Genomic DNA, 57,671 nt, shown 5'->3' on the forward strand with positions numbered 1-57,671 from the left:
CTAAGGAAACAGCAGAGACAACAGGATTTTTTTGAAAGATAACACTAAGCGCAGTGATAACAGTCACCGTTCCAAAAAATATAAACAATAAAAAGGAAGGAGAAGATTCTATATTCATATAAATAATTTCATCCATCCTTCTTTCCAATATACAGTGTAAACTGCCGAAAACATCACCGCAAAAAGCCCCCATGGAATCATCTTTTTCCAACCGAGTTTCATTAATTGGTCATAACGGAACCGAGGAAGAGTCCAACGTACCCAGATGAAAAGGAAGGCAAAGAAAAGAACCTTTAAAATAAAAAACCCAAGTCCATAAAAAGCTTGGTAGGCAGAACCAGCTCCCAGTTGGAAGGGCACATTATATCCACCAAAGAATAGTAAGGTGGTAAGACATGACATGGTGATCATATTCATGTATTCCGCCAAAAAAAATAAAGCAAACTTAAAGGCACCGTATTCCGTATGGAAACCCACAACGAGCTCTGATTCCGCTTCCGCCAAGTCAAAAGGAAGACGGTTTGTTTCAGCAAACATCGCCGTAACATAAATAAAAAAAGCAACAAACCCAGGCGGAGAGAGAATATTCCACATATCTTTTTGAGAATCACTAATATCTGTTAAACGCAAAGATCCAGTCATAATAACAATGACGATAATAGAAAGTCCCATCGGAAGTTCATAACTAATCATCTGTGCCGTCGATCTGACTCCACCGAGAAGCGAATACTTATTGTTACTTGACCAGCCAGCAATCATAATTCCGTAAACAGACAAAGAGGAAATGGCAAGTAAATACAAAACACCAGAATCAGGATTGGCAATTTGTAAATCGATGGTGGTAACACCAGTGAGTGCCGCAAGCCATTCCGGTGCAGGAAGAGTTCCTCCAAACGGAATCACGGCCCAGGCCATAATGGCACAGGTCATCGAGATGGTGGGAGCCAAAAGGTACATCCCCTTAGATACATTTTTAGGAAAAATTTCTTCTTTGGCGATGAATTTGATTCCATCTGCGAGTGGTTGAAAAATTCCAAAAGGGCCGGCACGGTTCGGACCGGGACGATCCTGGATAAAACCAGCAAACTTACGTTCAGCGAGTGTATAATACGCTACGCCAGTTAGGATTACAAAAAATAATGAGAGGATTTTTATCCCCCAAGCAAGTAATAGAGCCCAGTCCATAATGTTTCGGTGACCTTTAGTGAGAAATACTCACTTCCTTTTTCAATCGAGCCGAGAACTCTCCTTTAAACTTTGTCATGGTAGGACGAACTGCCATTACACATGCGTCCGCTAACGGACAAATGGTTGTTCCTCCTTCCATATTTCTGGACAAAGAAAAAATGAGTTCTACATCTTTTTCTGTTCCCTCTCCTGTTTTAATTTTATGGAGAAGGTCTTTAACCCAATGTGTTCCTTCACGACAAGGTGTACATTGGCCACAAGATTCATGAGAATAAAATTCTGCCAATCGATATGTGGTTTCCACAAGATCCGCAACCTCAGAAAGAATAATAACGGCACCAGAGCCTAACATCGATTTTAGGGATGCAATCGATTCATAATCCATAGTTGCAGTCATTGCTTCTTCTGCTGTAAGAATCGGAGAAGAACTTCCCCCTGGAATTACAGCTTTTAAAGTTTTATCGTTTTTGATTCCACCACAAATATCGTAAATGAGCTCCTTCATTGGAGTTCCCATTTCGACTTCATAAATTCCTGGTTTTTTCACATGCCCACTCACCGCAAATAGTCTGGTTCCAGGAGATTTTTCTGTTCCAATCTTTTTATACTCATCCCCTGTCATACGAATGATATGTGGGACGTTACAAAAAGTTTCTACGTTATTCACAACAGTTGGACAAGCATAAAGACCGGATACTGCAGGAAATGGTGGTTTCAGACGAGGGTGGCCCCTCCTTCCCTCGAGGGAATTAATAAGTGCAGATTCTTCGCCGCAGATATAGGCACCTGCCCCCGAATAAACCGCCAAATCAAAGTCATATCCAAGACCTAAAATATTTTTACCAAGAAAACCTGCTTTGTATGCTTCCTCAACGGCTTCTTCCACAACACGAATCCCTTTGTGAAATTCACCACGAATGTAAATATAACCTTGGTGGGAATCAATGGCCTTTGCAGCAATGACCATACCTTCGATGAGCATATGAGGAAGTTTTTCAATTAGGAGTCTGTCTTTGAATGTTCCCGGTTCTCCTTCATCCCCATTACAAATTAAGTACTTTGGTTTGTCAGTTTTAGGAATGAACCCCCACTTGTTTCCCGTAGGAAAACCAGCACCACCGCGGCCACGTAGACCAGAGTTCTTCACATCGTTTACGATTTGTTCGGCGGTCATTTCAGAGAGAGCTTTTTTTTGACTTTCATACCCACCGACAGAACGGTAATGGTTTAAAGTATGGGAATCAGCGGCACCAATATGTGTTGTGAGTAGGTTTTTTAGTCCCATTTTATACCTGCTTATCCAATTCGGAGAGAATATTTTCAATCATCTCAGGGGTTAGATTTTCATAATAACGATCATTAATTTGTGCAACAGGCCCAAACCCACAAGCACCCAAACATTGTACTTCATCCACAGTGAATTTTTTATCCTTTGTTGTTTCGCCAGCTTCAATCCCTAATTTAGAACATACATGTTCTGTAATCGAATCAGATCCAGCGAGGTAACAAGAAATATTTCCACAAATTTGGATATGGAATTTTCCTACCGGTTTTTTATTGTACATGGTGTAGAAAGTAGCCACTCCGTGTACTTGTGCGAGAGATACTGGAGCACCAATTCGGTCTGCAATGTATTGCATCCCTTCTTGATCCACAAAACCCTTGTCAGTTTGTAAAAGAAAAAGACATGGCAAAATTAAGGAACGTTTGCTCGGGAACTGCGGAATCAACCTTTGGAATCGTTTTTCCGAATCTTGTGAAAATTGATAAGCCATTAACAATCCAACTCCCCTGCAATCACGTTGAGTGAAGACATAGTGGCAATTGTATCAGCAAGGAGTCCTCCTTTAACGAGTTCCGGAAATGCCTGGTAATACCAAAAACAAGGACGTCTTACATGAACTCTCCAAGGCGTTTTTTCTCCTTCTGAGACTACATAAAATCCAAGTTCACCGTTTGCAGCTTCCGTTGCCATATAGTATTCCCCTGGAGGAACCTTCACACCATGCATAATGATTTTGAAATGATAAATGAGTTCTTCCATATTATTGTACACCCTGTCCTTCGGTGGGAGGAAGGTATGAGGAACATCAGCGTGATATGCACCTTCAGGAATCCCATCAATCAGTTGTTCGATGATTCGCATAGACTGACGCATTTCTTCCATACGAACGAGGGTTCTATCAAGAGCTGATCCATCTTGCCCGACTGGAATATCAAAATCTACTTTGTCATAAAACATATAAGGGTCGTCCTTTCGAACATCCCAAGGAACACCAGTGGCTCTTAGATTTGGTCCAGAAAATCCATATGCAATGGCTCTCTCTTGAGAAAGTCCGCCGATTCCAGCAGTTCTTTCATTAAAGATTTTATTACGAATGAGAAGATCTTGAAATTCATCCAACGCAGGTTTTAGGCCTTTGATGATGATTTTAATCTCTTTTTGAAATTCAGGATAGATATCCCTTTCCATTCCACCCACACGACAGAAGGTTGTTGTTAATCTAGCGCCTGTTAACTTCTCCAAAATCTGATAGATGTTTTCTCTATGGTGAAATAAATGCAATAGTCCAGAAAAAGCTCCGAGATCCACACCCATAATTCCATTGCAGATAATATGATCCATCATTCGTGAAAGTTCTGAAATAATCATACGAACATAGGTCACACGCTCGGGAACTTCAATCTGCATCATCTTTTCTACAGTGAGTATCCATCCAATATTATTGAGTGGAGTGGATACATAATTCATACGATCAGTACAAACTAAGAATTGATTGTAATCATAACGTTCGCCTAGTTTTTCAAAACATCGATGAACGTAACCAATGACAGATTCTGTATCAACAACACGTTCTCCATCAATTTGAATTACGTTTTGTAAAATTCCGTGCGTTGCAGGATGACTTGGCCCGAGATTGACAAGTAAATGGCCTTCCGGTAGGTCTTTGAATTTTTTGCCAAAATGTTCGGCTGTTTTTTCGTACATTACCATAATGATTTCCTACCGCCTAACCGGTTATATCCTCATTCACATGAATGGTGAGTAAGTCTTCGATGAGATAATCTTGACCTGGACCTTCTAAAGGATAATCCTTACGAAGAGGATGTCCCACAAAGTTATCAGGCATAATGAGCCGTTCCATCTGTGGGTGATTGGAAAACGATATTCCCATTAAATCATAAACTTCTCGTTCTGGCCAATTCGCTGCCGGAAATATACCTGATAGACTGGGAACTTCTTCCCCTTCTCCGACAGGCACCCTAAGTTGCAAACGGAAGTGTTTGTTTTTAGGAGAACGAAGTAAATACACCACTTCGAACCTCGGATCTCTTTTTCCGAGCCAATCCACAGACGTAAGGTCATTCAAATAAGTAAAAGCAAACTCAGGGTGATCCTTTAACGCCTGTACGACGGATGGGAGCGCATCCGCTTTAATGCTAAAATAAAGTAAATTCGTGTTTATGTCCCTTTGCGGGAGTAATACATCGGAAAACCGTGAGTGTAGGTATTCGGTAATTGTTTCTTTCATGCGACTACGAGAGGTTTGTTGCGTTCGTTGATTTCTTCGATTTTTCTCATCACTTCTTGTCGTCTAGCTTCCAATCCTTGGCTTTGGACTTTCTTTTGCAGTTTGACAAGAGCATCAAGAAGTGCTTCTGGCCTTGGAGGGCAACCAGGAACATAGACATCAACAGGGAGGATTCGGTCTACACCTTGTAACACGCCGTAGGTGTGAAACATTCCACCAGAAGAGGCACAAGCTCCGACGGAAATGACAAATTTTGGTTCCGCAAGTTGGTCGTATATCTGACGTAATACGGGAGCCATTTTATAAGTAATGGTTCCAAGTACTAAAATCATATCCGCTTGGCGTGGAGAAAAAGAAGGACGTTCCGCTCCAAAACGAGCGATATCATAATCGGAACAAGAAGTACTCATGTATTCGATGCCACAACATGCTGTCGCGAAAGGATACGGCCAAAGAGAAAAACTTTGTCCCCACTGCACTACGTTGTCGAGTGTTGCGACCTGAAACATGTCGCCAAACATCTCGCCGGGTTTGGATAATGTTTCTGTTAATCCCATTCCAGCGCTCCCTTTTTCCATATATAGTATAGACCCACAACAAGTATGAGTAAAAAGAAAAACATCTCGAGTAAGAAGAAAGTTCCAAGACCCGCTTCTTTAAAACTAATTAAGTTCACTGCCCAAGGATATAAAAAGACGGCTTCAATATCGAAGAGGATGAAAAGCACCGCGACAAGATAGAACTTAATGTTGAAGAGCCCTCTCGCATCACCGTAGTATGTCACCCCACATTCAAACGTGTCTTGGGGTTTCGATTTTTTCTTCGGATTGAGAAGGAAAGCAAGGGTCAAGATCAGAGCGGAGAAACCGACTCCGAGCAAAAGTTGTAAGAGGATTGGCGCAAAACTATCTGGTGCAGAACCCATTCCTTGAATGATCTCATCCTTATTTTGAAATGTCAAGACGAGATTCTTTTCGATGGAGTTTTCTCAATTTAGATAGGTAAAAAGCAGTTATTTGAGAATGGCTCTCAAAAGTTTTGCCGTTTCCAATTCGCATGATTTACGATTTTCATCGCCTAAAAAAGGAAAGTTACGACCGATCGAAACTGCTGGGAAAAGGGAATTCACTGAAAAAAGAAACTGGCTTTCCTAAAACCAACAAATGAGGTTTGTCACTCAAATCACTACCGGAATCGGCTGCTTTTTCCGTGCGCGAATCTTTTTTAGATCCAAAAAATACAAAGGCCCTTCCGATCTCTTGGAAGTCCATTGCCTGTCGTCTACCGAAACCTTACTTTTCCTCTAGATAGATGGACGTTATAGCGAGTGACTCCTCTGTAATGACGAAACCTACCCGAATCAAGTGCCTTTAAACCAACAGAAACGATCAGTCAAAGCCGAAAAAAGGGATATTATTTGGAATCGCCCCAGAGTTTCCGTAAGTTGTCTTTTAGATTTTTTTCCATTCCTTGGTTTGTTGGTTTATAAAACTCAGGCGGTTCTGGATAAAAAGAATCAGGAAAGTATTTTTCTCTCACAAAGTGGTCGGGAAAATCATGAGGATACTGGTAATTTTTTCCAGCCCCTTCCTTCTTATGAGTGGCAGTTGGCGCATTTCTTAAATGGTTTGGAATTTGAAATTCCCTTTTCCTATCGCGAACCAATTGTAACGCTTTGTCAATCGCCAGATAACTAGCGTTAGACTTCGGAGCAGAAGCAAGAAAAGTAGTACACTGGCCTAAAGGAATCCGTCCCTCCGGCATCCCCACACGTTCCACGGCTTGCCAAGTAGCAATCGCAAGTGGAAGAGCATGGACACTTGCATTTCCCACATCTTCACTGGCAAAAATCACAAGTCTCCTTGCAATAAAAAGTGGATCTTCTCCACCTTCGATCATCAGTGCTAAATAAAATAAGGCAGCATCCGGATCACTCCCACGAAGGGATTTGATAAAAGCAGATATGATATCATAATGGCTTTCACTATTTTTATCATAAAAAATTACATTTTCACCTAATATTTCAGCTAACTTTTCTTCGGTGATTTGATCTGTTTCTTTCGTCGCATTCAGTATTCGTTCCAAATACCCCAGCAGTTTTCTAGCATCCCCAGAACTTCTGCGAAAGAGTTCTTTTTTTAAATCCTCTGGGAAAGTTTGTTTGTGATTTAGTTTGGTAAGACATGATTCAAAAATAAAATTTTCATCTGCCTCAGAAAGAGAGGTAAGCCTATAAACTAACATTCTTGAAAGGAGAGCTTTATTGACTCGAAAACTAGGGTTTTCTGTAGTCGCAGCAATTAAAATAATTTCCCCTTCTTCAACAGCAGAAAGAAGAGCATCTTGTTGTGAAGAAGAAAACCTGTGAATTTCATCCAGAAACAAAACGATAGTTCCGCGACGTTTAGCTTCATCCAAAACTTCCCGAACTTCTTTCAAACCACTGGTCACACAACTTAAGTATCTTTTTTCTAAACTCCATGTTTGCGTAAGAAGGTGTGCAAGAGTCGTTTTTCCAGATCCAGGAGGACCATAGAATAAAATAGAGGTGGGTTTAGGAATGGACTTGAGCGATTGAACCACTTGGGTTTGCCCAACAAACTCAGACCAATTTTTGGGCCGAACTGCATGGGCCAAGGGAACTTGTTTATTTTGGGAAAAAAGGGAATCCACCTTATGTTCTTTCCAATTCTTTTTTCACTGCCATATAACAGTTGTAAATGGTTTCGTTACAAACATCACAACCAGAATTACAACAAATGAGAGACCGCTCCGATACCTTTCCATCCACTAGGTTTTTAACGAAGGCAGCTGTACGATCCGGCAAAAAGAAAAACCTGACTTTCTCTAAGATTACTTCATCTACAGATTTTGGGAACAAACGTTCTTCTAACATTTATCCCCCAGTGATCCATCCAAGATACATAGCATAAAAATAAACAGTAACCCGCACAAAACGAAAAAGTGACCCAAGTAAAAACAGCGAATACCGCATTTTAAATGTACCAACTGTATAAGCCATCCATGAATATGGGATTGGTGTCAGGGCACTAAGCACCACTGCCCCAAATCCATATTTACGGATATAGGGAAGGAGTTTGTCTTCATAATGTAAAACCATCTGCCTTCCTAAATGAAACCTCGGAATGAGATACAAACCGATCCAATAAGCAAATGATCCACCAATGATACTTCCAAAAGACATAGAGAGAATAGTAAAAAGAGGATCCATCTCCCCTGTAATGGCAAGCATTAGAAAAGCATCGGGAGGAACAAAGGCGGGAAGGCTATCCGAAAAAATCATTCCGATAAATAGTCCCCAATACCCAAAAATTCGAACAAAATGTTCGCTAAAACCTAAAAGTTCTTTGCGAAAGAAAAAAGCCAATCCAAAAACAATTATAAGAACTAACACAATAGAAAGAATAGTTTGGAAGATGAGACTTCTAAGATTGATTGACGTCTCTTTTTCTTTTGTCATATTTTACGAATTTAACCTCTGCTAACCTTTTTTAAAACAAACTTGGATTCAATTTCCACTTTCTTTACGAATTAAATTTCGATTGGTTCTAATCCATTCTTCTGTTTTAGTGACCGACTCTTTAATCAGTGCATCCAAACTATTTCGTTCCTCTGAATTAAAATTTTGTAAAACGAAGTCCGCCACTTCCATTCCACCCTTTTCTGGTTTTCCTACACCGAACCGCAACCGGTGAAAGTCTTGTGTTCCCAGTTTTGCCACTATATCCTTTAGTCCGTTGTGACCCGCAGTTCCGCCGCCAATTTTATTTTTTATCTTACCGAAAGGTAGGTCTACTTCGTCTTGGACGACTAGGATTTGTGTAGCGGGGATCTTATACAAATTGGCTAGGGTTTGTGTTGCCTTCCCAGAAAGATTCATAAATTCCAAAGGTTTTAAAAGGTGAATTTTTTCCCCTTCCCAACTATATGTAGATTCTAAATACTTTTTAGAATCTTTAAACGAAACACTGAAATTAGAAGCGAGAGCATCAAGTATCATAAAACCAATGTTATGGCGTGTATTTTTATATTTATCCCCTGGATTTCCAAGGCCTACAATTAAAAAATGGATCATACGTTTCCGAGTAAAATATGTAACAATCGTTCGGTGGCTTTGACAGCAGCCACTTGTTGGTCAGAATCAATTCCAATAGTGCGAATAGGATGTGTATCTCCATCCCCTTTCCATGTGATTACAGTTTCTACCAGAGCGTTTGTATTCCCACCAGGAGGTATCCTCACCTCATAGTCATAAAGTTTTGGGATTTGAATGTTTAATTCCTTAAGAATCTTACCGAGGGCATTCATAAAAGCATCGTATCCGCCGTCTCCGAATCCACTGGCTTCAAAATACTTTCCCTGATAATTGACCTTAACTTCTGCTTTAGGTTTTACTCCTATCCCACTGGTAACAGTGCAGGATTCGATTCGAAAACTTGCTTCTAAATTTTCGCCAGTAATGTCGGAGATAATGTAAGGCAGATCTTCTTTCGTGACAGTTTTGTTTTGATCACCGAGTTCAATCACGCGTTCTAATACTTTTTTTTCAATTTCGGGAGATAGAACCATTCCCAATTGTTTTAAGTTTTCAGTAATACTTGCCTTACCAGCTAACTTTCCTAATGCGTATACTCTGGCTCGACCGAATCTTTCCGGCAAAATCGGATTGGCATACAAATTCCCTTTTTTGTCACCATCGGCATGAACCCCAGCAGTTTGTGTAAAAACATCTTCACCCACAATCGGACGGTTGTCTGAAATTCGTTTTCCAGAAAAAACTTCCACAAGCCTTGATGCATTTGTGATTTCTCTTTCCACAACGGAGGTTCTATATTTTGTTTTATCGTGTAAAGCGGTGACTACTGCTTCTAAGGGTGAGTTTCCGGCTCTTTCTCCAAGCCCATTCACTGCAACATGAAGGCCTTTGACCCCTGCCTGTACAGCTTCCAAACAATTGGCAACAGCTAAATCGTAATCATTATGACCATGAAACTCAAACCAAAGTTTTGGGAATTCTTTCACCAAATCGGTGATCGCGGTCCTCACTTCTAGAGGTGACAAAACACCGAGTGTATCTGCTAAATAAAATCTACTCACAGGAAATTTGGATACTACATCCAAATATTCTAAAACATAATCTCTTGAATGAGTGTATCCATTAGACCAGTCTTCCAAATAAACATTCACAGTAATTCCTGCGGCCGCAGCATACTCTACTGTCTTTTGAATGTCAGAGAAATGTTCGGCCGGAGTTTTCCGTAGTTGATTGGTTAGGTGATTGAGGGAACCTTTTGTTAAAAGATTGAGAACTCGAACCCCTGTCCCCTTCATCCATTCGACTGTTTTATCGTAATCAACAAACCCTAAAATTTCAATTCGATTCTGAAGGTTTTCTGATTTTGCCCACTCTACTATTTTTTTAACTGCTTCGAACTCACCAGGGGAAACTCGGGCACTTGCAATTTCCACTCGATCGATCTTCAGATCTTTTAATAAATGTTTGGTGATATTAAGCTTTTGTTGCCAGGAAAAAGAAACACCATTGGTTTGTTCCCCGTCCCTTAAAGTAACGTCAAGGATTTCGATTCGAGAATTAGATTCGGTCATGATTTCAATCGGTTGATGTATTCTTTGGACGGAGCGAGAATTTCCACCATCGTTGCGCCCGGATTGGACCGAAACATCGGATCGGTCTCCACTAGTTTCAGAAAATCGCAAGTGGCTACGTAGTCAATCGCCATTCGGCGGAGGATTCCTTCCCCGATCCCATGTAAGATTTCAACATAGGATTCCCCGTCCATAAAGGCCTCATGGAGTTCTCGTTCTAATTTGATACGAGCCTCTTCAAATCGGAGTTTTCGGATGTAGATGGTACGCACCTTAAGTCCAGAAAATGGGACTTAGGTCAAATTGCAACAGAAACGAACCGCATCTAGCAGTTCTCTAGTGTTCCAAGGTTTGGAAAAAATAGCATAGGTTTTTGCCTCTTCTTTGACCCGGTTGATGGCGTCCCGGTCAGCGTGGCCTGAAATGAGGATGGATTTGATGTGTGGGTATTTTTGGTGGACTTGGATGAGAAATTCATCCCCCCGCATTCCCGGCATCAGCCAATCCGAAAGGATGAGAATGACTTCAACTCCTGAACCACAAAGGTCATCAATGACTTCCATAGCCTCTTCTGGATTTTGAGCTGTTTCGTAAGTATAACTTCCGCCAATCTCACGTTTTAGTTCTTGTACGAGCGAAAGAAGAAGAATAGGCTCATCATCCACACATAGGATTGCGTTTTTCTCATGTTGTAGCTGCGTAATATTCAATCTCTTTCCCCTTCTCGTGCCTTTGGCAAACAAACTCTAAATTCCGTTCCCGTATCATCTGACGAAAATTCTATGGTTCCCTTCATTTTTTCTACGATTTGTTTACAAATGTCAAGCCCAAGGCCAATACCTTCGCCATGTTTTTTTGTAGTGAAAAAAGGCAAAAAAATCTTATCGCGAATTTCAGGGGCAATTCCTTTCCCTGAATCATGAATTGATGTAATCACAGAATCTGCATTCGATGACACAGTGATTTTTAATTTTCCACGATAATCCATCGCTTGTAACGCATTATTAATGAGATTGATCCAAACCTGATTGAGTTTATCCCTTTCCGCCAAACAATAATCAGCTGTTGAATAAAATTTGGTAATTTCCACATCATTTTTGATTTTTGTTTGGTATAAAGTAAGAATTGAATCTAACTCTGTAGGAATATGAACATTTTGAAAGTTTGTTTCTGTTTCAGAACGATCTGTGTATAAATAATGTTTGAGTGCATTCACAACATGAGAAGCTTTTTCTGTAGCTGTTTGAACAATATATACCAAACGGTATAAACTTCCTAAAATGAGTACATTTTGTAATATAATTCCTGACCTTGGTTTTTTTAGAATTTTCAAAAGTGGTTCTTCTAACTGCAGGATACCAAGAGAAGTTAGATCTTCTATCATTTCTTCTGGATTTTCAATTTGGTGAGAATTTAAAATTCCTAATCTCTCCTTTTTTTCTGCCCGATTGAGTAATCCTGAATTACGAGAACCAAAAGATACACCCATATGTAACAGTTGTCGAAAGTCTTCTCTCTCCGAATGGTCCAAAGACTCTAAAAAATCAGGTAAGTTTGTGATATCATTTTTAATAATTTCGGACATAGCACGCACACTAGAAGTAATGGCACCAAGAGGTGTATTCAATTCATGAGTGATCCCTGCAGCAAATTGACCGAGAGCAGCCAATTTTTCGCTTAATAGAAGTTGGGTTTGTGTTTTATGTAAGTCGATTAAGATTTTTTCTTTTGTCTCAATCATCTCAACAAGACTACGATTACTTTCTATCAATGCTTCTGTCCTTTGACCAATTTTTTCTTCCAAATTGGAATTGGTCTCCATCACCAAACGTTGGCTTTCTTCCACACGTTCAAAACTTTGTTTGAGTTCCGAAGACATAAAACGTAAAGCCACGGAAAGGTCTTTGAGTTCAGCAATCATACTCTCACCGACAGGGATGTCCCAATCACCTTTGGCAAGAGATTTAGATGCGTTGGCAAAAGAGAGAACAGGCCTCGTCACAAACTCCGCAAGGACAATCGCAAGTAATAAACTGAGAAGAATGGCCCAAGCAAATACCATTGCTGATTCACTATTGCCCGTAATCACTCCACTTAGATAAAATGAATAAGGGAACAAAGTAATGAGATATGTTTTTTCTTTTAAATTAGGATGGGTGTAAATGGTGACCATTGCATTCCAATTCTCACGAGCGAGTGGTTTTTTGGTAACAATTGCGAAACTAAATCTTTTTTCTGCGGTATTGATTTCGTTACCGAGTTTCTTGAGTTCCACTCTTACAGTTTCCAATAATCTTGTTTTTCCCACCTCTGAAGATAGAGAGGCCATTGGATTTAAGTGTTCATCAAGTAAGAATACCCGACCGTAAGTATTCACTTTGGAAACTTCCAGAACGTCTATGAGTCCACTCATATCATAATTTTTTTTATCAGAGAGTGGTAGCTCAGATAAATACCGGTCCAAACTAAGATTGATGTTTTTTGACCATTGCCTATGTAAAACTTCCACCATCTGGAAGGCTGATTGTTCTGCATTTTTAAGTGTTACGTAAGCGGTGACACCAACCAAAAACAAAACCAAACAGACAAAAGGTGTCACTATGAATAACTGCAACGAAATCCCTGTTCTTGTTTCTAAATCGGCTTGTAAGGTTTCAAATTCATCTGGACCCGATTTCCAAATGGTAATTGGTTCTGAAAGTGTAACTTCTTTGACTTGGTCTGGAACCTCCGCCCAAAAAAATCCCAACCGTCTTACCAGCGGATATACAAACAACATAACAAAAGGTGCTAAGATCCAAGTGATCCCTGTTGTGAATATAAGTGCAGAACTAATTGTATGGTATGAGATTTCAGCTCCAAATTGTTCTGAACACAAATAACCCCACAAAAATGGCTCTAAAATAAAAAACAAAAATACAAATAAAAAGTAATACACCCATATGCGAACCTTACGAAAGTCAGGTGATTTACCAATCATTTGGTATGACAACCAAAACAAACTGGGGTTGATAAAGTAACCGGGTAACCAATCCCAAAGGAATTCAGGAGGAACTCCCTCAATCAAATCAGAAAGCCCATAGGCAAAAGGCACTGCCAGTAGGGCCGGGTAACCAAAAAAATTCAAACAAAGAAAAACGGAAAGGTCTTTTAAACTTTCGAGTGTTTGGGCCCCAGGAATGAGGACAATGGAACTTCCTAAATACCCAGTAAGAAAAATGGAAACAAAGGTGATGAGAAACCAGTAGAAACTAGTTAGGTTCCAATTCCAAACTTCCCTAGAAATTCGAAACGTTTTCCCGTTTCGAAAGGTAAAACCGGTAAATGCAAATATAGAAATAATAGAACCGAGTAAAAATGAAAACCGGCCCCAAACCTCCAAAATAGGCAATGGAATGTTGGAAACAAGGTGTTCAATCCAAACGATGATCTCGGCCATAGCCCGTGAATCGTAACTAACTAGAGTTCTAAGTAAAGCAAAATCTTTTTTACTTTGGAGGCGAGTGATGAGGGAAATTCGGTATCCAAAGTGGAAAGAGTGACCCACTTACTTTCTATACCAAATTTCTTTGTCAGACCTTCCACCCCCACCTTCTCATCCAGTGGCGCCGAAAGAACGGAAAAAACCATTTTATGGTGGGTGATCGTATGTTTGAATTGACCGATGGGTTTGGGATTTGGATCCGACAAAGTTTTCCTTAAGGACAAAAAGAACGGACTGGGTTCATAGGCTTCCGCTGGAATTTCTCCGGTAAATCCATAAGGTAAATGGAACATTCCTTTTAAAAAGCGCATCTTCGGTTCCCGAACGAGGAGGATGGACTCTTTGTGAAAAAGAACCCATATCTCTGCGGAAAGTTGGATTTGTTTTTTATCCTTTTCACGAATCGGAATCTCACTTGTCTTCTGATGGATCCTCGCAAAACAGGAATCAGTCAAAGGGCATAACAGACATTTCGGAGATTCTGGCAAACAAAGCGTTGCTCCAAGTTCCATCATAGCTTGGTTGTGATCACCGGGATGGTCGATATTTAAAAATTCATCTGCTTTGTTTTGTAAATCACTGTCTGCTTTGGCACCCAAAATGTTCTTTGTGTAGCCATAATAACGAGAGAGCACCCGCTTTACATTCCCATCCAAAACGGCAAGAGGTAAGTCATAAGCAATAGAAAGAATGGCGCGAGCAGTATAGTTTCCAATTCCCGGAAGTTGTAAAACCTTGGCAAGATCTTTGGGAAATGCCCCATTATAATTTTGTACAAGAAAAATAGCAGCCTTTCTGATATTACGAGCTCTGCTATAATACCCAAGTCCCTTCCAATGGGCAAGCACCTCCTCTTCTGTGGCAGATGCTAAAGTTTCTGGTGTGGGGAATCGTTTGATAAAAGCTTCATATAGCGGAAGCATCGCGTTAACGCGAGTTTGCTGAAGCATAACTTCAGAAATCCAAATTGGATATGCTTGTTTTTTCTTTCGAAATGGGAGATCCCTTTTGTGAATTTGATACCAGTCGTGTAGTTTTTTTTGAGGTATCAAATTTCCGAATCTTGTATGCTGTAACGAAGGTAGGTATTACAACTCCCCTCTTCAGTGTAACGGACGAGATCGTAATCCAAACGTGTGGAACGGAAGAATTTGGAATGTGCCAACCTTTCGCGAATTTCTTGGCGAATATGGTCACGAGCTTCTTGACGTTTGTCGTAATGGGCTGGTGACAGGATTTCGCTTTTATAAGACAAACTTCCCTCGCGATAGATCGCCACAGTGACTTGCACCCGGTATTTTCGCTGTAATCCTTGTTTTACTTCAGTATTCATCGTTTCAAAAACTCGAGGTATTCTTCCTAAATAGATTTTCGGTCAGGGGGAGAGGGAAATTGAAACCCACGGATTTTTTTCATACTGCTTGCCCAAAAATTCGAATTTAATTTCCTAGATAATGAGAACATAAGATTCAAATGAGCACCAAATATAACGAATCGCCATTTTTCTACAAAAGACGTCCTACCCGAGAAGTGATGGTGGGAGGTGTGGGAATTGGAGGAAAAAATCCAATCCGTATCCAATCCATGATTACATCTAACACAAGAGATACGGATGCGAGTATCCAACAAATTGCAGACTTAGAAAGAGCTGGTTCCGAAATCGTTCGCCTAACAGTACCGAGTCAAGCAGATGCAGATAATTTACCTGAGATTCGAAAAAGGATGAAGGAACTTGGACTAAAAGTTCCTTTGGTAGCAGATATACATTTCACTCCACAAGTGGCTTTAAAATGTGTAGAATGGGTTGAGAAGGTGCGAATCAATCCAGGAAATTTTGCAGACAAAAAGAAATTTGAAATCATCGAATATACGGACAAAGATTATAACGAAGAATTAGAAAGAATCGAAGAAGTATTCACTCCTCTAGTTTTGCGAGCCAAAGAACTCGGTGTTGCAATGCGAATCGGAACCAATCACGGTAGTCTTTCCGATCGCATTATGAATCGATTTGGTGACACACCACTGGGAATGGTAGAATCCGCATTGGAGTTTATTCGCATCGCCGAATCAAATTCCTACAAAGACATAGTGGTTTCCATGAAAGCATCCAACCCACAAGTGATGATCCAAGCCTATCGTATGTTAGTTTCTAGATTTTATGATTTGGGAATGGATTATCCTTTACATTTAGGTGTGACTGAAGCTGGTGATGGAAAGGATGGAAGGATCAAATCTGCAATCGGTATTGGAAGTTTACTCGAAGATGGACTCGGCGATACCATTCGTGTCTCTCTGACAGAAGATGCCATTTATGAAATCCCTGTGGCCAAAGAACTTGTTCGCAAATACAACGAACGTTTCCTAGACCAAATCAATTCTCGTGTGAATTTACCCGTTCCCAATGCAGATGAGACAGTCACCAAAAATAAAGAAACTATCTATACTGAATTCCGAGATCCTTTCCAATACTCAAGATTCTACTCTAAAGAACTAAACTTAGGAGAAACAAAAGTCGGTGACACATCTCCCGTTCGTATCGAAATTAGTTTTCCTTTTTTCGGATCGGAATCGGCAGAAGAAGTTTTAAATCTCATCCAAAGAGAAACTAAATCAGGTCGGATTCCGGAAATGTTGCACTTTAAAATTGATTCCGAATTGGATTTAATTTCGCTTGGAACTATGGTTCGGCGAGGATCCTTCCCTTTACCGGTTTCCGTGGAACTTTCAAGAGAGCTAACCTACCAGTATGATAGTTTGGCAGAGGATCTATATCGGATCCAAAAGTGGGTCATAAACCCCTCGATCTTTTTCCAAGAATCCGAAGAGTCTTGGGACGATCTTTTGGATTTTGTGGCTCGATTTGCCAAAGACAAACGAACAGTCGAATGGAGTATTGATACAAAAGATATTCACCTAACAGAAAAAATTGCGAAGGAATCTCAAAAACGAAAAATAGAAAATCTGGTTTTTTCTGTAAAAAATGGAGATTTACTTACAGTTCGAAAACTGGCATATTATTTACGAGAGTCAGATTACCCGATTGCCCTTGTCACCCACTCCAATGATAAAGAATCACTACTTTACGAATCTTCTATCCAAGTGGGCGGAAGTCTACTCGATGGAATCGGAGATATTGTGCGCCTCTCCTATGGAGACGGGGAACCAGAAGAGTCTTTAATTTTAAGTTTTGATATTTTGCAGGCCACAAGACTTCGCCTAACAAAAACAGAATATATATCTTGTCCGTCTTGTGGTCGCACCATGTTTGATTTACAGTCTACAACTGCCATGATCAAAAAAAGAACCGGACATCTGAAAGGTGTGAAGATTGCGGTTATGGGTTGTATTGTCAATGGTCCGGGTGAGATGGCAGATGCCGATTTTGGGTATGTAGGCGCAGGAATTGGTAAGGTTCATCTCTACAAAGGGAAAGAAATTGTAAAAAAAGGTGTCTCCGAAGGAGAAGCTGCCGACCAACTCATCGACCTCATTCGCGAAAATGGAATGTGGACCGATCCTGAATAAAAAGTAGTTCCCCTCTTCCCACGGATGTGAACCATTTCCACCGTGGAAGAAAAAGAAACTAAAGAAATCCTGACAAGGATTCAATCTATGGAGAGAGAACTTTCTTTTCTAAAAGAAAGAGTTTTGGCTCTCACAAATCCCCAAACCCAGAAGCAGCCCACCCCAACTGTTTCCAAACCAATTCCAGTAGAATATCACCAAACAGAAGTTCCATTAAATGATGGACCTAACTGGTTTGTTCAATGGATCGGCGAAAATCTGTTTGTAAAATTAGGAGTATTATCACTTCTTCTTGCATCCATTTGGTTTTTCTATCTAGCCATTGAAGAATATTGGATCAATGAATCAGTCCGTATCTGGATTGGTCTTATTTCGGCCATCCCCATCCTCGTTTACGGATACCGAGTCAGAAACACAAGACCCTATCTTTCCCCAAGCCTTTTGGGACTCGGGATTGCCGTCCTCTTTTCTGCATATTATTCTGGGTATTTGTGGTATGATTTGTATTCAACAGAAACTTGCTTTGTTGGTCTTCTCATTCTCAGTTTGACGGCTGTTGCCATTGCCCATGCACAAAAAAGCGAAGTGTTATTTGGATTTGCCTCTCTTGGAGCCTTTCTTGTTCCACTTCTTCTTTCCACGGGCCAAAACTCTTACCCATTCCTTTTCACATACTTACTCTTATGGAACGTATTATTCTTCTTCGTAAGAAAGGATACCGGTTGGAAAGTCATTCCACTCCTCCTCCTTGCTGCAAACCACCTTATCTTTGTTGGTTGGGCAAATGACAATTTAGTCGATGCCAAACCATTTTTTCCGATCAGTTTCCAACTTGGTGTTTTTGTTTTATTTTTACTAAGAGAGTTTCAGACATTAGAAACTACAAAATCCAAAGAACCAATCCTCACACTGATTACGATTGGATTTACATTAGGACTCGGATTTGTTCAATCCTATTGGGCTTTCTCAGAATTTTATCCCATCGCAAAACCATTTTTACTTACACTCCTACTCATTTTATTTTATGGATTGTATGAACGTGCACTCAGACGAACCAAACTAAGTCTAGAAAAGAAAAAACTATATGATTTGATTGGTTTATTTGGCCTCCCTTTCATTGTCAGTTTGATTGTGATAGGCACTACAGGAAAACTTTTAGCCTTTAGCCTCATCAGTTTTGCTTTCCTTGTGACAGTTGCCTCGACCTATTCCAAACAACTTTATATGTATTGGGCTGCCTTTCCTGTTTGGTTTTTTGCTCTGTTTTATATCTTTGCATTTACCTATCGTTCTCAAAACGAAATTCCCTTCCTCAACGGAAGATTTTTGGTATTTGCAACGGGTTCGGTTTATCTCTTACTTTCGTATCTCTATAGCAAAAAGTTCTCTGAGTTTGCGAAAGTTTTTTTATACGCAGCCTATCCCTATTGGTTACTCGGAACTTTTGTGGAGATCTATTTAGGGTTTCCTGAAGAAAAGAAGTTATTCCTATACACACTGAGTTTGATTCTTTATGGACTCGTTGCTCTTTCCGTTGGATTTGGCAAAAAAATCCAATCTCTACGATATGTAGGTTTTGGATCATTAGCTCTTGTCATCATCAAATTCTATCTTTATGATTTCTGGAATTTGAGTTTAGGATACCGAATTTTGGCAGGTTTATTCTTAGGCGTTACTCTTATCGTAACAGGAACATTATACAATCATTTCAAAAAGGAAACAAAATGAAGATAAAATCCATATTACCTATTCTATTTTTTATTTCAATCACAACCCAAGTGACAAGTAGGCCACTTGCTGTACAAAACTTTAAATATAAAAAAGATATAAAAATTTCGGGAAATCTTTCTCCTAACGGAACTGTAAAACTAATGTTAGATGAAGATATCTATAAACATTCTTTTTATGGAGATTTAAGGATCGCTTACAATGGAGAGATTGTACCTTACCATATCCAAAATGCAGAAGAAATCTCAAAAAACACAGAAAAGGTAAAACCAGAACTTCTTTTTTCAAAAAAAGATGATTTAGAAATTTATGTATTGGAACTACCAAAATTACCGGAAGGAATGAATTATACAAAACTTTCGGTATCCAGCGCTTATGACTACGAAACATCCATCACCTTAAAGTTAGGTGATAATCCCGACCAATTTATAGATACAAAAACAGTATTTCTTTATAAATATGGGAATCAAACTTCTGGAGAAATTGATTTAGGAGGGACCAAACACCGTTTTCTTAGATTGGAAGCTGAGCCAGGTTCTGATTTAAAATTCCCCACTGCCCTACGTGCCAAACAAAGCAAAAATTTGTATTATGAAAAATCTCATTCAGTACCAAACCCCATCCTTGCTGAAAACGATTGCCAATTTTTATTTCCAAACGAAACACAATCTGCATTTCAAATTCTGAAATTACAATTTGAAGAAGGAAATTGGGAACGAAGGATCACAGTCCGTGGGAAAATCGACAAAAAAGAATGGGACACAGTATTTGAAGGAACAGTAAGTCACAACAAATCAGATGGTCCATACACAGAGATTCCACTTTTGAAAACCATTAATTCTGAATTTGAAATTCGAATTTATGATGGAGAAAACGAAACACTACACCTAACAACAGTGACATCCGTACAGCCACTTGAGGAAATCTATTTTTTTGCTAATGGAGACGGAAACAAAGACGGATACTCACTCTACTATGGAAACCCCTACCAATGGCCGGCAAGTTTTGACTCCTACTCCTACCCATCTAGTGACGAAATCAAAAACAATGATGTAAAATCTGGCTCTCTCCTCCCGGAATCAGAAAATCCCGATTTTAGTTTTAGTATCCTTTACCCACCTATTTCAGGTTATCTGGCTTCTGGTTTCTTTTATCTGGGAGTTGTCGCATTGTTATTTCTATTATTTTCGATTCTAAAAACAAAACGTTCTGTCCTCGCAGAATCAGAATCAAAATAAAACGAGTCCTTTCCAACTCACGGAGACGGTATGTCTCCGTGCGAATCAGTGGAAACTCAAACCAAACCCACCTTAGAAGTTATAACCATTCCTAACGAATTGATTGTAACTTCACCATGTTGTTCTTCTCCCAAGATTCCAAAATAGGATTCATCATGGAAAACCAAAGAGGGGGAAAAAGAGCAATGAGAATCATTACCTCATAACCAAAAGGCAATTGGGGAGCATCTTCAAAATGGCGAAGAGTTTGGTAACGTCTACCGGCATTGGCATGATGGTCGGAATGTCTTTGTAACTGGAACAAAAGAGCGTTGGATACAAAATAATTTTGATTCCAAGAATGGATCGGTAAAACTTTTTCAAACCGACCATTAGAAACTTCGTTTCGTTTCAAACCATAATGTTCAATGTAATTTGTTAACTCTAAAAGTGAAAATGCTACAATCGATTGTAAAACTAAGAACCAAAGGACATCCAAACGAACTCCTTTCCCACTAAAGAACGATCCGATAACAACCATACTCGTAAGAAATAGTAGAGTGATGATTAAATACCAAATCATTTCATTTCGGTAATGAAAAACACCTAAACCTTGTTTGGACAAACGTCTTTTTTCCAATTCCCATGCTGATTTGTAAGCTCCGAAGACTGTTTGAGGATAAAATTGATAGAAGGATTGGTTTTTTTTGGAAGAAGCTGGATCATTGGGAGTGGAAACATGAGTATGATGCCCTCGATTATGCTCTATATAAAAGTGCATATAACATACTGTCATATAAATCATCTTAGCAAGAAACTGTTCATACCGAGTATTTTTATGACCCAGTTCATGTCCTACGGTAATTCCAATCCCACCGGTGACAATTCCCACAGCAACTGCAAATAACACAAACTCGGTAATGGTATGAGAATTGAAAACAATTCGGTAAACGGACCAAATTACAAACGCTAGCTGGACATATGCCCAGATTTGAGTCAAATAACGAAAAAAAGAATCGTTTTGTAATTTCTGAAAAATTGTTTCCTCTGGATTGGATTTGTCTCTACCTAAAACCAAATCAAAGACTGGTAGAATGATAAAAACAGTGATAGGAACGATCAAATAGGCCACTCCCCCCATAAGCTCTGCAAACACTGCTAAAATTGGCAAAACATAACAAAGTAAAAAACTAAGTCGTTTGGTGAGGCTCATATACCTATCTCCTTATTCTTTGTTTTGAAACAATACTTTCAAGTTCTCCAATCCTTCAAAAAGTTCAGGCCAACCAGTTTCTTTCGTTGCTTTATTTTTCAAAAACAAAGCACCTAAGAAAAAAGATAAAAAAGCCTTTCCGCTCGTTGCATTGAGATCAGCTGGAAAAAATCGATCCAAAGCTGTCCGATACAAATCAAATGAATCTTCAACTAACTTCACTAGTTCATCAGATTCACTTAGATGACGCTTAACATCCACCGCAAGTAACATCAAATTCATAAAATGAGATTCACGAGCTGCGACGAAATCCATAATGTCCGAAAGGTCAGAATGATTTTCCGATAGTTCGGTAATCAATTTTGCATCAATGGCTACAAGTTGTTTTACCATAGATTCAAATAGAATCTCTTTCGTAGGAAAGTAATGGTAAAGGGTTCCCGTAGAAACTCCGAGCGCACTAGACAACTCACGCATCGAAACCGAAGAGACACCTTTCGAGACAAATATGGGCATACACTTTGTCAAAAGCTCAATCCGATAGAGATCGTGATCGACTATTTTTGGCATAATGCAAAGATCCTTTTTATATCGAACGTTTGTTTTAAATAATTACTTATACCACACTTTGTCCATCTTTTTTTCTTAGTTTTCATAATCTTATGCACTTCCCGCTCTATTTCCATCTAGCATTAGATCTTTCCCTAGTAATAATTGCAAACCCGATCTGCTCCTGAAAGGAATAGGCGCAAGTACACCTGGGCAAAAAAGAAATTCCAGTGAGAAAACAAAGGAAAGGAAACGAGGGGAAAAGAGAAAATGGTAATGGTTTTTGTAGGTAAATTGATTACGATCGCGCAGGTGTTGCTTTGGATTCTAAGTTTCAAAAGTGCACCGATGGAAAAAGTAAGTGACTTACCTTTTCCAGTGAGGTGAATTTTTATCCAATGCGAAAAAGGAACCGTCCAATACAAGGAAACTCACAGAAGGCAATCAATGAATGTAAAAACCATACCCATTTTCCTTTTCCTAATCCTTTCTTTGATTCTTGGATGTACGGGAACAAGACCCAGTTACTTAGGAGTTAAATCCGAAAGATTGGCTGACTGCCCTGCAACTCCAAACTGTATCAGTAGCTTCGCGGAACCGACAGATAAAGAACATTACCGTGCAGCAGTTCCTTATAAGAAAAATCTAAAGGATGCTTTTGCTATTTTAAAACTAAAATTGGAACAAAGTCCCAGAACAAAGATAATACAAGAAAATCCAAATTACATTTACACAGAGTTTACTTCTCGACTCATGCGATATGTCGACGATGTGGAATTCTATTTTGACGAGAAAAACAAACTCCTTCACTTCCGGTCTGCCTCTAGATTGGGAAAATCGGATTTGGGTGTGAATCGAAGTCGAATTGAGTTTATACTTAAGGATTTAGAAATCTAACAAAACTTGCTAAATCTCTAAACCCTTTGATTTAAATTAATTTTTTTTATGTTTCGCGTGAATTTCCTGAAGGGAGTTCACAGAGAATCCCTTGTCCTTCATTTCCACCAAACCGTGAATTAATGCCTTACCTGCTTGTGCCGTTGTCAAACAAGGAACCTTATATTTAATCGCTGCTTGGCGAATTGTAAAAGCATTCTCTCTAGTGACTCTTGACAACGGAGTATTAATGATCAGATGAATTTTTTTCTCTTTGATATAATCAATTACATTCGGAAAGTATCCATCGTAAATTTTGTTAATTTTACTAGAAAGAATTCCGTTATCAGAAAGAAACTTATGGGTTCCTTCTGTTGCAATGATATTATATCCCAAATTGGACAACGACCTTACAGGCTCAAGTAACTCTTTTTTAGTTTTATCATTAATGGTTACAAATACAGTTCCATGTTTCGGTGGTTCTTCCCCTGCCATAATTTGAGCCTTAACGAATGCTTCCCCTTTTGTGGTCGCAACTCCCATAACTTCACCGGTAGATCTCATTTCTGGGCCAAGGATTGTATCGACACCAGGAAATTTACTAAAAGGTAAAACTGCTTCCTTCACAGTGATCATCGGTGCAGAAAAACGTTTTCCAAGCTTAAACGAGGACAAAGATTCACCTAACATCAAGCGAACGGCAATTTTTACCACTGGAATTCCTATTGATTTTGCAACAAAAGGAACGGTTCTGGATGCTCTAGGATTTACTTCTAAGACATACAAAGTTTCTTCTTTTATCGCATACTGAACATTGATTAAACCTTTAACATCTAACTCTAAAGCTAAACGATAAGTTGCTTCTTCAATTTCCTGTAACATACGTTGGGAAATATTCTGCGGTGGTAACACACAAGCAGAGTCACCTGAGTGAATTCCCGCTTCTTCAATATGTTCCATGATCCCTGCAATGAATACATCCTTTCCATCACAAAGTGCATCCACATCTACTTCCGTTGCATCTTGTAAAAAGGAGTCTACTAGAAGTGGTCGATCTTCCGACACCTCTTCTGCTTCTTCCATGTATTTATCGAGTTCTGACTCTTCGTTAACGATGAGCATTGCTCGCCCACCTAATACATAAGAAGGTCGGACAAGCACCGGGTAACCAATTTTTCTGGCGATCTCTCTTGCTTTATCTTTCGAAGCAGCAATACCGTTATCAGGTGACTTCAAACTTAGTTTCTCTAAAACTTCTGCAAAACGTTTGCGATCTTCCGCTCGATCAATCGAATCCGGACTTGTTCCCAAAATTGGAACACCTCGTTTCTCTAGAGACTTTGCCAATTTCAGCGGAGTTTGACCACCTAACTGAACTATAACACCATCCGGTTTTTCTTTTTTAAAAATCGCCATTACATCTTCTAGACTTAATGGTTCAAAATATAATCTATCAGAAGTATCATAATCCGTGGAAACGGTTTCTGGATTGGAGTTCACCATTATCGATTCAACTCCAGCTTCCTGCAAAGAAAAGGAAGCGTGGCAACAACAATAATCGAATTCAATTCCTTGTCCGATTCGATTCGGTCCACCGCCAAGAATCATCACCTTCTTTTTAGAAGTTACATCTGATTCATCTTCCTCATCATAAGAAGAATACATATAAGGAGTAAAGGCTTCAAACTCACCCGCACAAGTATCAATACGTTTGTAAACTGGATGGAGGTTCTTTTCTTCTAAATATTTTTCAATGACCTCTTCTTCTTCCCTGAGAGTTTTTTCCACCTTAGCTTTAGTAATTTCAATCGCAGCGCCACTACGAACTTGCGCAAGAATTTGTTCTTCTTTTGTCAAAAAGGCAAGTTGGCGATTGGAAAATCCTGCTTTTTTCATCTCTTCAATGATGGCCTTTCCTTCCTTACGGAACCTGTTTTCTAATTGAAACAACTCTTCGAACTGATAGAGAAACCAAGGATCAATTTTACAAATATCAAAAATTTCTTCTACACTCATCCCAAAGTCAAAAGCCATTTTAACATAAAAAATTCGTTTGTCTGTGGGGCGTTTTACTTTAGCAGTAAGCCAAGTTTTTCTTTCTTCTTTTGGAATAGACTCCCATTCCAAAAGTTCTTTTAAGTATCCATCACTTCCAAAACCAAAACGATCTGTCTCCAAAGACCGTAGCGCCTTTTGAAAACTTTCTTTGAAATTACGACCAATGGCCATAGCTTCCCCGACTGCCTTCATCTGAACACCTAACGTAGGATCGGAACCAGGAAATTTTTCAAATGCAAACCTCGGGATCTTAGTCACCACATAATCGATTGACGGTTCAAAACTCGCCGGGGTCACTCGAGTGATATCATTTCGAATTTCATCCAAAGTATATCCTATCGATAACAGTGCCGCAATTTTTGCGATAGGAAACCCCGTTGCCTTCGATGCCAAAGCAGAAGAGCGCGAAACACGTGGGTTCATCTCGATTACGATAACATCACCATTTTCTGGATTTACAGCAAACTGGATATTGGATCCACCAGTTTCCACCCCGATTTCTCGAATGATATCAATTGACATGTCACGAAGTCTTTGATATTCCCTATCGCTTAATGTTTGTTGCGGTGCTACAGTAATGGAATCTCCGGTATGAACACCCATTGGATCTAAGTTTTCAATAGAACAAATAATAACTACGTTATCTGCAAGGTCCCTCATTACTTCCAATTCGAACTCTTTCCAACCCATCACAGATTCTTCAACTAACACTTGAGATATGGGAGATGCAGAAAGGCCTTGTTGGGCAGTTTCTTCGAATTCAGATTCTTCGTAACAAGTTCCACCACCAGTCCCCCCCAAGGTAAATGCCGGTCTGATGATGATAGGAAATCCAATTTCATCTTTTGCTTTCCTTGCGGCTTCCATGTCGGATACCATAAATGATTTCGCAACGCGGATTCCGAGTTTTTCCATTGCTTGTTTAAAAAGCTCCCGATCTTCTGCTTTACGAATTGCTTCAACCTTTGCACCGATAAGTTCAACATTGTATTTTTCTAAAACACCTTCTCTGTGAAGTGCTAAAGCTAAATTGAGGGCTGTTTGTCCACCTACTGTTGGTAAGATGGCATCTGGTTTTTCTTTTTTAATGATTTTTTCTAAGACAGGCACCGTGAGTGGTTCGATATAAGTGGCGTCAGCAAGATCTGGATCCGTCATGATCGTTGCTGGATTTGAATTTACGAGGATGACTCGTATTCCTTTTTCTCGGAGGGCTTTGGTTGCCTGAGTCCCAGAGTAGTCAAATTCACATGCCTGCCCGATGACGATAGGTCCGGATCCGATGATCAAAATTGATTTTAAGTCGTTACGTTGCGGCATAGTTTCCTCTTTTTTCCTTATTTAGTTTCATTCATTTCAGATAAAGAACTTGGTATTAAATACTCTCCTGCGAGAGTTGCGTCTTCCCACTGTATCACCGTTTTATACAACATGTCTTTCATTTTTGCTGCAGCCGGATGATTTGGATAAAGATTTCTTTGATTGAGAGGATCTTTTTTTCGATCATACAATTCAAAAACCACACCTTGGCGTGTGGGGATATAAATCAGCTTATAATTCGAATTTTGCACAGACCTATGTTTTGAGAAAGCTATCGTTTCTCGATAAATTGGATCTGTGATCATAATCTGGTAGTCCTCTTCCGGAACAACCTGATGGAGAGAAAGAATATTAGGATAAGGAATACGTTGTTTTTGGAAAAAATGATCTCCTTTATCTGAAAACCAAATTCCTGTTTCTGCGTAGACTGTCCTCTCTTCCTCCCAATTGGTTTTACCAAGGATCGGAAGTAAGGATTGTCCAGGAAACTTGGATTTGGTGGTGATTCCAAAAAAATCGATTAGGGTGGGATAAATATCTACACTCGATGTAATTCCAAAAAATTCATGATTTGGTTTTGTTTCGTTTGTAGATTTTGGTAATTTGATTAATAATGGAACATGTGTTACTGCTTCACCGCGGAGGTGTTCTCCATGACCTTGTCCATGAACATCTTCATACAAAGCTTCTCCATGATCGGCAGTGAGAATGATGATAGCTTCATCATAAATACCTCGGGACTTTAACTCAGAAATGATCTCTCCAAACTCCGAGTCAAAAGCAGAAACAGCACTATCAAACAATCCGCGAATTTGTTTGGTTTCAATAACATCAGGAACTGATGAATTCGTAGGATCCACAAATTTTAAATACTTATACTTACCGTAATAATTTGGATTTGTAAATGATTTATAGTGAGGATAAGCCGGTGTGTAAGGGAAATGAATGACACTCGAAAAATAAGTCACCGAATAAGGAGAATTACCTTTTCGTTTGATAATGGAACGAAACCGGTCCAATATACGTGCCCCATCTCCCCAAGTAGAGAGCCCATCCATTTCTTCCAAATACATCCCACCGGAAAACCAAGAACCAGTAAGAAAAGGTAAAAGAAAAAGTTGGGATTCGGCGGTTCGCTGAACCGTCATAATACGGGCATTAAAATTCGGTGCGAGTACTTCATCGAATCCAAAGTTAGCGCGAGGAAAAATATCTGCGGCAAAACTTCCCACAGCATAACTATCATAACCCAAACCTTTTAACATTTGTTGAATCGTAGGAAAAGAAGCAGAACCAATCCTTTGTTTTTCTTCTAACGAAGGAAACATATCGCGAACCTTATGGCTCATCGAATACTGTCCGGTTAATAAATCCGCCCAACTTGGAAATGTACGAGGAATAGTTGTGTGGTGGTCATGAAAAACATAACTATCTTTAGTAAACAAATCGATATTGGGTGTGATCGTTTTCCCATCAATTTTTGAACCTATTTTATCATATCGAAGAGAATCGGCAGATAAAATAAAAATAGGTGGTTTCCCTTTTTCCGCTGAATGTGTGAGAGCTTCAATTTGATTCCATACACTCGGCACTAAATAAATCAAAAACAAAAAAATGAGGATTAAACCATAAGATTTGATATGGATTCTCTGATATTCTTTACCTTGCCAAAACAAAATTGCAAAATAGAAAATGCCAATCATATAGTGACCTGATGTATGTATGAGTCCAAGAACAGACACATGAATCAGAGCAAAAAAACTTTCTTTGTTTTTGTGAAGGTAAATTTGCCTTAAGAGAATCGATAAAAATCCAAGAAGGAGAGAACCCAAAACAAAACTAAAATATCCAGGTCTTGTATGATCAGTTAAAAAATACAAAAAGGAAGCAAAGGATGGATAACGAAAGAAAAAGAATTCACCGTAAATTTGAGGAAAACTTACTAACGAATGGCAAAGAGCCAAACATTCGATAAAAAGAACCCAAAAGGATAAAACATACCATGAAACTTCTTTTTTGCCAAAAAAATGATAGGCTAAGTATACAAGAGAAAAGAGATTAAGGTGTAAAAAGAGTGAAACTGAAAAAACTTTAAAAGTTGTGGAGAGATAAACTCCAAAAAAAGCACCTAAGTATTGTTTGAGGAAGTCACCAACATCGACTCCCATAATGGTAAAACTTGTATTAAAGATTAAAAAAAATAGATAAAAAAAAACCGTAAACCAAAGACTAATTCTTAGGATTCGGATCGGGAAAAGAGGGGCTTGGTTCGGACCCATTAGAGTCATAATTCCAGAACCCCCGATTCCGTAAACTTTTCCTAGCCTCCGTTTTCCGAAATCCTCACAGTTTCATTCGGCCATTCCGCATGGGTTTCCGGAGAATACATAGCTTCGACACGAGTGGCGGGCAATTGAAAAGTCCCTGAATGATTCAACCGAAAGCTGTGCTCCAAGATATGAGTTCCCTTTGGCAAATATTCAAAATACGCTCTGTACTGAGACAAGGTCTTTTCCTCAAAACTTAAGTAATAAGATGTATCCCCTGCTTTTCCCTCCTGAGTGATGATAGACTCACGACCAAAACCCCGTCCCAGAGGGAGGGATCCCGGTGGAATGGGGTCTTCCACAACCACCCAAGTTTTATCGGAGTCCGCTTGGATTTCAATGGTAACCCGAATGGTATCCCCTTTGGATAGAACTCCAGGTTTTGCCACTTGGATCGGCTCAAAACTTCGTTTCAAACGGTAACCACTGGAAATAGGGGCTTTCAGAGGTAGAATCGAATTGACTGACCATTCCACCCAAGGTTTTCCTTTTCCATCATAACTGACAGTCACAGATTCCGGTGCTGTGCCTATAGTTTGCGATACCGATTGTTTTCCGTTAGGTTCTAGATTTAAAATTTCTTTGCTCGATTGGATTTTTAATTTGCCACCTGTAACTTTCTCTGATTCCAAAAGTTTACTCACTCGATCAAAAACCAAAATAGAATAAGCATTTCCAAGGGTGGTATCGTAACTTCCTCTCTTTTGCATTTTAACAAACCCTTTGATAAGTCGAGGCATGTCCTTTTTATAACTTGGTTCCGCAAATGCCCAAAGTAAAAGTTTTGCCATTGTATAATCCCGACTTCCCAAAATCCACCAAGGATTGGTAAACCCAGAATCAGCAACTACAAGTTCAGAACCTTGAATATTGAGCCTTGCTCGCAAAGTACTCGTCAGGCGAGATTTTACAGAACTATCTCCACCATTCACTCTTCCCAAAATTTCAGCCAGGTCAATGAGAGATGCTGTTGGTAAAAATTCAATTCCATCAAAGATCGGACGTACCTGTTCCCATTCATAGGTCTGGTATCTTGTGAGTGCTTCCCAAACAATGATTTTTCTCACAATAGAGTCAGCGCCGAATTTATACCTTTCTCCACTCACCCTACCTTCCAAATAACCTTGTAGACCTGCTATCATTCGACCCAAAGTATCATCTGGAATTTTTTGGTTTGCGAGGTTTGCTGATGTAAGAACATAAGCTGTAAGAATTTCACTTCCATGTTCCATTCGGGCAAAGTATTTTACGAGTCCATCATAATCCAAAAAGGAATTTAAGTCACTGAATACATCGCTCCATAAAGTTTCAGATTTTAGACCGATGGCTTTCGAAACACGTTGTTCCATACAATAGTACGGATAGTTTTGAAAATAAGTTTGGATTCCACTTAGACTGGTCAGAATGGTAGGAGATGCCTTCCAAACCATCTTACCCGAGTTAGGTTTAGATCCTTCTGGCACCTGCACCGATTCTTTGATGGGAGATTCATATAAAAATAGTCCAGCTTGGTAGACCCTTTCTGAATCAACAGGTAAAACTTTTTGTTCCACGGACATTTGGTCAAGAACGGTTCCATTCGGTGCAGACACTTCTAGGTGAAACTTTCGTTTGGTAGTATTTTCAGGAACAGTTAGATCCCAAAAAATAACTTTAGTTTCCCCGGAAGCCAACATAGCGGATTTAGTTTCCAATTCTTCTTTGGTTTCTATCCCATTGATGAAATCTGTAACCGAAAGGCGCAAACGAAGTTGTTCTTTCGAATCACCAGCGTTCCGTAGGGTTACCTCGTGGCGAAGATTATCACCTAACCGAACCACAGGTGGAATTCCAGAAAAGGATTGGATTTTTTGTGTTGTTTGGATTTTGGCAAATCCTGTTCCGAATTCTTTGGCTCCCGAAGTAGCAACAGCGACAATTCGAAAACTTGTCAGGGAATCATTCAAAGGAAAACTAAACTTTAGTTTTCCATCTTTACCCACAATGGCTTTTCCTTTCCAATAGAGTAAGGTATCAAAAAGGGAACGAGTGGATTGTTTTCCCCCTCCTCCCCCTTCCGGTTTTGCCTTCAGACCAAAATGTCTTTTTCCAATAATCTGCGACTGTGCAGTGGAGGTTCCCACAGAATGAGGTCTTGTCCCCATCATCACATCCAGGAGATTCCAAGTAGGGTTTGGAGAAAGTTCCAGTAAGGCTTCGTCGACAACTGCGAGTGTGACTTCAGTCGATTCTAAAGGAACTTTTCCATCAGATGTTTTGATTTCGAGTTCCACGTTAGCACTCTCCCGCACTTGGTAGAGTTTTTTCTCTGGGTTCACTGCTACGGACAAACTGTACGGTTTGGAACCTACTTTTAACATGCTAAGACCAAATCGGTATCCCGGTTTTGCTAAGTCCACAAGCCCAGTGGGTTTTGGTTCTCCCACACGACCTCGCACAAGGAATACCGAAACAAAAACATTGGGTGCGTATTCCTTTTTGATAGGAATCGAAATCACTGGATCTTTACCTGTGACTGGTGTTACAAAATAATCCAAAACACCTTCCCTCTCTAAACTCACAAGTGCTGTTGCTTCCCGAAAAGGAGAACGGATTTGTACTTTGATTGTTTCACCAACATCAACGGAACGTTTTTCAGGTAAGATATCCATTCGGTTGTGATCACTCACATCAAACCAAGCTTCTTGTTTGGAACTCACCCAAACGCTGTATCCAGAATTGGTAAAATTGCCTTTGGAATCTTTTGTTTCTGCAAGAAATACGATATCACCCACACTAGGTGATTTTCCCTCACAAATTAGGATCCCTTTGGAATCGGTTTTCCCTTCACAGAATTCGCCAAGTTTGGTGACTTCTTCATAATGTTCATAAGCATAAAATCCGCCTACAAGGCGTTTGCGGTTGGAATAAAATTCTCTTTTATAGGCTGTGACTTTTATTTTTTGGGAACTAAGGGCTTTGTCTTTTGAATCCAAAGCAACTAACTGCAATTTAACATTGTCTTCTGTAAACAACCATCCATCCGGTAAAATTCCTAAATGCACTTCAGAAGGAGATACAGGAAAACTTCTAGATACAGTTTGAATTTCACCAGAAGGATCTGCGTATTCCATTTCCACTTGGAAACTTCCATAACCGGGAACAGGTTTTAATCCACTAAACGTATATTGTAAAAATCCCTTCTCATCAGTTTTCAAAGATGTAGAAAGAACTGTTGGTTTTGTTTCTTCCACTTCTTCTTCATCATACCCGCTAACCTTCCATTTCCCTTCTTTGATGGTCTCAGGAGAAAAAGAAAAAGCGGAGTATTCTTCCTTGGGAGAATAATGACTAGAAACCACTTGGGACCGAATTTTCACCGGAAACCCACCTGCTCCTCCGCCGGAAAGGTATTCCAATCCAAATAATACCTTCGATTCTTTTGGCGATACTAACTCTTGTTTTTCGCCCGCAAGTTGAATATTTCCTTTGACGACAGGTAGTCGGAATTCCTCAACTCGGAACTGAGTGATCGTTTCTCCGTAACTTGAGTCATCGTTCGAATAAGGATAATAAACAATATAAACTCCATGTTTCGCGGTTTTTGGAATTTTAAATTCTGATTCGGAATGTCCAGGAAAAGACCAAACGAGTGGCAAGGGATAAGCCTCACCTGAACCTTCATGTTTGATGATGACTTGTGATGGATAATCCTTGGGTTCTGCAGGAACAAGACCTTTATTTCCAAAACCACGCCGAACATGTTTTAGGTGAACTGTTTCCCCCTTTTTAAATAAAGTTCGATCTAATACAATGGATTTGATTTCTTTAGAGTGACCCGTGGTAACACTCGGTAGTTGGTAACGCCAACTTTCAATTCCTTTGTCCCAGGTGCTTGAGGTAAAACTAATATCATCATTTTTTTGAACAAAGATGGTAAGACCAGAACCTAACTCATGATAACCACAATAAGGAACCTCTTGAAAATTTAAATTTCCGAAGAGCATACTCCCATCTTTTCCTGTGATCCCCGCTCCACGTAAATTCCCCTTACAGTCGAGAATTTTAATTTGGACTCCTGCTTCAGGAAGACCTTGGTCTAGGTTCGTAACCCAAACAAGACTTGTGTCCTTTCCCCATTTGAAATGAGCAGAGAGGTTTGTCACAAGGGCAGCACTGGATACATACATTTTCCCTTTTTTTTCAAGAAGGTTATTGCCTAGAATATCACTCGCGAGTTCGACCACATAAAACCCAGGAGTTTCCAGAGGGATACCCACCACTTCCATTGGTTTTTTCCCATTGGGTTTCGGAAGCGAAAAAGAAGTGATCCCGGCACCCGTAGGCGGATTTTGAAATACAGATTGTTCGCGTTCTCTAGATGATAAAATCTGAAACCATTTTTGTATCTCCAGAATATCCATAGTTTTTTGAGTTTTGCCACCCATACCAAGAGATACTGATTTCATCGGAAGGTTGATTTCTAAATTACGAACAGTGACAGGTAACGCTGGTTTGGCTTTCGATTCCAAAATTCCAAATTTAGCACTAAACTTCGCAAGAGGTGGAAATTCATCGGTTTTAAATTTTAAAGGGAAGGATGCACGATTCGACAAACTTCTGTTTGTATCATCAACAAGCTCTGGAATCTGAATTTCAAATTCTATATTTTCGGGAAAGGGTCCGGGAAAACTCACCCATTCAAAATATTCGTTTCCTTTTTCAGTGAATGGAGACTTAGGATATTCTTTTCCATCTTTCGAAACGAGTTTGATTTTTTCTAATAAAGACCGAGGAACCGCCGAACTAAACGAAAGTGAAACTGGAAGGATGGGAATACAATCTGCTTTTGCATTGACTCTTTCACAACTAAATCGAGCCGAAAATACCGGCCTTACTGTAAAAGAAAGAATCTCATCTTCTCTAATCTCACCACCCCAGATCGATTTGGTTCCTTTACCAAGAACCAACTGAATTTGTCTCTCTGGCAAAAAGGTTTGTTTGGATTTTAAAAGAACCGTTTCTTCTCTGTCTGTATCACCTGTAGATTTTAAGATGGCTTTTCTTTCCGAACCTGTAACGAACACAATGGGAATTCGATTCCCTAATTCTTCGGAACGAAAGTATGTGTATTTTTGAAAAGAGTTCAGATCCGGTTTTGCATCTAAGTGCAAAATAAAAATTTGGTCCTCACTGATCGATGATCCTTGGTAGGGGGAAGAATACTGGACAGAAGGCCCACCCGTATGAAAGGAAAAGTTACGTTCTCCTTGTAAGGATTCTCCGCTTAAAGTTTTAGTTCCCTCTTTCAATTGAAAGGAACATTCAACTCCACCCGGAACTTCCTTTTCAAATTCATAAACCCAAGTTACGGAATCCAGAAAACGACTGGTTCCCGGAAGGGGGCACTTGATTTGGAAGATATCGATTTTGGGCCGGATGTCGCCGATAGCGACCATAGGTTTTGTGAACCGAACAGTCACTTGTTTGGGTTGTTTGACAAATCCATTGGGAGTGAAAAATTCGATCGTTGCAGGAAGAGTTTGAGATTCATCCGAACGAACCAAAAACAAAGAAAGGAGAAGGAAAAGAAAAAGCCGGCGCTTTACGAACATGACAGAATTTGAAAACAGGGAAGCGACTTGGAAAGAAAAAAAAGAAAATCAGGGATATTGACCCCTCCCTGCGGGTATCATAAGGAGAAACATCTATGAACGTATTTTAGACCTGGGAAGGGGGAAAAAGGTTTTTTAAAGAGATTCTTTTTCGTTCGAAAACGGGAAATAAACCACAAGAGCCCAGAGAAGTAAAAGAAACAAAAAAAACAAAAATGAATAAATTCCTTTGGTAAAAAATTCGGAATCCATGGTTCCTCGCCAAACAAGAAACACCGAATCCTTTGTAAGAGGAAGTTCTTCCCGATCCCAAATTGGTTCTTGTAAAACAATCCCCCCCGAATATAAACTAGAAAGATTACATTTGAGATCATCTTTAGTATAACAAAGAGCATATAACGAAGGTTTGATTTCTCTACCGGATACAGCACGAATGCGTTTGTATTGAAAACGAATCACAGGGCCATATACAGATCCCCCCGACCTTCTTCGAACAAGAAGTGGAGATCGGAATTCTCCTGCATCGACATCATCCAAATAAAAATCGCGAAGAAATAAATATCGGTAATTTAGATAATGAGATACTTCTTCTGGAAGTACTTCTGTCTTTGCAGTAATGCCTAAACTATAACCAATCGAGTCTCCTAAAAACAAAATGGAGTTTCCTCCGGCAAGTAAGGACAAAAAAACTGCTAAAAGAATTTTGAAGCCAGATTTCTTAGTCAGTAGGATTCCTAAAAATAGAACCGGTAAAAACAAAACGAGAATGGCCCAAACAGAAATGGAAAGAGGAAAAAAAGCACCAAAAGGTAATAATAAAATCCCAAACCCAGTAATCAGAGAAAACCCCACCCAAAAAATAAAAAAAGAGGATGCCGGTTCCCCATTTGGTTCCGGTTTTTTTCTGTTTTGATTTTCTACAAAACCAACAAACATCCATTACTCCTTAACTTCAAATGAACTTCGAATGGTTTGCCAATAGAGCTCTGCTATTTCCTTTTCTCGTTTGGGATAAGATAAGGAAAGAAAGTAACCACGAGGTGCGTTATAAAGATAATACTCTTTCATTTCCATTGCAACTGAATTTCCAATTTCATCCACCTCAGTCCATTCACTCAAATATTCTGATTTAGATTCAGTTCGTTTGAATCCCAACTTTCGAATGAGAGCCGGTGTGAGGGAACGCATAGAATCCCAAAATCGAAAATAATTTTTGGTATTTCGAAGAGGCCTTGTTTTATCAAAACTAGATCCAATGGATAGGATGATTTTCGGCAAGTTTTTCTTTTTTTTACCTGATGTTTGTAGTTTCAATGCTTCATCCCATTCGGTTTGACCTTCCGGTAAATAATTGGAAAGGAATTGAACAAAACGTACGATTCGATAAATAGAATCTTTGTTTTCACCATAAATCCCAAGTCGGTTTCCATACAAACCTTCATAACGGAGTTTCGAGGAAAATCGAATTCGATATCGAAAAGATTCTGATTCTAAAACCAAAAACTCTTTAGGTTTGGAATCACCCACATAACAGCCATATGGTTCACTCACTAAATCCAAGGGAATGGTTTGGTCTGACCATTCATTGGCTGCCCTGTTCGTAATTTCATTGGAACGAACAAGCCAACCTGGGAAAAATCCAGGTTCGGTTTCTAGTTTCAATCGGTAACAGAGGTGGATCCCTTTTCCAAGAAATACAGCTTCTTTTTCTTTACGAACCTCATACAAAGCTTCGAGTTCTTTGGAAGCAATATCGGCCTCATCTACTACCGGAAATTCTTTATAGTATTCATCATCAATGAGAAACCTCATCTGTCCTGATGGGGATACTAAATAGTTTCGACCAAGGGAGTCTTTTTTTTTGACTGTGGATTGTTTGTTTTTGAATTCGGAAAGGAAACGATGAAAACTACGATTCTCCTCTTCTTCTGCATCGGGAATCCAAGGTCTTTGTAATAAAGGATCAACAATGATTCCGGAATTTGGTTCTGGGTTTAAAACAATAAAGGGGATAATACAAAAGACAAAAATGAATCCCAATTTAAGGAAAAACTTTAAAAATGGAAGAGAGTATTTCCCCCCTAACATTAATTAGGCCTGGTATTTGGATTGTATAAAATTTAGCGCCATAGTGAAAATCTTAGAAAAATCTTTTTTATGATTTTCATCAGTCACCCGAGACAGAATGCCTTTGAGAAGAGTTTGCACTTGTGTGTAATTAGGAACTTCGAAAAATGCTTTTTGGATGTATGGCCAAGCCATTTTTACCATTTGCATAAACTCAGGATTCCCTTTCTTAAATTCCTGAATCATACGATCTAACGTCAGTTTAACAATTTGAAAATTCTTTATTTTTTTAACAATACCTACTAAAACATCGCGACTCAAATCTGATTTGGAACTCATCATTTGGAATAAAGAATTCCAATCCACTGGTTCATTTTTTTGTTCTTTCAGAACTTGGGTGCGTAAAGACACAACTGCCTTTTCAAATTCGGAAAGACCACGTAACCAATTTTGGTATCCCACTTGGTCGGCCTTGGTTTGGTATCCTGTGATGGTCCCCACAAGATCCATAAATTCTTTTACGCTAAAAGATTCTAACCGTTCTAGATTGGGATCGATTGCTACAACAGGTTCCGGTTCTTCAAAATCAACATCTATATCTTGAGAAAAGTCATCATCATCTGTATTTGAATTTGATGCAGTTGAACCATTTGCAGAAGAATCAGAATCATCAAATTCTAAATCTTCAATTTCATATTCTTCCGAAGAAGTGGATGTAGCATTTTTTGCGGATGGTTCCGGGATGGGGTTGTCTTTGGGGTCTGGTCCGATTCTAACTTCTAAAAGTTCACCAGTAAGATTTTCAGCAAAGGTTTCTACAATTTCCAATAGAATGGATTTGTCTCTTTCTACAATGAGGGATTGTTTTTTGACAACAGGTGCAGGAGGAGCATTCGCCACGGCCAATGCATCAGTAAGAGATACTGGTTCTTTTTCTGAATCTGCACTCGCTGGCATTGCAAGAGCTGCTTTCGCCGATTCTGCCATTAGGCCTTTCGGTTCGATGATTTCACCAGTAAGAGGATTTTCTAGGACGATCAAAATTCCTTTTTGTGCAAACACAAAGTCTTTTGGATGGGAAACTTGCAATCGTTCAATGATTTCCTCGGCCACGGATGAAAAACTGGGAGCCGGTGCATTTTCGAGTTTATCTAACTCCTGGGCCTTTAGTTTTTCTTGTACTTTGTTTAAAACTTCGATAAAGTTAGTATTGAGATAGGCTGAAACTTCATTCTGAGGAACACCTAACATTGTCGCAAATTGAGGGAGATGTTCAAAGAACTGGTCGGTCTTTTTGATATTCCCAGTCATATAGGATTTGATCTGTTTTGCGACCTCTTCCACTTTGCCCGGTTCCATTTTACGGGCTTTCAGTAGTTTTTTGAAAATATCGATATGGGCGTGGAAATAGGATAAAAATTCCCCGTAAGCGGTGAATTCAAACTCTCCGTGCGCTTTTTTTTCTAAAACCTTTTTGGAACCGTCTGACATAATAGAATCTCATCCAATGCATAGGAAAAGTCACAAGGGTCAAGATTTTTACGAACCGATTGACGAAATGCAGGGAGAACGGAGTTTAGGAATATGAATCGTTTGTTCGTTTTGGTAGTATTGTGTTTTGTCATGATCTTCTCTACATCTTGCACAAAGAGAGAAGACAAAACTGTGGAAAGAAACCTAATGACTTTCCTATTGACTTGTACGGGAGGAAGCCTCGAAGCCTGTAATGCCGGATGCGCTGCCAAATATCCCAACGTAACTGGAGATAATTACCCTGCAGCTTCTGCTTGTTTTAGCGCTTGCTCCACAAATTGTAACTTATCCACCACGATACTTCTACTTACCAATTAGTCACAAAAGGGTAAGTCTCTTACTTTAAAAATTTAAGTTCCGTATGTAAGGAAACTAGCAGCTACAATGCCTGCTGTTTCCGTACGGAGCACCCCACCCGGAAGAACCAGTCTCTGGATTTTATTTTTTTCCATCCACTCTTCCTCCTCTGCGTGAAACCCACCTTCAGGTCCAACCACAGGAATTTTCCCCGATAGATGGCTCGCACGAAAAGTTTCTAATCCTTGCGGATGAAGCACCACCAAACTATCTTTATGTGATTGCATCCATTCACTCGCAGGTTCAATGGAAAGTGTAAGGAGTTCTGTTTGTTTGGACTGAGCCGCTGCTTCTTTCACTATTTTTTCGGCCCGCTCCAAATTGAATTCTTTACGAATGGAATGACGAAAAACAAGAAAAACAACTGCATCAAGACCTATCTCTGTTACCTTCTGTAAGAAAAAATCAAAACGGTTCCCCTTTGGTAGGGCAATGGCTACTGTTTTCCGCGCTGATTTTCTCAGCACTTTCGTTTCTTCTAAGAATTTTAACTCTTTAGAATGGGGTGAAAACTGGTAGTTATAAAGACCACCAACTCCATCCCGAATTTGAATTAGGTTTTCTTCCTTACTTAGCCGTAAGGCCCGCAAGTGGGCCATTTCTTCTGGGGTGAGGGTTATTGTTGGTTTTTTGGAAAACCCAGTACGAAAAAGGATAAGACCAGGTTCTAACAAAGGTTTAACGACTTAAGTTATCAACAGCAAATAATGAAGCATCAGGATTGACTGATTTATCCACTTCCTGGATTTCCCAAACTGTGATGCTACCTGTATTCAAATCTAACATCTCGAGTCGTGAGGCTTTTTGGATTTCTTCCACTTTTCCAGAAGTTTCTTTTACTTTCACAGGTCCGTATTTTAAGTTCAAAGTTTTAAATAGAATTCCGTCCCGATCATGGAAGTCAACACGATAGGGTTTCAAATCTTTTTTACCAACAAGAAGGACTAACTTTTTGTAAAAGTAAGGAAGGATGGGTTTGAGTGAAATGCGGTAATACACTTCTCCTCCGATCTCCAAATCAGCATTCACAAGTGGATTGTAATTGGCCTGATAAGAATATCCAGAAAGGTCCACATAAAAAAATCCAGTTCCCATCAGAGCTTCATACTTTTCATCGTCTGTTTTTCGAAAGAGTTTGGCACTGAGAACATTGAAGAAAAAAACATTTTCCCCTTCATCCTTAGTGAGTAGTTTGGATTCAAGGCCTCGACCCTTTCTATCGAATAGGAGCAGAGCATCTTCTCCATTAAAAAACCGATTGATTTTCCAAGTTTCCGACGTTCCGTTCCTACGGATGAGAACGTAAGTTCCTTTCACAAGGCCTTTTCCGAAATCCATTTCTCGATCCAGCCTTGCCAAAAGTTCTTGTGCCGATAAACTGGCATCAGGCGGTGCCTGTGCCTCTATCGAAACAAAACTAAAAAAGAATATGAAGATCCAAAGTTTTCGCATTTAAGGTTGTTATTCCGCTCTCATGGATGGTTTTGTGTAAGAATACAAGCCGTGAACACTACCTTGTGCCTGGGCTGATTCTGTTCTTCGTTCGAAACGAAGTTTTCCTTCCCTTAACGCTTTGTGTAAATCAGTAATATTTCGAAATCCCATGTCTTGGAAACTTTGTCTGAGTCCTTGAACAAGATAAGGAATGAGGTTGAGTACGGATCCTTTATCCACAACGTATCCAGAAACACCTTGTGCCACTTTGATCTTTTGTGACTCGGAGAAGTACCGTTTGTCTCCACCCTTACTCATTGCTTCTAAGCTTGCCATACCCCGATATTTCTTTAGACGAATTCCATTCTCGTAAAAATACTCACCAGGTGCTTCTTTTGTTCCTGCAAACATAGAACCCATCATACACATAGAAGCACCAATCGCAAGAGCATTGGCAATGTCTCCTATATTGGAAATACCACCGTCAGCAATTACTGGAACTCCATGTGCCTGTGCATATTCTGCCGTTTTGAATACCGCAGTGGCCTGTGCACGACCCACTGCCATTGTATCTTGTGTGATACAAATCGAACCAGGGCCCATACCAATACGAAGTCCGTCAGCACCAGCAGCGATGAGGTTGGCCGCTTGTGCTTTAGTAACCACGTTTCCACCAATCACATCGATATTTGGAAAATTGGATTTGATCCATTGGATCATTTCCATTTGGTAACTAGAATTTCCTTGAGCGGAATCGATGATGATGGCATCCACACCCACTCCGGCAAGGGCAGCCATTCTTTCGCGTGACTCAGGTAAGGTGGACAGCGCCGCTCCCACACGAAGTCTCTTTTGATCATCTTTTGAGGATTGAGGGAATTCTTTATTTTTTTTCAGATCACTGCGACAAATCAATGCCACAAGTTTCCCTTGTTTATCTACAATCGGGAGTTTCCCTTTTTTACTAGTGCGTAGGATATTATTGGCTTCTTGTAAACTGATGCCGACACTTGCAGTGATGAGCTCAGTTGTCATCACCTTGCCGAGTTTGATGTCACGATCCCTTTCAAAATCCACATCTCGGTTGGTAACAATTCCAACTAACTTTGTGCTTGCGGTTCCATCTTCAGTGATAGGAATCCCACTAAACCCATACTTTTCTTTAACAGCATCCAAATCAGCAAGTGTATGTTCTGGAGAAAGCAAAATTGGATCTTTAATGAATCCATTTTCGTATCGTTTGACTTTGCGAACTAGGTCTACTTGTTCATCGATACTATTATTATAATGTATAATTCCGATTCCGCCCATGAGAGCTTGTGCGATCGCCATTTCAGACTCAGTGACTGTGTCCATAGGTGAACTCATAAGAGGTCTTTTGAGTGAAATATTTTTGGAAAGTTTGGTTTCGAGTTCTACATCGCTTGGGTTAAAGTCTATAAAACCGGGTAGAACTAAAAAATCCCGATACGTGAGTCCCATGTTGACCGAGAAGAGCTCTTGTCCACTGACTCCGTCGAGAAGCTCCGATCCTGGTAGGGGGTGATTTGACATAATTATCCTTCCTTTTTCTACTTTAGGTAAGAAAACTCTCCTTGCAAGAGAATTTCAGGAGAAATTTGTCCGATAATAGTAAGTAACACGACCTTTTATGGAAACACTAGAAAGAAGTAAGCGATCTTTGGATGTATTTTCCGACCAAGAGAAAAAACTCCACGTTTTGACGAAATTTTTATTAAACCAAGAATTGAGTCTAAAAGACAATATCCATTCCGGGGAGAGTTGTTTTCTTAAAAAAGTTTCTGCGGACGGGAACAAAGTCCTTATCAGCGTACGTCCAACACTCACCCTCTCTGTGGGACAAAAAATTACTCTTTACAAAATCTTGGGGAGATACCTCCACCTAGAGTGCACCGTCGAACAAGAAAAGGCGGACTCCCAATATGTTTTACATTTAGACAAAATTGCCATTGCGAAAAAAGACAGAGAAAGCTCAAGGATTCCCGTTCCCCCGGGTTCCGCTTGGATCACCAATGTAGTCTCAAGTAAAGCAAAAATAGAAACGGATATGTTCCATGTCCCCACAGCAGTAAAAGTAAACTTCCAAGATTATGAAACCAAACTAAAGAACTCGATAGATTTTATAAAAATTTCAACCTTCAACTCGAGTGATGACAACGAAATTATCCGCCAAATCAAAAAAACAAAAAAAGGCCTACTTCTTGAAGATGCCACAGATCGAAAATGTTACGAATCTTCACCTAACGAAGACTTCTTGGTATTTTCAGAAGAAATCGAAGAAGATATTGACAAAGAAATCAATAACAAACGAAACCAAAAAATTAAGTCGGAACTCATTTTACCTATTCTCTATCTAACCGATGAAGAAGAGTCCATCCCCATTGGTTACATTCAGATGCAAAGTAAATCGGAAACCTTTGATTTACTCAAAGCTATGGAAATGAAAACTGTATGTTTCGAAATGGTAGATCGAATTCGTCATTCCAATATGATTAAATCGGATGGAAAGTTTCCTGTGATTGATATCTCCGAGGGAGGACTAAAAGTGATTGTTGACCATCCTGATTTAATCCAAAGCCTTCCGAAACTATCAGGATTCCAGTTTGATATATTTTTTAAAATGCAATCTCCTTTAACGGCTTTTGGAACGATCAAAACCATTACTAAAAATGAAGAAGGTCACCTAACAGTAGGACTGGCGATCGCAGGTCACTCTTCTCGGTCGGGTGAGAAAAAACGATTCTTAGAAAACGTAGAATTTTTTCGCAAACAAGTTCAGAAACCCTAATCTAAAGTTCTCCGTAACCTAGGACTTCCATTGACCATTTTTCTTCCAATTTCCGAGAAGAAAAAGTTATGGCCTCAGGATCCATTTCTTCTTTTAGAAAAACAAAATCAGATGTATCTATTTCTTCTCCTGTAATCAAATAAAAAGCTTCTTTTGTTGGATCCAAATTCCGAATTTGATTCGTGTCGATGGTTTCATAAATTAAAAAGGAAGTAGAATCCAATTCAGAATTTCGCCAGTTCTTTAACTCGCTATTTTTTCCATCGAATACAAAAACCAAACGGTGTTGGAGATTTTCGCCCCGGTGTGCAAGTGTACGAGAGAGATAGGAATTTCTTTTGGTTTCCAAAATAGAGACAAGTTTTGAAATTTCATCGGGTTTCGGAACACGAACCAAAGGTAAAACAAAATCCACCGTACAAAACGGCTCGGCAGTGATTCTTGCATCAATCAAAAACAGAATACGAGAAAGATCTTTAGAAAGGTCCTCTGTATGGAACCAAACACTATGATGGCGGCTTCCCGACCAGGACAACAATCCCGTTTCCGAAGTGGTTTGTTTTTCGGATGCCAAAGGATTTTTAGAATCCGTTAAAACAAAATCGATACGATCATTTTTGTTGGGTAAGGCCGCACATAAAAATGGTCTTGGAAATTCATCCAAACGTCTTTCGAGTAGATCCTCTGCAAAATATAAGGACTCTGTTAAATCACGAGGGCTAAAAGTTGGAGTTTGGATGATGCGGTAAGGTGGCGTTGGCATAAAGGAAAGACCTTCCTTTTCGGCATCCCGACGCATAGCCGTTCCTGGTAGCACTGACAAAGGAAAGGCCTGTACCCATTCTCCAAGTCCATGTTCCAAAAAGAAATGAATTCCCCTCTCGACATCATCGGGCCGATCTCCTGGAAGTCCAATGATCAAATCGAGAAGTAATTCCATCCCTTCTCCAGCAAGCATCTTGGCTACCTCTGCCACTTTATGTGGGCTACCGTAACGTTTGACACGTTTTAAGGTTTCTTCGTTTACCGATTGGAGTCCTAGTTCTACACGAGTGAATCCCGCCTTACGAAGTTTAGTTGCCAGTTTTGGAGTAACACCTTCCGAACGTAATTCGGCAAACATAGACATCCTTCCATCTGAGTTCACCTCTGCGATGGCATCTAAAAAGTTTTCAAAACCCGGCCGATGATTGAAAGTAGGATCTAAGAAAACAAGTTCTCTAGCTCCCTTCTCTTTTAAGTTCGAAATCAATCGAATGGTTTCTGGAATGTCCAGGGTGCGAAGGTTCTGTGAAGATTTAGGATAAAAACAATAAGTACACTGTGACTTACAACCTCGCACCGTTTCTAAATAAGTGGAACGTCTCGAATCTACTTTTAAATGTCCTGTTGTATAAGGAGAAGGAAAGTCGGTTAGAGGAAAGTCGGCTGCGATTTGTTTTCCAAATGAAGTGAGAGATCCGTTTTCTTTTCGATAAGCCACATTTTCTAAACCATCTAAAGAAGATTTAGAAACTAAGGCTCGCATTAGTTTACGAAAACTATGTTCTGCCTCACCCGATACGGCAATGTCGTAACCCTCTTCCCCTAATACATATGGGTTGTCTTCATTCACCTCGGGCCCACCGATCAGGATCGTTGTTTCTGGGTTTCGTTTTTTAACTTCTCTTGCGATATAAAGACTACGTTCGGTATTCCATAAATAAAGAGAGAGTCCTAAAAAATCAGGCCCTTCCTTCGCAATCCGCTCAACAAGTTCCCGGTCACCCAAAGAATCAGTATCTTCTGGAGGAACGACATAAGGACTCACTCCAAGGATCGGATCTTCTTTGGATTCAAGACAACTCGCCAAACTAGCAGCTGCTAAAGGAACATTTCCAGTAGCTGCATAGTAAGATGGTGGCGGAACCGGTAATTGCAAAAATTGTATTTTTGCCATATCTCTTGCCAGTATCCACCCAGAGAGGGATTTTCGCAAAACCTTTCAGGAACGAGAGACCACCACATCGATAAATAAAATCAAATTTTCGGAAAGGTTCCTCGCAAATGTCCGTAACATCATTCGTTCCGATATGTCGTGGTACATTTGGGAGAGGGTCCATGCATCCCGACTCGTTTTGGATTTGTGTAGGTGTTCAAAAAAATAAGGCCGAAAGGACCAGTTTTTACCCAAAAAAGAATAATCTGGCTCCATTTTACCAAACCGATCTCGTGAATAATTGGGAGAAACCTGAAAACCGAGAGGGTTTGTGATGTACATTCGAAAGAAATTCCCGTCTCCAAAGACATTGGTTTCAAAATCGCCTTTCCATTCCCAAATTCCATTTTCTTCAGTAAACCCCATCACAATTTCCGAAAGTTTGTCCTTCCAAACGGTTTCCCATTCAATCTGACGGTTCATTTCTCCTTGTTTGCGAGCATGAAAGTATTCTAGAGAGGATTGCATTTCGGTACGGTATTCAAATCGTTTGGCAAAGTATGGTTCTGGTTTGGCAAAGTAAAAACCCTGGATGTATCTGGCTCCATAGTTCAGAGCATTGTATAGTTCGTCTTCCGATTCAATACCCTCAAAAAGAAGACTACTTCCTAATGACTCACCTAACTTCGATAAGTTCAAAAGAATTTCTTTGAAGTTACGGGAGAAGGTTGATCTACGTAACATTTGCAAGTCTACCTTGATAATTTCCGGATGGAACAGTCCGATTCGGTCGAGATTACTTGCTTCCGATCCCGCATCATCCACTGCGATGGAAAATCCTTCCTGCCGATAGAGATTCAGAACCGGTCGTAAAAGTTCTAGGTTGTGAGGGAAACGTTCTTCGGTAATTTCAATGACAATCCGTTCTGGATCCACACCCACTTCTCTCACCATTCGGATGGTTTGGGGAAGTACCGTTTCCAATTGTAAGAGAGCATGGTACATTACGTTCGGGGAAATGTTTAAAAATAACTTGGTTTCGGGTGGTGCTTCCTTCGCAAACTTTTGTAAAGCAGCAAAACGAATTTCTTCATCCACTTGTTTCTTAAGATAAAAAATTTCATCATAACCAAAGGTTTGGGATAAAAAGAAATCTCCAAGACTCACAAGCCCTTCCGGTGTGGAAAGCCGTCCCAAAAGTTCGTAACCGTAAATACCAGTGGATTCGGACGAGAGGATGGGTTGGAAAACGGGAACAAGGGTTCCGCCAGACAACCAATCTTTCCATTCTCGCAGGAATTTATGACTTTCTCTTTCTGTAATCATTGATGGATACAATCTCTATATTGCAAGATCGGTACCAGTAAGCATTGTAGGGAATTTTACTGCATTTTGCTTAAGGGAGAGGCAATTGGGGAAAAGATAGGAAAAAAAAGATTATTGGTGCTTATAGAATAAGCAAAATGGCAAAAAAAAACCATCCAAGTTACCCGGGATGGCTTCCGCTTTGAGTAGTAAGAGTAATTACTTAATGTCTCTAGCTCTTGTTTTGAATGACTCATCCAATTTTGGCTTTTTAGAAGGTTTTGGTTCTTCCACAACTGGTGTTTGTTTAACTTCTTCAGAGGCACAGTTAATCATAAATACAGCCAAAAAAGCAATGATCAGCATAGACGAAATTTTTTTCATGTTTTTGCTCCTTAGACTAAATTGTCGAGTTTAGTAAATAAGTCGAGGAAAAAACGACCATTCTTATAATGGAGGGGATATGCCAAAAAATAATCAGTTCTTTGTCTTTGAAGGGATCGATGGTTCAGGGAAAACCACAGTCTCTCGTTTGGTTTCCGAAACACTACTCACAAAATCCATTCCTAATCTCTGGCATAGAGAACCCACTGACAGTGTACACGGAAAAAAAATCAGAGAGTTCTTAAACGGGAAACTCAAACTTTCAAAAGAGGAACAAATTGAAGTTTTTATTGCCGATCGCGAATGTTCTGTGAATGAAGTCATCTTACCAACGTTAAAGAATGGCAAATCGATTGTACAAGATAGATATTATTTTTCCACTGCAGCATACCAAGGTAGAGATGAGGAACATGCTGCTGACATTTTGTACAAAAATGAAGACAAAGGATTTCCTGAACCCAATCGTGTTTACTTTTTAGATTTGTCTCCCGAAGAAGCTCATGAACGTAGAACCACTCGTTCTGATGCCAAAGAGGTGTTTGATGTTGATTCAGAACAAATTCGTATCTATCAAAACTATTTGGCAATCTTACCAGAATCCACAATATTTGTGGATGCAACGGCGGACCTAGACGAAGTGGTTGCTTTTTGTGTGCAGGATATACTTAAGTCACTTGGAATTGAGTGATTCTTTTCGTACCATATACACCATCATGTCCCCTAACTGAAACCATTTCACTACACGGTCCATCACCCATTTCCGGAGTTTGAAAAATACACTAGCTCCGGGACGTGCAGTCATCCCACTTCCATAAGTAAAAGAAACGGGTTTTCTATACCCCAAATCCAAAAGTAGTTGTTTCAACCCTCGATAGGAATAATAATACAGATGTTCTGGAACATTCAAATACCGCCAAGCAAGCCCTGCTAGTTTAGCAAGAAGGCCATAACGACAAGTCGAAAGGATGAGCACTCCCCCTGGTTTCAAATGGTTCTGAATCTTTGCCAAAGTTTCTTTGGGTTGGTGTAAATGTTCTATGGTAGCCCAAAGAGTGATTACATCAAATTTGTTTTGAAACTTTGGATCCCAAGAAAGAAAGTTCTCTTGGAAGATATTTAAATGTAAGGTTTCGCGTGCAAAACGAACTGGGCCGTCAGCAATTTCAATTCCATACGCATCATAACCCCGATCCTTTTGGTAAGCCACAAAGTAACCAGCCGCACAACCAATGTCCAAAGAGGAAAGTTTTTCTCCAGATGACAAGGAAGAGAGACGTTCTCTTTCCCAAGAAAAAAAATCCAAATCATTTAGATTGAGTTGAAATACCCTGGAGATCTCTGTCCTTAGTTTGTCGGAATAATAATTGTCATACCCACGTTCCGTTCTCTGGGTAAAATAAGAATCGTCATAATACTTTTTAACCGAAAGGAAATCGGGTTGTGGATTCACTTGGACAAGTCCACAAAACTCACAAGATACGATAGCAAAGGATTCCCCAAGTGGGCTTTCTTTGGTAAAAATAGGACGGAAGCGGTTTTGTCCGCAGGTATTACAAGGAATTAGTTCCACAGAATATCTATCGGACAGATTTGGAAAAAACGGAAGTAGTTAGGAAGCGGATCAAGTGGAGAAAAAAAGCCAAAACACAAAGTACGAGGATGATACTAGAAGATGTGGGAAAATAAATCAAATCACCATTACGTTCGAATCCGATGAGGGAAATTAAAAATCCAGAGAGGGTGGCAAAAACAGAAAATAAAACACAAACAAGGGTGAGAAGTTTCAAAGAACGAATGAGAGGAAGTAAAGCGAAGACTGGTAATATCAAATGAGCAATGCTATAAAAAGTTCCGAGTAAATTTACCGCCACAGTAAGCGAGGCCGCAAGGATGATATAAAATAAGAGGTCAAAAGGAAGAGGATTCCCGACTTGGATTTTATATTCGTCCCGATCAAAACTAATAAAAAGAAACCTTCTAAAAAAACTCAAGTACAGTATAAAAAAGAAAACAGCAATATAAAGACCAAATGAATCGGCTCGTACTTGTGAAGTTAAAATATCCCCAAAAAAAGCAGCCATCAAATGATTTTGTACATTCCCACCAAGGGCCAACATCAACTGCGAAGCCGCAGAAAAAAATACAAAAAGAATACCGAGGATCACTTCTTCTTTCATTCCAGGAAGTTTTCTAACATACAAAAGAGGAAATACCAATACACAAGAAAACATTACGGGGAAAATTTCACCGGGCCATTCCATAAACAAGGATAAGGCGACAGAAAAAGTAACCGCTTGGGAAAGTGTAACTCCAAAGAATGTCATTCCTCGTAATACAATTAAAATTCCAAGAACCGATAGGAGAGCCCCAACTAGGCTACCCACTACCATTTGGGGTAAAAACAAAGTCCAATTCGAAAGTATATTAGTCATGATGGTGGCAGTTTGGAGGTCTTTCTCCACTGGTAATATTGTAGAGTTTTCCTTCGTCTATTTCAAAAATTTCATCAAACCCAAAACCCCAATCATGTTCCAAACTATGAGTGATAAAAAATAAAGATCTGTTTCCGTCTTTTAAGTATTCGGATAAAACCGTCTGAAACAGTTCTCTCGCATTATGATCCAAAGAGTCCATAGGTTCATCTAAAAAAATCAAATTGGCTTTAGTGAGGAGAGATCGTAAAATAAGAACTTTTTGTAATTGTCCCCCACTACAAAGGGAAATTTGTTTTTTTAAATAAGAACTAACACCTGTTCTTTCAATGAGCGCCATATCTTCCGGAGAAAATTTCTTTTTCGGAAAAAAACTAAGCCCAATGTTCTTTGGCATAAGTAACACATCTTGCACACGTAATGGAAATTCCAAAGACATTCGTTTGGCTTGAGGTACGTAGGAAGTTGTGATCTCTTTTGAGAAAGAAATGGAACCAGAAAGTGGTGGCAAAAGATCTGTTAAGGTTCGAAATAATGTGGTTTTCCCAGCACCATTCCCACCAACAAGGGCATAGGTTTTGCCGGGATGAATGTGTAAATGGATATCGGAGACAACAGGAAATTCCTTCCGGTAACCCACACTCAAATGTTCTGTATGGATAAAAGTTGAAGGGAGATTGGTATTATTTAGTTCTGTCGCTTGCATCTCGTATTTTTTGTAACATCAACCTAAGGGTGTCCTCGTAAGAAACAGCCTCAGGTGAACCTCCCACAGAGACCGGCAATGTGACAACCACAGAACCTGGAACCTTAGAAGATACATACTCTGCATACTTTGGATTGTGATAGGGTCCAATCAAGATAATTTTTATCTTTTCCGCTGTCATATAACTAATGACCTGGTCCATATAACGAACAGAAGGTGGAACGCCGGGGCGTTCTTCTATGGTTAAGTTGGCATTAAATTTAAATCGAGAAGCCAAATACACAAATTGATCGTGAAAAACGGCAACTTTTAACCCAAAGTATGGTTCCATTTTTTTCATTTCTTCTTTTGTCAATTGGACAAGTTTCTTTTTGAAAGTATTAAAATTACTTTCATAGTATTCCCCGTTCAAAGGATCCACACGAGTCAGAGCATTTTTAATATTTTGGGCCATTTGGATGGCATTGATCGGATCATTCCAATAATGCGGGTTTCCATAGATATGCATATCTCCCATGGAACGATCCATCATCACCGTTGGTTCCCCAAGAATTTTTACTCCAAAGGAAGTATCACAATACCCCGGTTGGCCTTTTTGAATTTTGATATTACGAGATTGTTGTTGGAGGTATGGAATCCAACCAATCTCTAAATCAAGGCCAATCACACAAAGTACATCAGCTTCACTCAGTTTGACGAGAAAGTCGGGCCTTGTCATCACAAAGTGTGGGTCATCAGTTCCTCGAATCATTCCAGAAACGTCGGCCCGGTCCCCTGCAATTTGTTCGGCAATGTATTTGATATCGGGAAGACTTGTGACAAGTGAAACTTTAGCCGAAAGAGTTGGTGCAAAAAAGATCGAAAGAAAAAAACTATAGAGGAAAAATGTGGATCTTTGTTTGGAAAACATTGTCTGTAACATAACTTACCTTTTGTCCTAATAACTATGAGCCGGGTGTGAGCCGAGAACGGCAACTGTTTGGATATAAAACCGATACTCTCTGGTTTCTTCATCTGAGATACGCGAGTAGTCCTGGATGTACCGTCTTTCGATTGATCCTCTTACCTTTCCAAATTCAGAACTATGGAAAGTCATTTGGAAAGATTGCGCTTCTATTGCATTTTTTGCAGGATCTCCATTTTTATCAACCAGAGACTTATCTGTAAAATAATCATAACGAAAACCCACGGACCATAATTGGTGGAATTTAAAATCAAGAAAAACATATGAACCCCACTGGTCTTTGGTTGGGGATTTGAATTTTTGAAAGGTCACCGGATCCATACTAGAAGGAAACACTTCTTGTTGGTACCAAGCCTCTCCCATTAACATAATCTCACTTAAATTAGACCGGTTCCAACGAAGGACTGCATCGGCCCCATAAAGTAATCTTTGGTTTTTCCTTTCTGTAGTAGGTTCAAAACGAATCCCCGAAAACCCAAACTGGGTTCCCCAGTTGTTTCCAAAATAATAAAAATGTTTTAAGTGGGCATAAAGCAGTGGATTGTTTTTTTGAACACCGGCATCGTGAGAATGCCCCCATTTCCTTCCATTGGTAGCACCGAGTACAAGTTCTTGTGTAATCCACTTCCAAGGGAAAAGAATACTAAATTCAGCACCTGTATCAATGGCTGATTCCCAACCGATAAATTTTTCATGAACTATCGGTGTCATAGTAAAGGCACGATCATGGGCATGGATTTTATTTAACCGACCCACATCAATAAACATCTGGCCGGCTTTCAGTGACGTATTAAATGGTAAAAAAGGAAACTGAACCCAAGCTTCGTGGACTTCAAAAAAATACTTACCATTTTCACCGTGTGCTGCTCCAATAAAATTAGCGCGCATCCACTGATCAACAGCACCGTTGAACCCAAATTCGGCGGTGCGGATGTCGAGTTGGTTATCAATTCGTTCACCTGTTCCTCTTGGTTTGTTTCGGTCCCAAGCTCCAACAATATCAAGGGCTGCATAAGCATCCATCATGAGGTTTTGTGCAGAACGATTGATTTGTTGGTTGGATTGAACGGGAGATGTGATTCCACGACTTCCTTCGGTTCCTTTTTCTCGTTTTTCTTGTTCTTGGAGATCTTTTTCTAAATCCGCTTCCCAATCAGCACTGGGATCTTTTGACTTAGAAGAAGTATTCGCATTTTTTTTGTTAGCTGGCTCTTTATCTTCTAATTCTTTTTCCCATTCCGAAGTTTGGGCAAACAAAATTACAGAAAATAAAAGGGGGAGGATCACTCCCCCCTTTTTGATTTTAGAAAAACGATTTGGTTTCACTTGTAGTATTTCTTATGGAATCTATTGAAAGGAACCTGAGGTTCCAATGTTACTAGAATAGATTGTGATCGATTTTATAGTTGCCTTATTGATTCGCAATCCAATTCTATCGCCTCCAAAATCGGCAGAAACTCCATCTTCCTCAAATTGGTAGGTCCCACGGTTTGCCGAAGAACAAGAAGATTCCCAACCAAATACATGGGCATTCCCACTCTCTTGGTGGACTTCTAAACATAATGTCTTTTCTGCGGATACAGAAGAGGACCAAGTCCGAGGAGTGTTTAACGCAGAGTTTGAACCATTAGAAGCAATTTTATTCACAGTTGTGGGTAAAATATGAAAGCCTGGCCCACCTAAGTTTGTTGTGGAAGGAAGGATGGCATCTACACTAGAATCACCTTGAGAAAGCACGTAAACAATCTCAATACTTGCTTTTTTATCTCCACCAAGGCTCGATAAACTAGAAGAAGTTGTATAAACAGTTGAGTTAGATCCAGTGCCTACAAGTCCACCACTGAGGGAAACAGAAGAAGAAGTAAATCCACTCGCAGCAAGGGCGGCATTGGCATCTCCACGACAAACGGTGAAGTCAATCTTTCGACCACTTGTTGGCGCCGATACATTGGTAATCGTACAACCTGCATTTAAAAGGAGAGCAAATAGTGCATCGTTATTATCCTTCTCATCTTTCGATTGAAAGAGCTCAGCACAATTCATAACAGAGAGAAGGATGGTAGAAAACAGAAAAAGTTTGGCAAATTTCATAAATACCTCTGTGGGACAATCATTTGCAACACTGTTGCAAATGCAACCACGTTTCATTTAAAAAATCGGTTTTCTGCGTTCCGGTAGAGGATTTTTTGTTTGGCTAAATCGCTGATGGGTAGATCCAAAAACCGGGATATCGGGTGATTTAAGTTGTAAGGAATGTTCGGAAAGTCAGATCCGAAGTAAATTTGGTTTTGGTACCTCTCCAAATACGGAATGGCAGAATCTACATCCAAAACTTTCCCCGTGGCAAGGAAATCCACAAATACCATTGTTGTATCTAGTGCCAAGTTAGGATAACTATCAAGTAACGAAGCATAGGCGGAGATTTCATCGGCTCCCATATGAGCCACAATCACTTCCAATTTAGGGTAGGTTTCTAAAAAAGGTTTAAAAAATTGGATCCCTGTAAATTCTCCTGGTAGTGGTGCTGTTCCCGTATGAATGAGAATAGGAATTTGTTTTTCTTGTAAATAAAGGAAAGTATCAGTGAGCTCTGGAGAATTCAAATTGAGTTTGGAAACTTCACAGTGGAGTTTAAACCCAAGAAACCCGTATTCCTCCACTGCCTTTTTTACATAGGTAAGAACACCCTCTTCTGGATAAAAGGTTCCAAAGGGAATGGCACCTTTCCAATTCTTGTAATTGGCATAGGTCCAATCATTTAAAGAGGAAGCCATTTCCGCTTTATGAGCATAGTTTAATGTAGTAAACCTTTGAATTCCATTGTGATGAAGGCGTTCGACCCGTTCGGCTTCTGACAACCGGTAACCAATGGCCCAGTTCACATTGTCAAACCATCGCCAAATTAGTTTCATTATGGTCTCTGGAAAAAAATGGGTATGGATGTCGAAAATATAAGGAATTCCTAAATCACGAATGCGTTTTAAGTGTTCGGGAGTTTCTGAATCTAAAATGGGAGGAAGAGTTTCTCCCCTCCAAGGGAAGGGAGAAGAGAGACGAATGTCTGGTTTGTTGGAAGACTCCACACCTTCCCCTTCTCCCATAAAACATGCGTAACAGGGAAGAAGAGGATTTTGGTTTGCCGATTTATGCAGTGACTGGTGTTTTTTTCTTTCCACGAATCTTTGTTAGGTTCGAAGCTAAAATTGCCGAACTGTCAAGAATATAAGAATCAGTGATCGATTTACGATAGTTTCTTCTTTCTACCTTAGAACGACCAATACTTCTTTCGAGTAACAAACTATTGTGGAAACGAGCCGCTGATTCCACCACTTCAAATGCCAACTCTTCACGCAGTGGAGTGGATTCGATTTCCGAAAACTCAGCCACAACCGTTTCAAATTGTTTGAAAAGATCGTTTAGACCTTGGCTGGATGCAAACGTTGCCATTTCTGATTTTAAGTATTCACGGTAAATTCCCGTTTCCGTCATACCAGAAACAATCCCACCAATACAAGCTACTGTTTGGAGTTGGGTGGTTCCTTCGTAGATATTAGTGATTCGCACATCACGGTAAAGTCTTGCTACATCATAATCTTCGGTGTATCCCGATCCACCATGGATTTGCATTGCGTCATAAGCCACAAGGTTTGCCATTTCGGTAATGTAGTATTTAGAAAGCGGAGTGAAAAGAGAGGCAAGTTTTTCCCACTTTTTGAAGGTTTCATCTTTTTTGATGTCCTTCTCTGATAAGCCTTTCATCTTTCCTCGTTCTTCTTTCCAACGATACTGGTCGACTGCGAAACTTGCTTCGTACAAAATACAACGCATAGCAGCCACTTCACGTTCCATTCTTTCCAACATCTTTTTTACTGCAGTGATGTTGTTGATGGTTCTACCAAACTGAACTCTTTCTTCTGCATACTTTTTACCTTCAAAATAAGCAGCAGTGGCAATCCCCATCGCTTGGGCAGCAATGTTGAGTCGTGCTTGGTTCATCATGGCCATGGAATATTTCACAAGACCTTTGCCTTCGTCACCAATCAGAATTCCTGGACTGTTCTCAAAAACCACTTCACAAGTAGGAGAACAATGAAGTCCCATTTTCTTTTCAATAGAAGCTACAAATACATCTTTAGAGTGAACTAAAAAGAAGGAAAGTCCACGAGCACCACTAGTGGTTGTTCCCGTTCTTGCAAGAGTGAGGATGATGGAAGGAGCGTTACCAAATCCACAAGCATGAGTGATGAATCGTTTGGTTCCTGTGATTTTCCAAGTTCCGTCCTCACCTTTAACAGCTTTGGTTTGTAAGTTAGGGAGGTCTGAACCGTAGTTAGGTTCTGTCAGAGCCATCGCACCACAAAGTTCTCCGGATGCCATCTTAGGAACAAATTCGTGAATCATTTCTTCGGTTCCAAATCGTTCTACAGTTTCTGCAAGGTTCATACAACCAAGAGTGATGGCGAGTGACCCGTCTCCACGAGAAACACATTCAGATAACATCGATTGTACGACAGAAGGTAACCCGAGTCCACCGTAATGTCTATGGATTCCGTAAGGAAGTAGTCCCGCTGATTTGATTTTTTCCACTACATCCAACATGGATTTAGGAAATCCGACTTGGCCGTCTTTGTATTTGAGGCCTTCTTCATCCATTTGTTTGGCGATTTGGGAAATGTCATTTCCGGCAATGTCTCCACCTGCTTCTAAAGTAGAGCGGTAGAATTCGATGGCATCTTCATAGTTTCCAGGAGCGAAAGTCAGTTCTTCCTTTCCCGATTTTTGGTATTCTGCAAAGTCTTCAAAACCTTGTTCGTATTGGTCTACCACCTCATTCCAAGGTGTGAGGGAATCAAAATGATCAATTAGGTCATCGTTATCGTTAAAATAGTTATTCGAAATCATAGAGTCGGCTCCTAAATAGGACTTTCACTCAATGATCCAAGTGGGGAGAAGAATTACAAATAGTTTTCCCATTCCATGGTCTGAACGAAATGGGGAGGTGTTAAGTTAATGGTGTTAGACAAGGATTACTTGATGCGGTTGGCCAAGGTCTGAATGTCTTCGATATGTTCGGAAAGCACTCTTGTATTTTCCGCTACTACCTGGACTGCATCCTCAATACTTTCTGTGGCTCGCATCACTTCTCTGTTTCCCAGTGACTGTTCTTTGGCAATGGTTTCTAGTTGGGAAGATAGATCTTTTAATTCTTTTTGTGATTCAACGACACGAGCATTTAATCTTTGTAAGTCGATAAATTGTTCATTAAAATGGGTCACCTTATTTTGAATTTTAACCATTTCCTTTTCTTGGTTCTGTGCGAGGTCATTGGCTTCTTTTGCGGAATGATTTCCTTTTAAGAGATCTGACTTGGATTTGAGAATGGTTTTGGAAATGATACTCGCATTCGTTGCGGAGTTATCGGCAAGTTTGGCAACCTCTTGGGCAACCACTGCAAACCCACGACCATGTTCCCCTGCCCTTGCCGCTTCAATCGAAGCATTGAGTGCCAGTAAGTTGGTTTGGTCAGCGATTTCTTTCATGATTTGGTTTACATCTTCTACCTTTTGGAAACTAGAACTTACTTCCGACAAAATTGAATTTAAATTTTCCATGGAGCCAGTCACCAAGTTACTAAACTGAGAGGACTGATTGATTTGTTCTGAGATGGAATCTATTTCTAAACGAACCGATTTAACAATTCCTTCTAAGGTTTGGCTTTCTTCATTTAATGTTTCGATACGATTGTATTGGTCTTTGACAAAGGAAAAAGAGTTTTCCGTAGATTGAGAAATCTCCGTTAAAGATGCTGAGATTTCTTCAATGGATGCTGCTTGGTTTTGAACAAGCCCGTTCAAATCATTGGCAAAAATTTTAAGTGAAGCTACAGAAGTATTCAGGCTTTCTCCGGTTTCTACCATAGCTTCTTTTTGTTTTTCCATCACTTTGGAATGTTCTTCCGATGTATTTTTTCCGAGTACGGCTTCATCTCGAATGGAGATAAGTAACCCAACCATTTTACCAATCACAACCGTTGCCATCATCAGAAAAAAAACTTTTACAATTTCCACAGGTAAAGAAATGGAATAAGCCATTTTATGTGTATCGTTGCGATCAATAAACTCCATACCAGACATTCCCGCAAGTATCAGAGATCCCACTTGCACCACAACAAGCATTGCACCTAAAACATAAGTTTGGCGGGAAGAAAATAAAAAACCGGAATAAAGAAGGATAAAAAAGGAAATGATGTAATTGACTCCATCCTTCAAAGCAGAGGATGCAATGTCCAAATCAATGATACTTTGTCCCCAAGTATTAGAACCAATCAAAATGATATCGATGAAAACAAACCAAAAGGCATAAGGGTTTTTTCTTTTTTTTAATAAAACAAACTGAGTGAGTGCTACCATTCCATAAAAAAAAGTAGTACAAAGCATCATGAGAAGTTGGTCCCTATGGAGTGAACCCAAACTCCCAAGAATCCCTAAAATAAAAATCACAAGGAGAGTGATGCGGATGGAATTGATGGTCTTTGTGGCTTTTAGGGAATAAGAATCCAGATACATTTCTAAAGAATTTGAACTTAGTTCATAAAATGCAAGGATTTCCCCGTATTTTTAGGGTAAAGTCGAAGTTTCAGCCCAAACCAACAAATGCAACAAAATTGCAATTACATCTTGACAGGATTTCCATAACCAAGCAAATGCAACTATATTGCATTAAGGAGAAACCAATGAAACCAAAAATTCCAGTCACTGTTCTCTCTGGATTTTTAGGAGCGGGCAAAACCACCCTTCTAAACCACATCCTATCCAACCGGGAAGGACTTCGCGTTGCCGTCATTGTCAATGATATGAGTGAAGTGAATATTGACGCAAAACTTGTTTCCTCTGGCGGTCATCTCAGTCGCACCAATGAAAAGTTAGTGGAGATGTCCAATGGTTGTATCTGCTGTACCCTTCGTGAAGATTTACTTTTAGAGATCTCAAAACTAGCAAATGAGGGAAGGTTTGATTCGATTCTAATCGAATCTACTGGCATCTCGGAACCCCTTCCCATTGCTGAGACCTTTACCTTTGCTGATGAAAACGGAGTCAGTTTATCGGATATCGTTAGTCTTGATTCAATGATTACTGTTGTAGATGCTGTTAATTTTTTAAAAGATTTTCAAAGTTTAGATTCCTTAAGTGAACGTGAATTAGGTGCCGGTGAAGATGATGATCGTGACATTGTGGACTTACTTGTGGACCAAGTGGAATTTAGTGATACCATCATCGTCAATAAAATCAGTTTGTTATCAGAGGAAAAAAAGAATAGGCTCCTCACCATCTTACGTTCCTTAAATGCGGATGCTGAAATTTTGACTACCGATTATAGCAAAGTTCCTTTAGCTAAAGTTTTGAATACAGGGAAATTTGATTTTGATAAGGCAAGCCAGTCACCTTTATGGCTAAAAGAACTTCGAGGGGAACATGTTCCTGAAACCGAAGAGTATGGAATCAAAAGTTTTGTGTATGGGAAT

General features: G+C 39.7%; 49 protein-coding genes (2 of these 49 running past the window's edge). 8 read left to right on the top strand and 41 right to left on the bottom strand.

Going from position 1 to position 57,671, the window contains the following annotated elements:
* From EHQ49_RS16315 to EHQ49_RS16400, 18 genes are all read right to left on the bottom strand, one after another.
* Positions 1 to 136, bottom strand: partial view of an NADH-quinone oxidoreductase subunit J family protein gene (locus EHQ49_RS16315; protein WP_135580679.1) — the beginning only. It extends 482 nt beyond the left edge of the window; only the first 136 of its 618 coding nucleotides appear in the window; it begins with the start codon at positions 134 to 136; the stop codon falls past the left edge of the window.
* Complete coding sequence (gene nuoH, locus EHQ49_RS16320) at positions 115 to 1,185, bottom strand: NADH-quinone oxidoreductase subunit NuoH (RefSeq protein WP_135580680.1); 1,071 nt, start codon at positions 1,183 to 1,185, stop codon at positions 115 to 117. Before nuoH ends, EHQ49_RS16315 begins: the two co-directional genes overlap by 22 nt.
* Positions 1,186 to 1,201: 16 nt before the next feature.
* On the bottom strand, positions 1,202 to 2,473 hold the full coding sequence (gene nuoF / locus EHQ49_RS16325; RefSeq protein ID WP_135580681.1) for an NADH-quinone oxidoreductase subunit NuoF: 1,272 nt from the start codon (positions 2,471 to 2,473) through the stop codon (positions 1,202 to 1,204).
* A gap of 1 nt (position 2,474) precedes the next feature.
* Positions 2,475 to 2,963, bottom strand: coding sequence for an NADH-quinone oxidoreductase subunit NuoE family protein (locus tag EHQ49_RS16330; RefSeq protein WP_135580682.1), 489 nt, complete (start codon positions 2,961 to 2,963; stop codon positions 2,475 to 2,477).
* Positions 2,963 to 4,183: an NADH-quinone oxidoreductase subunit D gene (locus tag EHQ49_RS16335; protein ID WP_208732229.1), complete on the bottom strand. Its 1,221-nt coding sequence runs from the start codon at positions 4,181 to 4,183 to the stop codon at positions 2,963 to 2,965. Before EHQ49_RS16335 ends, EHQ49_RS16330 begins: the two co-directional genes overlap by 1 nt.
* A gap of 16 nt (positions 4,184 to 4,199) precedes the next feature.
* A complete protein-coding gene (locus tag EHQ49_RS16340) occupies positions 4,200 to 4,721 on the bottom strand; it encodes an NADH-quinone oxidoreductase subunit C (protein ID WP_135580683.1) in 522 nt (173 codons plus the stop codon).
* A complete protein-coding gene (locus tag EHQ49_RS16345; protein ID WP_135580684.1) occupies positions 4,718 to 5,278 on the bottom strand; it encodes an NADH-quinone oxidoreductase subunit B in 561 nt (186 codons plus the stop codon). The genes EHQ49_RS16340 and EHQ49_RS16345 overlap by 4 nt, the downstream gene beginning before the upstream one ends.
* Positions 5,269 to 5,646, bottom strand: coding sequence for an NADH-quinone oxidoreductase subunit A (locus EHQ49_RS16350; RefSeq protein ID WP_135580776.1), 378 nt, complete (start codon positions 5,644 to 5,646; stop codon positions 5,269 to 5,271). Before EHQ49_RS16350 ends, EHQ49_RS16345 begins: the two co-directional genes overlap by 10 nt.
* A gap of 488 nt (positions 5,647 to 6,134) precedes the next feature.
* Positions 6,135 to 7,394 carry a replication-associated recombination protein A gene (locus tag EHQ49_RS16355; RefSeq protein WP_135580685.1) on the bottom strand — a complete coding sequence of 420 codons (1,260 nt, stop codon included), beginning with the start codon at positions 7,392 to 7,394 and terminating at the stop codon, positions 6,135 to 6,137.
* Between the two features lies 1 nt (position 7,395).
* Positions 7,396 to 7,617 carry a hypothetical protein gene (locus EHQ49_RS16360; RefSeq protein WP_135580686.1) on the bottom strand — a complete coding sequence of 74 codons (222 nt, stop codon included), beginning with the start codon at positions 7,615 to 7,617 and terminating at the stop codon, positions 7,396 to 7,398.
* Positions 7,618 to 8,202, bottom strand: a complete 585-nt coding sequence (locus EHQ49_RS16365; RefSeq protein ID WP_135580687.1) for a YqaA family protein — start codon at positions 8,200 to 8,202, stop codon at positions 7,618 to 7,620.
* 48 nt (positions 8,203 to 8,250) lie between these two features.
* Entirely contained in the window at positions 8,251 to 8,817 is a 567-nt protein-coding gene (gene pth / locus EHQ49_RS16370) for an aminoacyl-tRNA hydrolase (protein ID WP_135580688.1), read from the bottom strand.
* Complete coding sequence (gene cimA, locus EHQ49_RS16375) at positions 8,814 to 10,349, bottom strand: (R)-citramalate synthase CimA (RefSeq protein ID WP_135580689.1); 1,536 nt, start codon at positions 10,347 to 10,349, stop codon at positions 8,814 to 8,816. Before cimA ends, pth begins: the two co-directional genes overlap by 4 nt.
* Positions 10,346 to 10,621, bottom strand: a complete 276-nt coding sequence (locus EHQ49_RS16380; RefSeq protein WP_135580690.1) for a Smr/MutS family protein — start codon at positions 10,619 to 10,621, stop codon at positions 10,346 to 10,348. The genes cimA and EHQ49_RS16380 overlap by 4 nt, the downstream gene beginning before the upstream one ends.
* Positions 10,622 to 10,642: 21 nt before the next feature.
* Positions 10,643 to 11,059, bottom strand: coding sequence for a response regulator (locus EHQ49_RS16385; RefSeq protein ID WP_135580691.1), 417 nt, complete (start codon positions 11,057 to 11,059; stop codon positions 10,643 to 10,645).
* A complete protein-coding gene (locus EHQ49_RS16390) occupies positions 11,056 to 13,788 on the bottom strand; it encodes an ATP-binding protein (RefSeq protein ID WP_135580692.1) in 2,733 nt (910 codons plus the stop codon). The genes EHQ49_RS16385 and EHQ49_RS16390 overlap by 4 nt, the downstream gene beginning before the upstream one ends.
* A gap of 20 nt (positions 13,789 to 13,808) precedes the next feature.
* Positions 13,809 to 14,885 carry an A/G-specific adenine glycosylase gene (gene mutY / locus EHQ49_RS16395; protein ID WP_135580693.1) on the bottom strand — a complete coding sequence of 359 codons (1,077 nt, stop codon included), beginning with the start codon at positions 14,883 to 14,885 and terminating at the stop codon, positions 13,809 to 13,811.
* Positions 14,882 to 15,166 (bottom strand): hypothetical protein, encoded by a 285-nt coding sequence (locus EHQ49_RS16400; RefSeq protein ID WP_135580694.1) that lies wholly within the window; start codon positions 15,164 to 15,166, stop codon positions 14,882 to 14,884. Before EHQ49_RS16400 ends, mutY begins: the two co-directional genes overlap by 4 nt.
* 140 nt (positions 15,167 to 15,306) lie before the next feature.
* On the opposite strand from EHQ49_RS16400, the gene ispG reads away from it, so the two are divergent.
* From ispG to EHQ49_RS16415, 3 genes are read left to right on the top strand one after another with little or no spacing between them, the layout of a single operon-like run.
* Positions 15,307 to 17,358, top strand: a complete 2,052-nt coding sequence (gene ispG / locus EHQ49_RS16405; RefSeq protein ID WP_135580695.1) for a (E)-4-hydroxy-3-methylbut-2-enyl-diphosphate synthase — start codon at positions 15,307 to 15,309, stop codon at positions 17,356 to 17,358.
* Positions 17,359 to 17,400: 42 nt separating this feature from the next.
* A complete protein-coding gene (locus EHQ49_RS16410) occupies positions 17,401 to 19,086 on the top strand; it encodes a DUF2339 domain-containing protein (RefSeq protein ID WP_135580696.1) in 1,686 nt (561 codons plus the stop codon).
* Positions 19,083 to 20,324 carry a hypothetical protein gene (locus tag EHQ49_RS16415; protein ID WP_135580697.1) on the top strand — a complete coding sequence of 414 codons (1,242 nt, stop codon included), beginning with the start codon at positions 19,083 to 19,085 and terminating at the stop codon, positions 20,322 to 20,324. The genes EHQ49_RS16410 and EHQ49_RS16415 overlap by 4 nt, the downstream gene beginning before the upstream one ends.
* 91 nt (positions 20,325 to 20,415) lie before the next feature.
* Here EHQ49_RS16415 and EHQ49_RS16420 read toward each other — a convergent pair whose 3' ends face one another.
* Both EHQ49_RS16420 and EHQ49_RS16425 read right to left on the bottom strand, forming a co-directional pair.
* On the bottom strand, positions 20,416 to 21,516 hold the full coding sequence (locus tag EHQ49_RS16420; RefSeq protein WP_135580698.1) for an alkane 1-monooxygenase: 1,101 nt from the start codon (positions 21,514 to 21,516) through the stop codon (positions 20,416 to 20,418).
* A 12-nt stretch (positions 21,517 to 21,528) separates the two neighbouring features.
* On the bottom strand, positions 21,529 to 22,032 hold the full coding sequence (locus tag EHQ49_RS16425) for a TetR/AcrR family transcriptional regulator (RefSeq protein WP_135580777.1): 504 nt from the start codon (positions 22,030 to 22,032) through the stop codon (positions 21,529 to 21,531).
* Positions 22,033 to 22,512: 480 nt separating this feature from the next.
* On the opposite strand from EHQ49_RS16425, the gene EHQ49_RS16430 reads away from it, so the two are divergent.
* On the top strand, positions 22,513 to 22,962 hold the full coding sequence (locus tag EHQ49_RS16430) for a DUF1499 domain-containing protein (protein WP_135580699.1): 450 nt from the start codon (positions 22,513 to 22,515) through the stop codon (positions 22,960 to 22,962).
* 36 nt (positions 22,963 to 22,998) lie between these two features.
* Here the strand turns inward: EHQ49_RS16430 and carB are convergent, their stop codons facing one another.
* The 6 genes from carB to EHQ49_RS16460 form a co-directional block, all read right to left on the bottom strand.
* The gene (gene carB / locus EHQ49_RS16435; RefSeq protein WP_135580700.1) at positions 22,999 to 26,319 is read right to left on the bottom strand and encodes a carbamoyl-phosphate synthase large subunit; all 3,321 of its coding nucleotides are present in this window, start codon (positions 26,317 to 26,319) and stop codon (positions 22,999 to 23,001) included.
* A 17-nt stretch (positions 26,320 to 26,336) separates the two neighbouring features.
* Entirely contained in the window at positions 26,337 to 28,598 is a 2,262-nt protein-coding gene (locus tag EHQ49_RS16440; RefSeq protein WP_135580701.1) for a sulfatase family protein, read from the bottom strand.
* 41 nt (positions 28,599 to 28,639) lie between these two features.
* Positions 28,640 to 34,240: an alpha-2-macroglobulin family protein gene (locus EHQ49_RS16445; protein ID WP_135580702.1), complete on the bottom strand. Its 5,601-nt coding sequence runs from the start codon at positions 34,238 to 34,240 to the stop codon at positions 28,640 to 28,642.
* A 135-nt stretch (positions 34,241 to 34,375) separates the two neighbouring features.
* Complete coding sequence (locus EHQ49_RS16450; protein ID WP_135580703.1) at positions 34,376 to 35,176, bottom strand: hypothetical protein; 801 nt, start codon at positions 35,174 to 35,176, stop codon at positions 34,376 to 34,378.
* Between the two features lie 3 nt (positions 35,177 to 35,179).
* Positions 35,180 to 36,328 carry an LIC10775 family protein gene (locus tag EHQ49_RS16455; RefSeq protein ID WP_135580704.1) on the bottom strand — a complete coding sequence of 383 codons (1,149 nt, stop codon included), beginning with the start codon at positions 36,326 to 36,328 and terminating at the stop codon, positions 35,180 to 35,182.
* A gap of 3 nt (positions 36,329 to 36,331) precedes the next feature.
* Positions 36,332 to 37,798: a hypothetical protein gene (locus EHQ49_RS16460; RefSeq protein WP_135580705.1), complete on the bottom strand. Its 1,467-nt coding sequence runs from the start codon at positions 37,796 to 37,798 to the stop codon at positions 36,332 to 36,334.
* A gap of 93 nt (positions 37,799 to 37,891) precedes the next feature.
* Here EHQ49_RS16460 and EHQ49_RS16465 point away from each other — a divergent pair, with 93 nt between their 5' ends.
* A complete protein-coding gene (locus EHQ49_RS16465) occupies positions 37,892 to 38,158 on the top strand; it encodes a hypothetical protein (RefSeq protein WP_135580706.1) in 267 nt (88 codons plus the stop codon).
* Between the two features lie 32 nt (positions 38,159 to 38,190).
* Here EHQ49_RS16465 and EHQ49_RS16470 read toward each other — a convergent pair whose 3' ends face one another.
* From EHQ49_RS16470 to guaB, 3 genes are read right to left on the bottom strand one after another with little or no spacing between them, the layout of a single operon-like run.
* Positions 38,191 to 38,871 (bottom strand): 16S rRNA (uracil(1498)-N(3))-methyltransferase, encoded by a 681-nt coding sequence (locus EHQ49_RS16470; RefSeq protein WP_135580707.1) that lies wholly within the window; start codon positions 38,869 to 38,871, stop codon positions 38,191 to 38,193.
* A gap of 4 nt (positions 38,872 to 38,875) precedes the next feature.
* A complete protein-coding gene (locus EHQ49_RS16475) occupies positions 38,876 to 39,649 on the bottom strand; it encodes an outer membrane lipoprotein-sorting protein (protein ID WP_135580708.1) in 774 nt (257 codons plus the stop codon).
* A gap of 9 nt (positions 39,650 to 39,658) precedes the next feature.
* Positions 39,659 to 41,185 carry an IMP dehydrogenase gene (gene guaB, locus EHQ49_RS16480; RefSeq protein WP_135580709.1) on the bottom strand — a complete coding sequence of 509 codons (1,527 nt, stop codon included), beginning with the start codon at positions 41,183 to 41,185 and terminating at the stop codon, positions 39,659 to 39,661.
* Between the two features lie 97 nt (positions 41,186 to 41,282).
* On the opposite strand from guaB, the gene EHQ49_RS16485 reads away from it, so the two are divergent.
* Positions 41,283 to 42,440 (top strand): DUF1577 domain-containing protein, encoded by a 1,158-nt coding sequence (locus tag EHQ49_RS16485; RefSeq protein WP_135580710.1) that lies wholly within the window; start codon positions 41,283 to 41,285, stop codon positions 42,438 to 42,440.
* Between the two features lies 1 nt (position 42,441).
* Here EHQ49_RS16485 and EHQ49_RS16490 read toward each other — a convergent pair whose 3' ends face one another.
* From EHQ49_RS16490 to EHQ49_RS18750, 3 genes are all read right to left on the bottom strand, one after another.
* Positions 42,442 to 44,379, bottom strand: coding sequence for a B12-binding domain-containing radical SAM protein (locus EHQ49_RS16490; protein ID WP_135580711.1), 1,938 nt, complete (start codon positions 44,377 to 44,379; stop codon positions 42,442 to 42,444).
* Between the two features lie 45 nt (positions 44,380 to 44,424).
* On the bottom strand, positions 44,425 to 45,684 hold the full coding sequence (locus EHQ49_RS16495; RefSeq protein ID WP_135580712.1) for an EAL domain-containing protein: 1,260 nt from the start codon (positions 45,682 to 45,684) through the stop codon (positions 44,425 to 44,427).
* 198 nt (positions 45,685 to 45,882) lie between these two features.
* Complete coding sequence (locus tag EHQ49_RS18750; protein ID WP_002981258.1) at positions 45,883 to 46,047, bottom strand: hypothetical protein; 165 nt, start codon at positions 46,045 to 46,047, stop codon at positions 45,883 to 45,885.
* A gap of 79 nt (positions 46,048 to 46,126) precedes the next feature.
* Here EHQ49_RS18750 and tmk point away from each other — a divergent pair, with 79 nt between their 5' ends.
* Positions 46,127 to 46,735 (top strand): dTMP kinase, encoded by a 609-nt coding sequence (gene tmk / locus EHQ49_RS16500; RefSeq protein WP_135580713.1) that lies wholly within the window; start codon positions 46,127 to 46,129, stop codon positions 46,733 to 46,735.
* On the opposite strand, the gene EHQ49_RS16505 is transcribed toward tmk, so the two are convergent.
* The 9 genes from EHQ49_RS16505 to EHQ49_RS16545 all read right to left on the bottom strand — a co-directional run bounded on the left by EHQ49_RS16505 (position 46,718) and on the right by EHQ49_RS16545 (position 56,715).
* A complete protein-coding gene (locus EHQ49_RS16505) occupies positions 46,718 to 47,617 on the bottom strand; it encodes a class I SAM-dependent methyltransferase (RefSeq protein ID WP_135580714.1) in 900 nt (299 codons plus the stop codon). The two genes, tmk and EHQ49_RS16505, sit on opposite strands and share 18 nt — an antisense overlap.
* 7 nt (positions 47,618 to 47,624) lie before the next feature.
* Entirely contained in the window at positions 47,625 to 48,479 is an 855-nt protein-coding gene (locus tag EHQ49_RS16510; protein WP_135580778.1) for a metal ABC transporter permease, read from the bottom strand.
* A complete protein-coding gene (locus tag EHQ49_RS16515; protein ID WP_135580715.1) occupies positions 48,472 to 49,185 on the bottom strand; it encodes a metal ABC transporter ATP-binding protein in 714 nt (237 codons plus the stop codon). The genes EHQ49_RS16510 and EHQ49_RS16515 overlap by 8 nt, the downstream gene beginning before the upstream one ends.
* Positions 49,163 to 50,107 (bottom strand): metal ABC transporter substrate-binding protein, encoded by a 945-nt coding sequence (locus tag EHQ49_RS16520; RefSeq protein WP_135580716.1) that lies wholly within the window; start codon positions 50,105 to 50,107, stop codon positions 49,163 to 49,165. The genes EHQ49_RS16515 and EHQ49_RS16520 overlap by 23 nt, the downstream gene beginning before the upstream one ends.
* A 15-nt stretch (positions 50,108 to 50,122) precedes the next feature.
* Positions 50,123 to 51,475, bottom strand: coding sequence for a TonB-dependent receptor (locus EHQ49_RS16525; protein WP_135580717.1), 1,353 nt, complete (start codon positions 51,473 to 51,475; stop codon positions 50,123 to 50,125).
* A gap of 21 nt (positions 51,476 to 51,496) precedes the next feature.
* A complete protein-coding gene (locus EHQ49_RS16530; RefSeq protein WP_135580718.1) occupies positions 51,497 to 52,240 on the bottom strand; it encodes a hypothetical protein in 744 nt (247 codons plus the stop codon).
* 53 nt (positions 52,241 to 52,293) lie between these two features.
* Complete coding sequence (locus EHQ49_RS16535) at positions 52,294 to 53,250, bottom strand: amidohydrolase family protein (protein WP_135580779.1); 957 nt, start codon at positions 53,248 to 53,250, stop codon at positions 52,294 to 52,296.
* Between the two features lie 43 nt (positions 53,251 to 53,293).
* On the bottom strand, positions 53,294 to 55,051 hold the full coding sequence (locus EHQ49_RS16540; protein WP_135580719.1) for an acyl-CoA dehydrogenase family protein: 1,758 nt from the start codon (positions 55,049 to 55,051) through the stop codon (positions 53,294 to 53,296).
* A gap of 125 nt (positions 55,052 to 55,176) precedes the next feature.
* The gene (locus EHQ49_RS16545; RefSeq protein WP_135580720.1) at positions 55,177 to 56,715 is read right to left on the bottom strand and encodes a methyl-accepting chemotaxis protein; all 1,539 of its coding nucleotides are present in this window, start codon (positions 56,713 to 56,715) and stop codon (positions 55,177 to 55,179) included.
* A 167-nt stretch (positions 56,716 to 56,882) separates the two neighbouring features.
* Here EHQ49_RS16545 and zigA point away from each other — a divergent pair, with 167 nt between their 5' ends.
* On the top strand, positions 56,883 to 57,671 hold the 5' portion of the coding sequence (zigA, locus tag EHQ49_RS16550) for a zinc metallochaperone GTPase ZigA (protein ID WP_135580721.1). Its footprint extends 453 nt past the window's final position; only the first 789 of its 1,242 coding nucleotides appear in the window; the start codon lies at positions 56,883 to 56,885; the stop codon falls past the right edge of the window.

Source organism: Leptospira perdikensis, from assembly GCF_004769575.1.
In the GTDB taxonomy this organism is placed as follows: domain Bacteria; phylum Spirochaetota; class Leptospiria; order Leptospirales; family Leptospiraceae; genus Leptospira_A; species Leptospira_A perdikensis.

What these genes read in the sequence shown, in the direction of transcription:
- nuoH (WP_135580680.1), bottom strand. Translation starts at nt 1,185, where the DNA reads ATGGACTGGGCTCTATTACTTGCTTGGGGGATAAAAATCCTCTCATTA.
- nuoF (WP_135580681.1), bottom strand. Translation starts at nt 2,473, where the DNA reads ATGGGACTAAAAAACCTACTCACAACACATATTGGTGCCGCTGATTCC.
- EHQ49_RS16330 (WP_135580682.1), bottom strand. Translation starts at nt 2,963, where the DNA reads ATGGCTTATCAATTTTCACAAGATTCGGAAAAACGATTCCAAAGGTTG.
- EHQ49_RS16335 (WP_208732229.1), bottom strand. Translation starts at nt 4,183, where the DNA reads ATGGTAATGTACGAAAAAACAGCCGAACATTTTGGCAAAAAATTCAAA.
- EHQ49_RS16340 (WP_135580683.1), bottom strand. Translation starts at nt 4,721, where the DNA reads ATGAAAGAAACAATTACCGAATACCTACACTCACGGTTTTCCGATGTA.
- EHQ49_RS16345 (WP_135580684.1), bottom strand. Translation starts at nt 5,278, where the DNA reads ATGGGATTAACAGAAACATTATCCAAACCCGGCGAGATGTTTGGCGAC.
- EHQ49_RS16350 (WP_135580776.1), bottom strand. Translation starts at nt 5,646, where the DNA reads ATGGGTTCTGCACCAGATAGTTTTGCGCCAATCCTCTTACAACTTTTG.
- EHQ49_RS16360 (WP_135580686.1), bottom strand. Translation starts at nt 7,617, where the DNA reads ATGTTAGAAGAACGTTTGTTCCCAAAATCTGTAGATGAAGTAATCTTA.
- EHQ49_RS16365 (WP_135580687.1), bottom strand. Translation starts at nt 8,202, where the DNA reads ATGACAAAAGAAAAAGAGACGTCAATCAATCTTAGAAGTCTCATCTTC.
- pth (WP_135580688.1), bottom strand. Translation starts at nt 8,817, where the DNA reads ATGATCCATTTTTTAATTGTAGGCCTTGGAAATCCAGGGGATAAATAT.
- cimA (WP_135580689.1), bottom strand. Translation starts at nt 10,349, where the DNA reads ATGACCGAATCTAATTCTCGAATCGAAATCCTTGACGTTACTTTAAGG.
- EHQ49_RS16390 (WP_135580692.1), bottom strand. Translation starts at nt 13,788, where the DNA reads ATGGCCGAGATCATCGTTTGGATTGAACACCTTGTTTCCAACATTCCA.
- EHQ49_RS16400 (WP_135580694.1), bottom strand. Translation starts at nt 15,166, where the DNA reads ATGAATACTGAAGTAAAACAAGGATTACAGCGAAAATACCGGGTGCAA.
- ispG (WP_135580695.1), top strand. Translation starts at nt 15,307, where the DNA reads ATGAGCACCAAATATAACGAATCGCCATTTTTCTACAAAAGACGTCCT.
- EHQ49_RS16415 (WP_135580697.1), top strand. Translation starts at nt 19,083, where the DNA reads ATGAAGATAAAATCCATATTACCTATTCTATTTTTTATTTCAATCACA.
- EHQ49_RS16420 (WP_135580698.1), bottom strand. Translation starts at nt 21,516, where the DNA reads ATGAGCCTCACCAAACGACTTAGTTTTTTACTTTGTTATGTTTTGCCA.
- EHQ49_RS16425 (WP_135580777.1), bottom strand. Translation starts at nt 22,032, where the DNA reads ATGCCCATATTTGTCTCGAAAGGTGTCTCTTCGGTTTCGATGCGTGAG.
- EHQ49_RS16430 (WP_135580699.1), top strand. Translation starts at nt 22,513, where the DNA reads ATGAATGTAAAAACCATACCCATTTTCCTTTTCCTAATCCTTTCTTTG.
- carB (WP_135580700.1), bottom strand. Translation starts at nt 26,319, where the DNA reads ATGCCGCAACGTAACGACTTAAAATCAATTTTGATCATCGGATCCGGA.
- EHQ49_RS16440 (WP_135580701.1), bottom strand. Translation starts at nt 28,598, where the DNA reads ATGGGTCCGAACCAAGCCCCTCTTTTCCCGATCCGAATCCTAAGAATT.
- EHQ49_RS16445 (WP_135580702.1), bottom strand. Translation starts at nt 34,240, where the DNA reads ATGTTCGTAAAGCGCCGGCTTTTTCTTTTCCTTCTCCTTTCTTTGTTT.
- EHQ49_RS16450 (WP_135580703.1), bottom strand. Translation starts at nt 35,176, where the DNA reads ATGTTTGTTGGTTTTGTAGAAAATCAAAACAGAAAAAAACCGGAACCA.
- EHQ49_RS16455 (WP_135580704.1), bottom strand. Translation starts at nt 36,328, where the DNA reads ATGTTAGGGGGGAAATACTCTCTTCCATTTTTAAAGTTTTTCCTTAAA.
- EHQ49_RS16460 (WP_135580705.1), bottom strand. Translation starts at nt 37,798, where the DNA reads ATGTCAGACGGTTCCAAAAAGGTTTTAGAAAAAAAAGCGCACGGAGAG.
- EHQ49_RS16465 (WP_135580706.1), top strand. Translation starts at nt 37,892, where the DNA reads ATGAATCGTTTGTTCGTTTTGGTAGTATTGTGTTTTGTCATGATCTTC.
- EHQ49_RS16475 (WP_135580708.1), bottom strand. Translation starts at nt 39,649, where the DNA reads ATGCGAAAACTTTGGATCTTCATATTCTTTTTTAGTTTTGTTTCGATA.
- guaB (WP_135580709.1), bottom strand. Translation starts at nt 41,185, where the DNA reads ATGTCAAATCACCCCCTACCAGGATCGGAGCTTCTCGACGGAGTCAGT.
- EHQ49_RS16485 (WP_135580710.1), top strand. Translation starts at nt 41,283, where the DNA reads ATGGAAACACTAGAAAGAAGTAAGCGATCTTTGGATGTATTTTCCGAC.
- EHQ49_RS16490 (WP_135580711.1), bottom strand. Translation starts at nt 44,379, where the DNA reads ATGGCAAAAATACAATTTTTGCAATTACCGGTTCCGCCACCATCTTAC.
- EHQ49_RS16495 (WP_135580712.1), bottom strand. Translation starts at nt 45,684, where the DNA reads ATGATTACAGAAAGAGAAAGTCATAAATTCCTGCGAGAATGGAAAGAT.
- EHQ49_RS18750 (WP_002981258.1), bottom strand. Translation starts at nt 46,047, where the DNA reads ATGAAAAAAATTTCGTCTATGCTGATCATTGCTTTTTTGGCTGTATTT.
- tmk (WP_135580713.1), top strand. Translation starts at nt 46,127, where the DNA reads ATGCCAAAAAATAATCAGTTCTTTGTCTTTGAAGGGATCGATGGTTCA.
- EHQ49_RS16510 (WP_135580778.1), bottom strand. Translation starts at nt 48,479, where the DNA reads ATGACTAATATACTTTCGAATTGGACTTTGTTTTTACCCCAAATGGTA.
- EHQ49_RS16515 (WP_135580715.1), bottom strand. Translation starts at nt 49,185, where the DNA reads ATGCAAGCGACAGAACTAAATAATACCAATCTCCCTTCAACTTTTATC.
- EHQ49_RS16520 (WP_135580716.1), bottom strand. Translation starts at nt 50,107, where the DNA reads ATGTTACAGACAATGTTTTCCAAACAAAGATCCACATTTTTCCTCTAT.
- EHQ49_RS16530 (WP_135580718.1), bottom strand. Translation starts at nt 52,240, where the DNA reads ATGAAATTTGCCAAACTTTTTCTGTTTTCTACCATCCTTCTCTCTGTT.
- EHQ49_RS16535 (WP_135580779.1), bottom strand. Translation starts at nt 53,250, where the DNA reads ATGGGAGAAGGGGAAGGTGTGGAGTCTTCCAACAAACCAGACATTCGT.
- EHQ49_RS16540 (WP_135580719.1), bottom strand. Translation starts at nt 55,051, where the DNA reads ATGATTTCGAATAACTATTTTAACGATAACGATGACCTAATTGATCAT.
- EHQ49_RS16545 (WP_135580720.1), bottom strand. Translation starts at nt 56,715, where the DNA reads ATGTATCTGGATTCTTATTCCCTAAAAGCCACAAAGACCATCAATTCC.